At 61.3% G+C, this 55,780-nt stretch carries 57 protein-coding genes and 1 pseudogene (1 of these 58 only partly in view); 29 read left to right on the top strand and 29 right to left on the bottom strand.

Annotation, left to right across the window (positions count from 1 at the left end):
* Window positions 1-323, bottom strand: the 5' portion of a protein-coding gene (gene pspF / locus K6T12_RS06210) for a phage shock protein operon transcriptional activator (RefSeq protein WP_222220557.1). It extends 700 nt beyond the left edge of the window; 323 of the gene's 1,023 nt are visible here — the first part of the coding sequence; the start codon lies at window positions 321-323; its stop codon lies beyond the left edge, outside the window.
* A gap of 191 nt (window positions 324-514) precedes the next feature.
* Between pspF and pspA the strand changes: the two genes are divergently transcribed.
* From pspA to K6T12_RS06225, 3 genes are read left to right on the top strand one after another with little or no spacing between them, the layout of a single operon-like run.
* Window positions 515-1,186 carry a phage shock protein PspA gene (pspA, locus tag K6T12_RS06215; RefSeq protein ID WP_222220559.1) on the top strand — a complete coding sequence of 224 codons (672 nt, stop codon included), beginning with the start codon at window positions 515-517 and terminating at the stop codon, window positions 1,184-1,186.
* A gap of 2 nt (window positions 1,187-1,188) precedes the next feature.
* Complete coding sequence (pspB, locus tag K6T12_RS06220; protein WP_222220561.1) at window positions 1,189-1,464, top strand: envelope stress response membrane protein PspB; 276 nt, start codon at window positions 1,189-1,191, stop codon at window positions 1,462-1,464.
* Window positions 1,451-1,933 carry a PspC domain-containing protein gene (locus K6T12_RS06225; protein ID WP_222220563.1) on the top strand — a complete coding sequence of 161 codons (483 nt, stop codon included), beginning with the start codon at window positions 1,451-1,453 and terminating at the stop codon, window positions 1,931-1,933. The genes pspB and K6T12_RS06225 overlap by 14 nt, the downstream gene beginning before the upstream one ends.
* Before the next feature lie 52 nt (window positions 1,934-1,985).
* On the opposite strand, the gene K6T12_RS06230 is transcribed toward K6T12_RS06225, so the two are convergent.
* A complete protein-coding gene (locus K6T12_RS06230; protein WP_222220565.1) occupies window positions 1,986-3,176 on the bottom strand; it encodes a benzoate/H(+) symporter BenE family transporter in 1,191 nt (396 codons plus the stop codon).
* 463 nt (window positions 3,177-3,639) lie between these two features.
* On the opposite strand from K6T12_RS06230, the gene K6T12_RS06235 reads away from it, so the two are divergent.
* Both K6T12_RS06235 and K6T12_RS06240 read left to right on the top strand, forming a co-directional pair.
* On the top strand, window positions 3,640-4,194 hold the full coding sequence (locus K6T12_RS06235) for a helix-turn-helix domain-containing protein (protein WP_222220566.1): 555 nt from the start codon (window positions 3,640-3,642) through the stop codon (window positions 4,192-4,194).
* Window positions 4,195-4,373: 179 nt separating this feature from the next.
* Window positions 4,374-5,828, top strand: coding sequence for a sensor domain-containing diguanylate cyclase (locus K6T12_RS06240; protein ID WP_222220568.1), 1,455 nt, complete (start codon window positions 4,374-4,376; stop codon window positions 5,826-5,828).
* Window positions 5,829-5,850: 22 nt separating this feature from the next.
* On the opposite strand, the pseudogene K6T12_RS06245 reads toward K6T12_RS06240, so the two are convergent.
* The 7 genes and pseudogenes from K6T12_RS06245 to K6T12_RS06275 form a co-directional block, all read right to left on the bottom strand.
* Window positions 5,851-6,051: pseudogene (locus K6T12_RS06245) on the bottom strand (helix-turn-helix domain-containing protein); the annotation flags it as partial.
* 239 nt (window positions 6,052-6,290) lie between these two features.
* Window positions 6,291-6,509, bottom strand: coding sequence for a hypothetical protein (locus K6T12_RS06250; protein ID WP_222220572.1), 219 nt, complete (start codon window positions 6,507-6,509; stop codon window positions 6,291-6,293).
* 233 nt (window positions 6,510-6,742) lie between these two features.
* Window positions 6,743-7,923 (bottom strand): IS3 family transposase gene (locus K6T12_RS06255; RefSeq protein ID WP_222220574.1). Its coding sequence is split into 2 segments (ribosomal slippage): window positions 6,743-7,647 and window positions 7,647-7,923, totalling 1,182 coding nucleotides; the frame shifts between segments, so codons are not numbered across the junction.
* 81 nt (window positions 7,924-8,004) lie between these two features.
* A complete protein-coding gene (locus K6T12_RS06260) occupies window positions 8,005-8,247 on the bottom strand; it encodes a hypothetical protein (protein ID WP_222220576.1) in 243 nt (80 codons plus the stop codon).
* Window positions 8,247-8,495, bottom strand: a complete 249-nt coding sequence (locus tag K6T12_RS06265) for a hypothetical protein (RefSeq protein WP_222220578.1) — start codon at window positions 8,493-8,495, stop codon at window positions 8,247-8,249. The genes K6T12_RS06260 and K6T12_RS06265 overlap by 1 nt, the downstream gene beginning before the upstream one ends.
* 84 nt (window positions 8,496-8,579) lie before the next feature.
* The gene (locus tag K6T12_RS06270) at window positions 8,580-8,891 is read right to left on the bottom strand and encodes a hypothetical protein (RefSeq protein ID WP_222220580.1); all 312 of its coding nucleotides are present in this window, start codon (window positions 8,889-8,891) and stop codon (window positions 8,580-8,582) included.
* A gap of 1,013 nt (window positions 8,892-9,904) precedes the next feature.
* Complete coding sequence (locus tag K6T12_RS06275; protein ID WP_222220582.1) at window positions 9,905-10,390, bottom strand: Lrp/AsnC family transcriptional regulator; 486 nt, start codon at window positions 10,388-10,390, stop codon at window positions 9,905-9,907.
* A gap of 593 nt (window positions 10,391-10,983) precedes the next feature.
* Between K6T12_RS06275 and leuA the strand changes: the two genes are divergently transcribed.
* Window positions 10,984-12,663: a 2-isopropylmalate synthase gene (leuA, locus tag K6T12_RS06280; RefSeq protein WP_222220584.1), complete on the top strand. Its 1,680-nt coding sequence runs from the start codon at window positions 10,984-10,986 to the stop codon at window positions 12,661-12,663.
* Window positions 12,664-12,967: 304 nt separating this feature from the next.
* On the opposite strand, the gene K6T12_RS06285 is transcribed toward leuA, so the two are convergent.
* Window positions 12,968-14,113, bottom strand: coding sequence for a Na/Pi symporter (locus tag K6T12_RS06285; protein WP_222220586.1), 1,146 nt, complete (start codon window positions 14,111-14,113; stop codon window positions 12,968-12,970).
* 386 nt (window positions 14,114-14,499) lie between these two features.
* Between K6T12_RS06285 and K6T12_RS06290 the strand changes: the two genes are divergently transcribed.
* On the top strand, window positions 14,500-15,090 hold the full coding sequence (locus tag K6T12_RS06290) for a LysE family translocator (protein ID WP_222220588.1): 591 nt from the start codon (window positions 14,500-14,502) through the stop codon (window positions 15,088-15,090).
* Between the two features lie 14 nt (window positions 15,091-15,104).
* On the opposite strand, the gene K6T12_RS06295 is transcribed toward K6T12_RS06290, so the two are convergent.
* On the bottom strand, window positions 15,105-15,989 hold the full coding sequence (locus K6T12_RS06295; RefSeq protein WP_222220590.1) for a LysR family transcriptional regulator: 885 nt from the start codon (window positions 15,987-15,989) through the stop codon (window positions 15,105-15,107).
* Between the two features lie 206 nt (window positions 15,990-16,195).
* Between K6T12_RS06295 and K6T12_RS06300 the strand changes: the two genes are divergently transcribed.
* From K6T12_RS06300 to K6T12_RS06310, 3 genes are all read left to right on the top strand, one after another.
* Window positions 16,196-17,149, top strand: coding sequence for a glutathione S-transferase family protein (locus K6T12_RS06300; protein WP_222220592.1), 954 nt, complete (start codon window positions 16,196-16,198; stop codon window positions 17,147-17,149).
* Window positions 17,150-17,154: 5 nt separating this feature from the next.
* Entirely contained in the window at window positions 17,155-17,931 is a 777-nt protein-coding gene (locus K6T12_RS06305; protein ID WP_222220594.1) for a DODA-type extradiol aromatic ring-opening family dioxygenase, read from the top strand.
* Between the two features lie 80 nt (window positions 17,932-18,011).
* Window positions 18,012-18,725: an SIMPL domain-containing protein gene (locus K6T12_RS06310; protein ID WP_222220596.1), complete on the top strand. Its 714-nt coding sequence runs from the start codon at window positions 18,012-18,014 to the stop codon at window positions 18,723-18,725.
* A gap of 273 nt (window positions 18,726-18,998) precedes the next feature.
* Here K6T12_RS06310 and K6T12_RS06315 read toward each other — a convergent pair whose 3' ends face one another.
* Window positions 18,999-20,903 carry a hypothetical protein gene (locus K6T12_RS06315; protein ID WP_222220598.1) on the bottom strand — a complete coding sequence of 635 codons (1,905 nt, stop codon included), beginning with the start codon at window positions 20,901-20,903 and terminating at the stop codon, window positions 18,999-19,001.
* A gap of 295 nt (window positions 20,904-21,198) precedes the next feature.
* Here K6T12_RS06315 and K6T12_RS06320 point away from each other — a divergent pair, with 295 nt between their 5' ends.
* The 14 genes from K6T12_RS06320 (at window position 21,199) to K6T12_RS06385 (ending at window position 33,910) form a co-directional block, all read left to right on the top strand.
* Window positions 21,199-22,455, top strand: coding sequence for a glutamate-5-semialdehyde dehydrogenase (locus K6T12_RS06320; RefSeq protein ID WP_222220600.1), 1,257 nt, complete (start codon window positions 21,199-21,201; stop codon window positions 22,453-22,455).
* 3 nt (window positions 22,456-22,458) lie between these two features.
* Window positions 22,459-23,112, top strand: coding sequence for a nicotinate-nucleotide adenylyltransferase (gene nadD, locus K6T12_RS06325; RefSeq protein WP_222220602.1), 654 nt, complete (start codon window positions 22,459-22,461; stop codon window positions 23,110-23,112).
* A 21-nt stretch (window positions 23,113-23,133) separates the two neighbouring features.
* Window positions 23,134-23,478, top strand: a complete 345-nt coding sequence (gene rsfS / locus K6T12_RS06330; RefSeq protein WP_222220604.1) for a ribosome silencing factor — start codon at window positions 23,134-23,136, stop codon at window positions 23,476-23,478.
* Window positions 23,479-23,484: 6 nt separating this feature from the next.
* Complete coding sequence (rlmH, locus tag K6T12_RS06335) at window positions 23,485-23,952, top strand: 23S rRNA (pseudouridine(1915)-N(3))-methyltransferase RlmH (protein WP_222220606.1); 468 nt, start codon at window positions 23,485-23,487, stop codon at window positions 23,950-23,952.
* An 11-nt stretch (window positions 23,953-23,963) separates the two neighbouring features.
* Entirely contained in the window at window positions 23,964-25,838 is a 1,875-nt protein-coding gene (gene mrdA, locus K6T12_RS06340) for a penicillin-binding protein 2 (protein ID WP_222220608.1), read from the top strand.
* A complete protein-coding gene (gene rodA, locus K6T12_RS06345; protein ID WP_222220610.1) occupies window positions 25,835-26,977 on the top strand; it encodes a rod shape-determining protein RodA in 1,143 nt (380 codons plus the stop codon). The genes mrdA and rodA overlap by 4 nt, the downstream gene beginning before the upstream one ends.
* 11 nt (window positions 26,978-26,988) lie before the next feature.
* On the top strand, window positions 26,989-28,011 hold the full coding sequence (gene mltB, locus K6T12_RS06350; RefSeq protein ID WP_222220612.1) for a lytic murein transglycosylase B: 1,023 nt from the start codon (window positions 26,989-26,991) through the stop codon (window positions 28,009-28,011).
* Window positions 28,008-28,925 (top strand): septal ring lytic transglycosylase RlpA family protein, encoded by a 918-nt coding sequence (locus tag K6T12_RS06355; protein WP_222220614.1) that lies wholly within the window; start codon window positions 28,008-28,010, stop codon window positions 28,923-28,925. The genes mltB and K6T12_RS06355 overlap by 4 nt, the downstream gene beginning before the upstream one ends.
* Before the next feature lie 179 nt (window positions 28,926-29,104).
* Window positions 29,105-30,259, top strand: coding sequence for a D-alanyl-D-alanine carboxypeptidase family protein (locus K6T12_RS06360; protein WP_222220616.1), 1,155 nt, complete (start codon window positions 29,105-29,107; stop codon window positions 30,257-30,259).
* 69 nt (window positions 30,260-30,328) lie between these two features.
* Entirely contained in the window at window positions 30,329-31,192 is an 864-nt protein-coding gene (locus K6T12_RS06365) for an aminotransferase class IV (protein ID WP_222220618.1), read from the top strand.
* Window positions 31,185-31,457, top strand: coding sequence for a YbeD family protein (locus K6T12_RS06370; RefSeq protein WP_222220620.1), 273 nt, complete (start codon window positions 31,185-31,187; stop codon window positions 31,455-31,457). Before K6T12_RS06365 ends, K6T12_RS06370 begins: the two co-directional genes overlap by 8 nt.
* A complete protein-coding gene (gene lipB, locus K6T12_RS06375) occupies window positions 31,457-32,107 on the top strand; it encodes a lipoyl(octanoyl) transferase LipB (RefSeq protein WP_222220622.1) in 651 nt (216 codons plus the stop codon). Before K6T12_RS06370 ends, lipB begins: the two co-directional genes overlap by 1 nt.
* 6 nt (window positions 32,108-32,113) lie before the next feature.
* Window positions 32,114-33,085: a lipoyl synthase gene (lipA, locus tag K6T12_RS06380; protein WP_222220624.1), complete on the top strand. Its 972-nt coding sequence runs from the start codon at window positions 32,114-32,116 to the stop codon at window positions 33,083-33,085.
* Between the two features lie 378 nt (window positions 33,086-33,463).
* Window positions 33,464-33,910 (top strand): OsmC family protein, encoded by a 447-nt coding sequence (locus K6T12_RS06385; protein WP_222220626.1) that lies wholly within the window; start codon window positions 33,464-33,466, stop codon window positions 33,908-33,910.
* Window positions 33,911-33,934: 24 nt separating this feature from the next.
* On the opposite strand, the gene K6T12_RS06390 is transcribed toward K6T12_RS06385, so the two are convergent.
* From K6T12_RS06390 to leuS, 4 genes are all read right to left on the bottom strand, one after another.
* Window positions 33,935-34,282, bottom strand: a complete 348-nt coding sequence (locus K6T12_RS06390; RefSeq protein ID WP_222220627.1) for a c-type cytochrome — start codon at window positions 34,280-34,282, stop codon at window positions 33,935-33,937.
* A gap of 101 nt (window positions 34,283-34,383) precedes the next feature.
* On the bottom strand, window positions 34,384-35,406 hold the full coding sequence (gene holA / locus K6T12_RS06395; RefSeq protein WP_222220629.1) for a DNA polymerase III subunit delta: 1,023 nt from the start codon (window positions 35,404-35,406) through the stop codon (window positions 34,384-34,386).
* Window positions 35,403-35,900, bottom strand: coding sequence for an LPS-assembly lipoprotein LptE (locus tag K6T12_RS06400; RefSeq protein ID WP_222220631.1), 498 nt, complete (start codon window positions 35,898-35,900; stop codon window positions 35,403-35,405). The genes holA and K6T12_RS06400 overlap by 4 nt, the downstream gene beginning before the upstream one ends.
* A 15-nt stretch (window positions 35,901-35,915) precedes the next feature.
* On the bottom strand, window positions 35,916-38,507 hold the full coding sequence (gene leuS / locus K6T12_RS06405; RefSeq protein WP_222220633.1) for a leucine--tRNA ligase: 2,592 nt from the start codon (window positions 38,505-38,507) through the stop codon (window positions 35,916-35,918).
* A gap of 170 nt (window positions 38,508-38,677) precedes the next feature.
* On the opposite strand from leuS, the gene K6T12_RS06410 reads away from it, so the two are divergent.
* The gene (locus K6T12_RS06410; protein ID WP_222220635.1) at window positions 38,678-39,232 is read left to right on the top strand and encodes a zinc ribbon-containing protein; all 555 of its coding nucleotides are present in this window, start codon (window positions 38,678-38,680) and stop codon (window positions 39,230-39,232) included.
* Between the two features lie 288 nt (window positions 39,233-39,520).
* Here K6T12_RS06410 and K6T12_RS06415 read toward each other — a convergent pair whose 3' ends face one another.
* The 9 genes from K6T12_RS06415 to miaB all read right to left on the bottom strand — a co-directional run bounded on the left by K6T12_RS06415 (window position 39,521) and on the right by miaB (window position 46,948).
* A complete protein-coding gene (locus K6T12_RS06415; protein ID WP_222220637.1) occupies window positions 39,521-39,979 on the bottom strand; it encodes a hypothetical protein in 459 nt (152 codons plus the stop codon).
* 242 nt (window positions 39,980-40,221) lie between these two features.
* Window positions 40,222-40,416, bottom strand: a complete 195-nt coding sequence (locus K6T12_RS06420; RefSeq protein WP_222220639.1) for a hypothetical protein — start codon at window positions 40,414-40,416, stop codon at window positions 40,222-40,224.
* Window positions 40,417-40,473: 57 nt separating this feature from the next.
* The gene (locus tag K6T12_RS06425; RefSeq protein ID WP_222220641.1) at window positions 40,474-40,923 is read right to left on the bottom strand and encodes a calcium-binding protein; all 450 of its coding nucleotides are present in this window, start codon (window positions 40,921-40,923) and stop codon (window positions 40,474-40,476) included.
* A complete protein-coding gene (locus K6T12_RS21695) occupies window positions 40,893-41,180 on the bottom strand; it encodes a calcium-binding protein (protein WP_222220643.1) in 288 nt (95 codons plus the stop codon). Before K6T12_RS21695 ends, K6T12_RS06425 begins: the two co-directional genes overlap by 31 nt.
* 457 nt (window positions 41,181-41,637) lie before the next feature.
* Window positions 41,638-43,155, bottom strand: coding sequence for an apolipoprotein N-acyltransferase (gene lnt, locus K6T12_RS06435; RefSeq protein ID WP_222220645.1), 1,518 nt, complete (start codon window positions 43,153-43,155; stop codon window positions 41,638-41,640).
* A gap of 5 nt (window positions 43,156-43,160) precedes the next feature.
* A complete protein-coding gene (locus K6T12_RS06440; RefSeq protein WP_222220647.1) occupies window positions 43,161-44,000 on the bottom strand; it encodes an HlyC/CorC family transporter in 840 nt (279 codons plus the stop codon).
* Window positions 44,001-44,012: 12 nt separating this feature from the next.
* On the bottom strand, window positions 44,013-44,480 hold the full coding sequence (gene ybeY / locus K6T12_RS06445; RefSeq protein WP_222220649.1) for an rRNA maturation RNase YbeY: 468 nt from the start codon (window positions 44,478-44,480) through the stop codon (window positions 44,013-44,015).
* The gene (locus K6T12_RS06450) at window positions 44,477-45,574 is read right to left on the bottom strand and encodes a PhoH family protein (RefSeq protein WP_222220651.1); all 1,098 of its coding nucleotides are present in this window, start codon (window positions 45,572-45,574) and stop codon (window positions 44,477-44,479) included. Before K6T12_RS06450 ends, ybeY begins: the two co-directional genes overlap by 4 nt.
* 24 nt (window positions 45,575-45,598) lie before the next feature.
* The gene (gene miaB, locus K6T12_RS06455) at window positions 45,599-46,948 is read right to left on the bottom strand and encodes a tRNA (N6-isopentenyl adenosine(37)-C2)-methylthiotransferase MiaB (protein ID WP_222220653.1); all 1,350 of its coding nucleotides are present in this window, start codon (window positions 46,946-46,948) and stop codon (window positions 45,599-45,601) included.
* A 236-nt stretch (window positions 46,949-47,184) separates the two neighbouring features.
* Between miaB and K6T12_RS06460 the strand changes: the two genes are divergently transcribed.
* On the top strand, window positions 47,185-47,511 hold the full coding sequence (locus K6T12_RS06460; protein ID WP_222220655.1) for a DUF1820 family protein: 327 nt from the start codon (window positions 47,185-47,187) through the stop codon (window positions 47,509-47,511).
* Between the two features lie 177 nt (window positions 47,512-47,688).
* Here the strand turns inward: K6T12_RS06460 and K6T12_RS06465 are convergent, their stop codons facing one another.
* The 3 genes from K6T12_RS06465 to epmB form a co-directional block, all read right to left on the bottom strand.
* Window positions 47,689-49,674: a HAMP domain-containing methyl-accepting chemotaxis protein gene (locus K6T12_RS06465; RefSeq protein ID WP_222220657.1), complete on the bottom strand. Its 1,986-nt coding sequence runs from the start codon at window positions 49,672-49,674 to the stop codon at window positions 47,689-47,691.
* Window positions 49,675-49,823: 149 nt separating this feature from the next.
* Window positions 49,824-50,291, bottom strand: coding sequence for a putative molybdenum carrier protein (locus K6T12_RS06470; protein WP_222220659.1), 468 nt, complete (start codon window positions 50,289-50,291; stop codon window positions 49,824-49,826).
* A gap of 133 nt (window positions 50,292-50,424) precedes the next feature.
* Window positions 50,425-51,414 (bottom strand): EF-P beta-lysylation protein EpmB, encoded by a 990-nt coding sequence (epmB, locus tag K6T12_RS06475; protein ID WP_255611599.1) that lies wholly within the window; start codon window positions 51,412-51,414, stop codon window positions 50,425-50,427.
* A gap of 185 nt (window positions 51,415-51,599) precedes the next feature.
* Here epmB and efp point away from each other — a divergent pair, with 185 nt between their 5' ends.
* From efp to K6T12_RS06490, 3 genes are all read left to right on the top strand, one after another.
* The gene (gene efp, locus K6T12_RS06480; protein ID WP_222220663.1) at window positions 51,600-52,163 is read left to right on the top strand and encodes an elongation factor P; all 564 of its coding nucleotides are present in this window, start codon (window positions 51,600-51,602) and stop codon (window positions 52,161-52,163) included.
* A gap of 149 nt (window positions 52,164-52,312) precedes the next feature.
* Window positions 52,313-53,284 (top strand): EF-P lysine aminoacylase EpmA, encoded by a 972-nt coding sequence (epmA, locus tag K6T12_RS06485; protein WP_222220665.1) that lies wholly within the window; start codon window positions 52,313-52,315, stop codon window positions 53,282-53,284.
* A gap of 18 nt (window positions 53,285-53,302) precedes the next feature.
* A complete protein-coding gene (locus K6T12_RS06490; protein ID WP_222220667.1) occupies window positions 53,303-54,304 on the top strand; it encodes a CPBP family intramembrane glutamic endopeptidase in 1,002 nt (333 codons plus the stop codon).
* 85 nt (window positions 54,305-54,389) lie between these two features.
* On the opposite strand, the gene K6T12_RS06495 is transcribed toward K6T12_RS06490, so the two are convergent.
* A complete protein-coding gene (locus K6T12_RS06495; protein ID WP_222220669.1) occupies window positions 54,390-55,547 on the bottom strand; it encodes a MalY/PatB family protein in 1,158 nt (385 codons plus the stop codon).
* Between the last annotated feature and the right edge of the window lie 233 nt (window positions 55,548-55,780).

Genomic DNA, 55,780 nt, shown 5'->3' on the forward strand with positions numbered 1-55,780 from the left:
TCGAGGAACAGGGTGCCGCCATCGGCCCGCTCGAAACGCCCCCGGTGCAGGCCGGTGGCGCCGGTGAAGGCACCGCGCTCATGGCCGAACAGCTCCGACTCCAGCAGGCTTTCACTCATCGCCGCGCAGTTCAGTTTGATGAACGGCTGATCCCAACGGTTGGACAGGTAGTGCAGCCGCTCGGCGATCAGCTCCTTGCCGGTGCCGCGCTCGCCCAGCACCAGCACCGGTTTGTCCAGCGGCGCCAGCCGTGAGAGCTGGTCGGTCAGGTCCATCAACAGCGGCGACTGGCCGACCAATGTTTGTCGTTTTATCGGTTCCATACGCTAAATATTAGTTCTAATAACTGGTGTTTAGTCAATAAAGCTATTTATTTGAACGATTGCTTGTTATATGGCCAGCCTAAAAGCGCGGAAGAAACAACGACTTGTCGATTTTTGCGCCGAATTGGCATGCCGTTGGCAATAAACCGGGTAGCTGAAAAACGCAGTCATCTAAAAAAGGAGACGAGATCATGGGGATTTTTTCGCGCTTTCAGGACATCGTGAACGCCAACCTCAACGCCCTGCTGGACCGGGCGGAGGACCCGGAAAAGATGATCCGGATGATGATTCAGGAGATGGAGGAGACGCTGGTCGAGGTGCGTACCACCTCGGCGCGGGTGATCGCCGACCGCAAGGGGCTGGAACGCCGCATCCGCCACCTGCAGGAGGAGGCGGAGGAGTGGCAGGGCAAGGCCCGGCTGGCTCTGAGCCGCAGCCGCGAGGATCTGGCCCGCGCCGCGCTGGCCGAGCAGTCCAGCCTCGAGGAGCTGCGCCAGCAGGCAGAGCGGGAGCTGGCGCAGGTCGGCGAGCACCTGGAAGAACTGAACGACGAGATCGGCCAGCTGCAGCGCAAATTGGATGATGCCAAGAGCAAGCAGAAGGCGCTGCTGGCACGCGAGCAGAGCGCCCGTTCGCGGCTCGATATCCGCCGCCGCTTCAGCCGCGACAAATTGAACGAGGCGTTCCAGAAGTTCGAGCAGTACGAGCGCCGGATGGACGATATGGAAGGCGAGGTGGAGAGCTACGATCTGGGCGCCAAGGACCTGGCTGACGAGATCGCCGATCTGGCCCGCGACGAGAAGGTCGACGAGGCGCTGGAGAAGCTCAAGGCGAGCATGAAAAAAGACAGCAAAGGTAACTGATCATGTCTGGCCTGGTGTTCTTTTTCGTGCCGACGGTGATCTTCATGGGGCTGGTGGCGCCGCTCTGGCTGCTGCTGCACTACCTCAGCAAGTCGCGCGCCGCCAAGGGACTGTCGGCGGAGGACCGGCAGGAGCTGGAGGCCGCGCTGGCGGTGGTCGACAAGCTGGAAGATCGGATACAAACGCTGGAGGCCATTCTGGATGCCGACCATCCGGGCTGGCGCCAGCAGCAGGCGCCGCGCAACGGCGCCGGGGGGGATTACGATGTTCGAGGGTAAACGCAACGGCTACGACATGGACCTGTACCGCAGCCGCGACGACCGCTGGATCGCCGGGGTCTGCGGCGGCATCGCCGAAAACCTCGGCTGGCCCTCCTGGCTGGTGCGGCTGCTGGCACTGACCCTGTTTGCCTTCACCGGCAGCCTGGCGGTGATCGCCTACCTGGTGGCGGTGGTGATGCTGGCCAACCGGCCGGTTTCGGCCAGGAAGGGATACGGCAAACCGGGGTACGGCCAACCGGGATACGGCCAACCGGAGTACGAGAGATCGAGCTGCCGGCGACAGGGCCGCCGGGACAGCGGCCATAACCTGAAAGACCGGGTATTCAACTACGGCCCGTCGCCGGCCGGCCGGGTGACCGAGGTGCGCCAGCGGATGGAACAGCTGGAACAGCGCTTGCGGGCGATGGAGCGCTACGTCACCTCGCGCAAGTACCAGTTCGATCAGGAGCTGAACCGCCCGCGTTGATTAATACGACTAATACGAACGGTCCGATGGTCTTGATCTCCGTTCCTCCCGCTCAGCGCTGGGCGGCCGGCTGAGCGGCGGGCGCCGCTCGGTTGCTGTGCTGCAGATAGTGCACCAGCAGTCCGACCAGCAAGCCCCAGAACGCGGCGCTGATGTCGAACAGGCTCAGCCCGGAGGCGGTGACCATAAAGGTCAGCAGTGCCGCCTCGCGACCGCTCTCCTCCCGCAAGGCATTGGCCAGGCTGTTGCCGATGGTGGCGAACAGCGCGATACCGGCCAGCGCCATCACCATGCCGGCCGGGCTGGCGGCGAACAGTGCCACCACGGTGGCGCCGAACAGTGCGGTCAGCAGGTAGAAAAAGCCGGCGCAGATGCTGGCCAGGTAGCGCTTCTTCGGATCGGCGTCGGCATCCTCGGTCATGCAGATCGCGGCGGTGATCGCCGCCAGCCCCATCGAAAAGCAGCCGAACGGCGCCAGCAGCAGGTTGATCAGGCCGGTGCTGGTGATGATCGGCGACACCGGCGGCTGGTAGCCGTTGGCGCGCAGGGTCGACAGGCCGAGAATGTTCTGCGAGCTGAGCGTTACCAGGAACAGCGGCAGCGCCACCCCGATCATCGCCGCCAGGCTGAACTCCGGCATCACGAACACCGGCCGGGCGATGCTCAGCGCCACCGTCTGCCAGCCTAACAGGCCGAGCTGCCAACTGACCAACAACGCCACCACCAGTACCAGCGGAATCGCGTAACGGCCGCTGAGCCGCTTGCCGATCAGGTAGGTCAGCAGCATCAGGCCGATCAGCAGCGGCTGCTGCTCCAGTTCGGCGAACACCCCGATACCGAGATTGATCAATACCCCGGCCAGCATCGCACTGGTGATATTGCCGGGGATCAGCCGCGCCAGCCGCTCGATCCAGCCGAGCAGCCCGCACACCACCGTCAGCAATGCGGCGGCGATAAAGGCGCCGACCGCCTCGCCCGGCGTGCTGCCGCTGAGGCTTGAGGCCAGCAACGCGGCGCCCGGCGTCGACCAGGCGGTCAGCACCGGCATCCGGTAGTACCAGGACAGGCCGATGCTGGTCACCCCCATGGCGATACCCAGTGACAGCAGCCAGGAGTTGATCAGCGCCGGATCGGCCCCGGCCGCTTCGGCGGCCTGGAACACCAGCGCAACCGAGCTGGTAAAGCCGACCAGTACCGCGATAAAACCGGCACTAACGTGGTTCAGGCGAAGTTGGCTCAGCATAGCAACAGCCTCCGTTTTTTTTATTTCTTAATAGCTAGATCTGTGCGTTATAACGCTCAATTGTCGGCTGACTATAACGGCTTTTTGGGTTGTGCGCTATAGCGCACAAGGTTGATCGTAAGCATGGTAGGGAGGGTTGCTGTAGGGCGTCACCCGGGACGCCACCGCCGCAGGCGGTAAGGGTATGTAGAACGATGCAGGGTTGGCTCCTGCCGGGCAGGTTCAGCCGCCCAGGAGCCCGAAGGGCTCCGAACCGCCTGCGGCGGTGGCGCACTAAAGTACGCCCTACAGGGTAATGCCGTTCGATCAAGCGAATGTAGGGTTGGCTCCGGCCGGGCAGGTTCAGCCGACCAATAGCACCTCCACGCAACACACTTCAGCCATAATCCTGTACGAAGGCATTGCCTTCCCCGCCCAGCACCCCACAATAGGCCGAAGCGTTATCAGGCAGTAAGGAACAACGATGGAACAGGTACAGCAACAGATCGGCCAACGACTGCGTCAGGCCCGCCAGCAGCGCGGCTGGAGTCTGGATCGCACGGCGCGGGAAACCGGCGTCAGCAAGGCGATGCTGGGCCAGATCGAGCGCGGCGAATCCAGCCCGACGGTGGCCACGCTGTGGAAGATCGCCACCGGCTTCAAACTGTCGCTGTCCAGCTTCCTGGAGGTCGCCGAGCCGGCAGGAGAGCGACCGGTGATCCGCCGGGTGGCCGAATCCTCATTGCAGGAGAGCGAACAGCTGCAGTTCTTCCCGCTGTTCCCGTTCGACCCGGCGTTCGGCTTCGAACTGTTCCAGATCGCCCTGGAACCCGGCCAGGAACACCTGTCGGAACCGCATGACGAAGGCGTCACCGAACATGTGATTGTGGTCAGCGGCGCTATGGAGGTGCTGGCCGGTGGCGACTGGCATCCTCTGGCCTGCGGCGAGGCGATCCGCTTCGCCGCCAACCAACCGCACGGCTACCGCAACCTGGGGGCGGAAAAGGCGCTGTTTCATAACCTGATCCACTATCGCTGAGCTTTTTGCCGGGACGCTTTGAATAGGGGCGTTGGCGGCTTGATGCGCTTCATCCGCCGGGTTAGGCACTAATCCGACGGGGCTTCAACTCCCGGCGGGATTGCTCTATTTTACTGAAGTTGGCATACCGGCCGACCTGTTCGCATACGCCTCCGGCCGGTTCAATGGAGTGGCAAATTTTGACCAAAAAATACCAGATCCTGATCGTACTCGGCTTGATTCTGTTCGCCGGATTCACTACGACCAGCCTGGTCAGTTACTTCACCGCCCACGATAGCCTGGCTCGGCAGATAGAGGAGAACACGCTGCCGCTGACCGGGGACAACATCTATTCCGAAATTCAGCGCGATCTGTTGCGACCGATCTTCATCTCGTCGCTGATGGCCCAGGATACGTTCCTGCGGGATTGGGTGATCGCCGGCGAGCAGGACTCGACGGCGATCGCCCGTTACCTGAAGGCGATTCAACAGCGTTACGACACTGAGACCAGCTTCTTCGTTTCGGACAGGACACGCAATTACTATCACCCGCAGGGTGTAATCAAAACCGTCAGCAAAGACGATCAGCAGGATGGCTGGTATTTCCGTTTTAAAAGCGGCATCGCCCCTTACGAGATCAATATCGACCGGGACACCGCCGACCCCAGTCGCATTACCGTGTTCATCAACTACAAGGTCTTCGATTACGACGGCAATCTGATCGGCGTGGCCGGCGTCGGTCTCTCCACCTCAATGGTCAAACAGTTGATCGACGACTACCAGCGCCGCTATAACCGGGAGATATTCTTCATCAACCGCTTCGGTCGCGTGATGATGCACAGCGATACCTACAGCGGTACCGACCAGATCCGTAGCAGCCCCGAACTAGGCCTGTATGCCACCCGTATTCTGACGTCGCCAAGCAGCGCGTTCAGCTATGAAGCCAACGGGCGTACGGTCTTCGTCAACAGCCGGCTGGTTCCGGAGTTCAACTGGTACCTGATCGTACAGCAGGCCAGCAACCCCAGCTCAGAGAAGATCTACAATACGTTGGTGCTGAACCTGATCGGTTCCGGCGTCGTCACGCTGGTGGTGCTGTCGCTGGCCTGGCTGACGGTCAGCGGATTTCAGCGTCGGCTGGAAGCCCTGGCGCATACCGACAAGCTGACCGGGCTTGCCAACCGGCAGATGCTCGACCAGATGTTGCCGCAACAGGTTGCCCTGGCGCGACGTCGCAAGGAGCCGCTCAGCTGCGTGATCGCCGACCTGGACGGTTTCAAGCAGATCAACGACACCTACGGCCACCCGGCCGGCGATCTGATGATAAGCTCCATCGCCGAACTGTTTACCGCCGTGACACGTGAGGCGGACCTGATATGCCGCTGGGGAGGGGATGAGTTCCTGTTCATCCTGCCCAATTGCGACCAGGCGCAGGCCTGCCGGTTTGCGGAAAAACTGCGCACCGCGGTCGAAAACCACCGCATCCGGGTGGACAAGGCGCTGGTCGGGCTCTCGTTGAGCCTCGGTGTGTCCGAACTCGGTGAACAGGAAAGCCCGGACGATATGATCCTGCGCGCCGACCATGCCCTGCTGGCGTCGAAGAGCGGCGGCCGTAACCGGGTCAGCGAGCCGGATACGGCCTTACTGGTCAATTAAACGACTAATGATGTGCAGAGCGGGAACGGGCCTTGCGTGCCGGTGCCTTGGCCTGAGCTGGCTCAGGCACGTGCACGCCGTTATTCCCGTTGCGTTTTAGCTCCCGGTAGACCGTCGAACGATGGATTCCCAGGTTGTTTGCGATCGCCGTTGGCGAACATCCTTGCGCAAGGAGAGCCGATATCTGATATCGTTTCCCCACGGTCAACTGCTGATAGCTCATGGTGATACTGCATCTACTTTGGCGAGAAGAAGCGTACCACTGTCAGCCGTTGACCTCCTTCCGCCGTTCAACCATGAGTGTCGCACTTATTATCTGAATTCCCGCCGCCACCACTAAAACTTGCTACACACAACTAAATGCAGAGAAGTAACTTCGATGTTTCTCGACCCTTAAAAGGTATTGGGTGACCAACCAAAGTACTAAATTTGTTTTCTAGCCTCTTTGGCGCAATTTATGAATCAATCATCATCTTGCATAGGTATTGAATACTTACCTGAATCAAGACCTGATAACCTCTCAGCAATACTTGATTTTTCTAAACTTGATAAGGCTATTGATTCATTGTCAGGGTAGAATATGTGCTTGTCTTTAGAAGCATCAAACTTTATCTTCCCGAGAATATGACCACTACCATTAATGCAATCAAGTTCTTGTTGGACTGGCAAGAACAGCACCATCTGAAACCTCTTTTTTAAACATTTCTTTCAGTGGATGATAACCGTAGATAATATTCGATTCAACGTTTCGATAGACTGACGCCGAATTTACTAATTGTCTTGTGAATTTAGCGTTTTTATTTGGAAAAGTTTAGTACTTTTCTTGGTCGACTAGGCATAACGCTTAAATCATGGGTGATCGCTGCGTAGTAGCGACCATGATCTTCCCCCGAAAAATCGGACACCTTCGCTGCTCACGCTATCATTGCTTCATATTCGACCGGACTCAGATAATTTAAGCTTGAGTGCAGTCGAACTCGATTATAGAAATGCTGGATATACCCTGTCAGCTTATCCCGTAAATGCATCTCGCCATAGAAGGTTCGCTTCTTGATCAACTCACCCTTCAGGGTATGAAAGAAGGATTCCATTTCCGCATTGTCGGTACACATACCCGGACGGTTTGCACTGGCTTGGATGCCATGCTTTTTCAACAAGGCTTGGATCTCGTGCGCACGATACTCCACACCACGATCCGTATGAAAAATCAGTCCTGGTTCTGGCTTGCGATTTCTCAGCGCCATCTGCAATGAAGCACGTGTCAGCGATACGGTCTTTTGCTTTCCCAGGGAGCATCCCACGATGCGACGGGAGTAGAGGTCGATAACGGCCGCTAAATACAGCCAGCGTTTCCCAACCCGGATATAGGTCAGGTCGGCAGCCCAATGCTGGTTTGGTGCAGTGGGCTTGGGCAGGTCTTTGCGCAGATTAGGTGCACGCTGATAGAACCGGTGTAGTCCCGCCAGCTTACGATAGACGCGAGTAACCCTGGCCTTCAGCCCTGCTTCCCGCATCAGCCTTTCAACGCGTTTCTTTCCCACATGGACTCCTTGTCGCTTCAGGGCTTGGTGTACTCTCGGGCTACCGTAGGTTTCCCGGTTCACCTCGAAGATCCGTTTAATCTGCTCAGTCAGTGCAGCATCACTTCGCGCTCGCTGACTTACACCGCGCTTCAGCCAGGCGTAGAAGCCACTGGCTGACACTTTCAGAAACCGGCACAACCGGCGCACTCCGTAACGCTCGCGATGCTTGGCTACGAACCGGAACCTTTCTTGCGTTCCTCCGCGAGAAACCGTTGCCACTTTTTTAACAGATCGTTCTCCTCTTTCAAGTCCGCAACCTGCTTCTCCAACATCCGAACCCGTTCGTTCTCGCTCAGTGTTTTCGGTTTCTTGCCGACCTTCTTCCGCTTGTCCGCCACGATCTTGCCTTCCCTGTATTCCTTACGCCACCGCGACAACATGAAGGGATGGATATCCAGTGAATCCGCGACACCTTTCACGCTCGCTCCACTCAGGTGGGTCAGTTTAACAGCTCTGACTTTGAACTCATTCGTGTACTGTCGTGTCTTCTTCTGGTTCTTGTACGCTGGCATTTATCACCTCGACTTTGTTAGATCGAGGTGTCCACTAAAGCGGGGGAACTACACGTCGCTCTGCCTGCGATTGTTAGAGAGTTATTTCAGCTCCCAGACCCCAGTTGGTGATACATCGGCAGGGCGCATTATTCCTGAATGCCGTAATCTATTAGCAGCCCACCGCATATCGTACTGCCAGGTAAAAAACAGATCACCAGATGATCGCAATTCAGCTTCGTGGTTTTTCCAAATAGTTTTTGCGACATCAATTAGTCGACCGCGTCCACCTAATTCTTTGAGAGCGTGATGAACCCAATCTTGAAGATCATGTTTCGTAGCCATTATTCCTCCTTGGGCACTGTCTGGAATCCAAACAAGTAACCGGCAATAGCACCAAGAATGCCAATTGCAGCACTTATTTTTCCGTTATCGACTAACGCAAGTACCGTTGCAAATGTAGCAACCAAGATGATTCCAACTACCCGAAGATTAAACGGACCAAAACCTGGCTTCATTTGGCGAAAGCTGCCGATTAGTGCAATCGATGCCACTATGAAAATTCCGATTATTGTTGCAAGCTGCATATCCATATTGCGTGCTCTCGATCTCTAACGCTCACAACACTGGACCGAAAAAGCGCAGCTTTTTGGGGTCCAGTGCTTGTTTTTGTTAGGCTAATCTTCATCAGCCATTAAAACTAGAGTTTTTTCAGTAACGTTTACTGAAACATTTATTTCTCTTGGTGGTACAAAAAGCACACAACCGGCTCCATGACCCGATTGAACTTCCGGTAGAAAGTGCCCGCCGGCCCAGCCATTATTTTGGGCTTCGGCTGCAAACCAAGTCTTTACTGGTTGGGTTATTCGCTTTTGTTCCTTTCCTGTGGCTTGGTTATACAGGGCCAGTATTCTATCGGAAGTACATAAGACAGCATTGTCTTTGAGCTTACATGACGCTGGTGTTGGAAACTTAAATGATGGTGCCATCTACCTTCTCCTTCTTGGTTATATTCCTATTCAAAAGCCTAACAGCCCAATTAAACGCCATTCAATCCACCTCGTTTTGAGTAAAGTGCTCACATAAAACTTTGTGCCCAGTGTTTTCCGATTTATTTAGTGGAAAATCGTACACGTCAAGCAAGACTTGCTCGACATATTTTGAAAGCCTATTTGGCATTTCTACATATGTGAAATATATAAGCAACTGGTCCGAAAAATCTTTGTTCTTCCAATGAGTTCGTAAACGTATACCAATGTTGCCCTTACCAACATACAGCGCTCTCATGTGAAAACGTTCATGCTCAGCACAATAGTCACTTTTATGCCAAAGGATGTACACACCCTCTTTATGATCCAGGCCCCATTCATTGATGTGATGATCGCAGATATTCCGATCACCAAACCAACCAATGTTCATCCGGGCAATACTTTGCAAGGAAATAGGATTTGCAAGTTCACTGGCTGCGATTAGATTAAACTCATTGTCAGTCTGACCGCATTGACACGCACAATCTTGAAAGCATCTCGCCACAGTATTATAGATCCTCTGATTGTGTAGCCTAACATTTTAATACTACGCATGCGCGTTTAGGTGCAAACGCGATATAGTGTGAAGAACGGCTAAGTTACTGAATGGCAAAGATATTTGATATGCCACAGTCATTCTCCTCCGTTGAAAACGAGCATGCGCGTTTGTGTGCTGGGCCGTGCGCAGTATGCACAGCCCTCAGTCCATAATGCATTGATCTTGTACGATTTTAGGTTATCAATCTAGTAGGAAATTAGTCGGTTGCCGTAATGGTTCGCGCATGGCAACGGGGGCGGCGCTCAATATTCTGTATATGGAAGCGGATATCGGCGCCCGGCTATGCACAGGGCGCAAGGACTCTGGGCGGTGTCCGCTTCGAATCGCAAGCGGACACCGCCCACCACCACCAGCTCCGCCTATGCCGCTTTCTTAACCCATTAAAAGAAAATTAAAAGAAACTTAAAAGAAACCCTCACTCCACATAGTTCAGCGGCACCGCGGTGCTATCGACGATCTTGCGCATGATAAAGCTGGACTTCACCCCGGTGACGCCGGTGATGCGGGTGATCCGGCCGAGCAGGATATCGTGGTAGCGGTCCATATCCGGTACTGCCACCTTTAACTGGTAGTCGGCGTCGTGGCCGGTGATCAGGTAGCACTCCATTACCTCCGGGAAGGTGCGGATGGTGGCTTCGAACTCTTCGAAGCGCTCCGGGATATGCTTGTCCATGCTGATATGCAGGATCGCGGTCAGGTTCAGGTCGACCGCGCGCGGGTTGACCCTGACCACCCGTTCGCTGATCACCCCGACCTCTTCCAGCTGCTTGACCCGTCGTGAGCAGGGCGCGGCGGTCAGGCCGACCCGGTCGGCCAGCTCCTGGTTGGACAGTGCGCCGTCCTGTTGCAGCTCGCGCAAGATTTTGAGGTCGAAACGGTCCAACTTGTGATCGAATTTCATGGTTTTTCTCTGCTGCGCAATTTTTCTATAGTATTTACGTTATTGGCTTTGGTCTGGTTGCGCAAATTTTTCGAAAGGCACGCACTTAGCGGATTAATTGCGCGGCGTTGGCCGTACACTGTTCTTCATCGGTTGAGGCAGGCGTCAGCGCCACCTTCAGTGCCAACACCGACGAATTCTGCGAGCGACTTTTCAAGCGCGGCCCCAATCAGGGCCGGCTGGGACAACCGCCAGAAGCGGGCGTTTCCGGGTCGACTCCAGCGGCTTACCGAGCTGCCAGCCGCGATACCAGAAGTATCGCCCGGTTTTTTCTCAGAGCCCCTCCGGGCTGGGATCGTTTGCTAGATTCTCAGGCTGCAGGGGCTTTGTTATTAGCAGCCTGTCGGACTTAACGCTGATCTACTGCGGAAAAGCCGGATTTGGTCATATTTTCACGATTTTCCTCGTTAAATAGCACGCTATTCGCCTCAGAAAATCGAAAAATCTGCCTCCAACCGTCTTTCCCTCGCTACGATCGGTCAAGCCCGAAAGGCTGCTAGGGACTTAATTACAACAACTGTTTTGCTTACCGCCGGTAAGCCCAGGACTCAGCCATGTTTGACCATCGAAAATATCGCCCGTTTACGCCGATTCGCCTGACCGACCGCCGCTGGCCCGACCAGCAGATCACCGCCGCGCCGGACTGGTGCAGCGTCGATCTACGCGATGGCAACCAGGCGCTGGTCAACCCGATGAACGTGGCGCAGAAGACCCGCATGTTCGAGCTGCTGGTCAAGCTGGGCTTCAAGGAGATCGAGGTTGGCTTCCCGTCCGCGTCGCAGCCGGATTTCGATTTCGTGCGCAAATTGATCGAAGAGGATCGCATTCCGGACGACGTCACCGTGCAGGTGCTGACCCAGGCCCGCGAGGAGCTGATCAGCCGTACCTACGAGGCGCTGGCCGGCGTCAAGCAGGCGATTGTCCATGTCTACAACTCCACCTCCACGGTGCAGCGCGAGCAGGTGTTCGGCCTGAACCGCGACGGCATCAAGGCGATCGCCGTGCAGGGCGCCCGCTGGGTGCGTGATTACGCCGCCCGTTACCCGGCAACCGAGTGGGGCTTCCAGTATTCGCCGGAGAGCTTTACCGGCACCGAGCTGGATTACGCGGTGGAGGTCTGCGATGCGGTGATCGAAGAGTGGGCGCCGCAGAACGGCCAGCCGGTGATCATCAACCTGCCGGCCACCGTCGAGATGTCGACGCCGAACGTATTCGCCGACCAGATCGAGTGGTTCTGCCGTCATCTGGCCCGTCGCGACCAGGTGCGGATCAGCCTGCACACCCACAATGACCGTGGCTGCGGTGTGGCCGCCGCCGAGCTGGGTGTGATGGCCGGCGCCGACCGGATCGAGGGCACCCTGCTGGGCAACGGCGAGCGCACCGGCAATATGGATATCGTCACCATGGCGATGAACCTCTACTCCCAGGGGATCGATCCGAAACTGGATCTGTCCGATATCAAGGAGATCATCGAGGTGGTCGAGGCCTGCACCGAACTGCCGGTGGCGGCCCGTCACCCCTGGGCCGGCGAGCTGGTCTACACCGCTTTCTCCGGCAGCCATCAGGACGCGATCCGCAAGTCGATCAACTACCACGAGGAGCACAACCAGGCGTTCTGGAACGTGGCTTACCTGCCGATCGACCCGCGCGATATCGGCCGCGAATACGAGGCGGTGGTGCGGATCAACAGCCAGAGTGGCAAGGGCGGCGTGGCGCTGGTATTGGAGCGCGATTACGGCATCGAGCTGCCGAAATGGATGCACGCCGAACTGAGCAAGGTGGTACAGCAGGCCGCCGAAGAGAGCGGCGTCGAGGTGTCGCCGGCCAATATCAAGGCGCTGTACGAGGCGCACTTTGTCGAGGTGGAAGCGGACTGGCAGTTGCAGGGCTACGACCTGCATACCGAAGGCCAGCAGGTTAACGCCCAGTTCAAGGTGGGCAGCGGTGAGTTGACCCGCATCCTGTCCGGCCAGGGCGCCGGTGCGGTGGAGGCGCTCAGCGATGCGCTGGCGCGTCAGTTCGACTGCCGCATCGAGGTGGCCCAGTTCGACGAGCACGCCATCAGCGGCGGTACCGATGCCCAGGCGCTGGCCTGTATCGCCGCCGAGTTCAACGGCCAGCGTCTGACCGGCGTGGCCCAGGCGGAGGATACCTCGGCGGCCACCCTGCAGGCGGTGCTGACCGCCTTCGCCCGCAGCGAGGCGGCCAATACGCAGGCGGAAGCGGTGGCCTGAGTTTTTATCTGACCCGATCTATGTCCCTTCTGCGGCCGGGCCGGCTTTCGGTCCGGCCGCTGTTTTTTGTTTGTTTCACGTGCGCCCGGGCCGGCTAACCGCGAGTGGCAGGCGCATCCCACATGGAGCGGCAAGCCAACCGTGAAGGATTGTCGCTAATCCGCGATGAAGCAAACTATCAGTTGATGGTGATGAGAGGCGGCTGTGCAGCCCGGAACACCCCGAATAACTAAAAAAATAAAAAATACCCGGCCAAGTGGCCGGGTCTTTTTATTTTTGAGCTTGGATCGCGCGGTGCCTGGCCTCAGCGGCTCAGGAAGATCAGCGAGCCGGGGATCAGGAAGAACACCGTGCTGACGTAGCTGAACGCGATCCGCTTGCGGCGGGTGGCCAGCTCGGCCAGTTTTTCGGCCATCTTCAGCGGCAGATTGCGCAGCAGCGGCAGGCCGAAGATCAGGCTGACCGCCAGCAGGTTGTAGCACAGGTGCACCAGCGCGATCTGCAGTGCGAAGATCGCCAGTTCGCCGCTGACGGCGGTGGCGGCCAGCAGGGCGGTGATGCAGGTGCCGATATTGGCGCCCAGGGTGAACGGGTAGATATCCTTCAGTTTCAGCACCCCGGTGCCGACCAGCGGGACGATCAGGCTGGTGGTGGTGGAGGAGGACTGCACCAGCACGGTCACCACGGTGCCGGAGGTGATGCCGGTCAGCGGGCCGCGACCGATGGCGCCGTGCAGCATCTCCTTGGCGCGGCCGACCATCGCTTTCTTCAGCAATTTGCCGACGAACGCCACCGAGAAGATGATCAGGCCGATACCCAGTGCGATCATCGCCACGCCGCCGAACGGCTCCGGCAACGCCGAGAACAGGTCCTTGGTGGCGCCGGTAACCGGCTTGACCAGCGGTTTGATGAAGTTGAAGCTCTTCAGGCTCATCGACTCGCCGCCGATCAGCAGCTCCGCCAGGAACAGACTCAGCTTCTGCAGCAGGCCGAACATCATCTCCAGCGGCAGGAAGATAATCACCGCCATCAGGTTGAAGAAGTCATGCACGGTCGCCGCCGCGAAGGCCCGGCGGAACTCGTCGGCGCGGCGTACGTGGCCCAGGCTGACGATGGTGTTGGTGATGGTGGTGCCGATGTTGGCGCCCATGATCATCGGGATCGCCGCTTCGACCGGCAAGCCGCCGGCAACCAGGCCGACGATGATCGAGGTGACGGTACTGGAGGACTGGATCAGTGCGGTGGCCACGGTGCCGATCATCAGGCCGACGAACGGGTTGGTGGCGAAGTCGAACAGTTCCTTGGCGTGACCGCCGGTCGACCACTTGAAGCCGGTGCCGATCATGCCAACCGCGACCAGCAGCAGGTAGATCAGGCCGGTGATCATCAGCCAGTGGTGGGCTCGGGTGCGCTCCTGATTCAGAGGGGCGGTGCTTTGTCCGGTGTTCATCTGAAAAGGTCTCTCACTAAGCTTTGGAATCCGGGGTGGCGTGCGGCCGAAGGCGGTCATGGCCGGGCCGTTCAACATTGGCGGGCATTATTTTCGATCTATGTGACAGCTTTGTTACAGAACTGAAGTCTTTCTGAAAAAAATCGGTCACCAAACTGTCATTTGGTCGTTCGTTTATCGGGATCAACAGTGCGGTCGAGACGCGGAACGGTACAGTTGCAATGGCGGCTGGCGGTACAGATCGGCCGTGCGATACAGCATCTTGGTGGCCGGCGGGTACAGTGGGGTGTATTACCTATCTGTCATGCGAAAGTGTTTGTTTGGTGAATCTGTAATGGTTTTACTGCCGGCTTTAGGCTGTCTCCATCATAAAAGAGGAGACAGAGATGGAATTTCTACTGCCGTTGGCAAGCTACGCCTTCGTGACGTCGATCACCCCCGGCCCCAACAACCTGATGCTGACCGCGTCCGGCATCCGCTTCGGCTTCCGGCGCAGCATCCCCCATATCCTGGGCATCAACGCCGGTATGGCGCTGCTGCTGACGCTGTGCGGCGTTGGTGTCGGCGCGCTGATCCAAAGCCTGCCTGCCGCCGCGCTGGCGTTGAAACTGTTCGGCACCGGCTACCTGCTCTACCTGGCCTGGCTGCTGCGCGCCAACCTGGTGGCAGGCGGCGACGGTGAGCACGCCCGGCCGATGGGGTTCTTCAATGCCTTGCTGTTCCAGTTCGCCAACCCGAAAGCCTGGGTGATGGCGCTGACCAGCGCCTCGGTGCTGATGCCGGCGCTGGATTCGCAGTGGCTGTCGCTGGCGGTGTTCTGCCTGGTGTTCTGTTCGATCAACCTGCCCTGCATCAGCTGCTGGGCGTTGGCCGGCTCCGGTGTGAAGCGGTTCCTGGCCGATCCGTTCTGGCAGCGGCTGTTCAGCGGCATCATCGTACTGCTGACGCTCTATGCCGCGGCGGCGATCTGGTTCTGAAGCCTGGCTGAGAGTTATCGGTCCTGCCAGTGGCTCTGCAGGAAGTCGATAAACAGCCGGACCTTGGCCGCCAGGTGCTGGCGGTGCGGGTAGACCGCCTGGATGTCGAGCTGTCCGCTGTCGTAGTCGCTGAACAGCGCGACCAGTTGTCTCTGCTGCAGCGCCTGTTCGACGGCGAAATCGGGCAGCAGCGCCACGCCGATGCCCTGGATGGCCGCCTGCGTGGAGGCCAGTGCGCTGTTGACGGTAAGCCGGGGCTGGATGCGGATCGCCAGGGTTTCGCCGTTGCGCGTGAAGGTCCAGCGCACGCCGCTACGCCGGTTGGAATCGTGGATGCAGGGCAGCTGTTCTAGATCGGCCGGCGAGCTGAGTTTCGGGTAGCGAGCCAGCAGCGCCGGGCTGGCGACCGTAACAGAGCGGACGCTGCCGATTTGACGGGCGACCAGACTGGAATCTGTCAGGGTGCCGATCCGCAGGCCGATATCGAAGCCTTCGCCGACCAGGTCCAGGTAGCGATCGCTCAACTGCATCTCCAGGTGCAGCTGCGGGTGCTGCTCGATAAAGGCGGGCAGCAGCTCCATCAGCCTAGTCTCGCCGAAGGTTTGCGGTGCGGTGATCCGTAGCCGGCCGGCGAGCTGATCCTCCCGTTGTCCGCCAACCTCCAGTGCCGTCACCTCGTCGAGTATCAGCTTGCAGCGCTCGTAACAGGCGCGCCCCTCGTCGGTGACGGCCAGGGTGCGGGTGGTGCGGTTCAGCAGCCGCTGCCGCAGCAGCTCTTCCAGCTGCTGGACCTGGCGGCTGACGATCGCCTTGGTCTTGCCCAGTTGGCTGGCGGCGGCGGTGAAGGAGCCCTGTTCGACCACCGCCACGAAGCTCTGCATCAGGCTGAGTTTGTCCATATCTGTCAATAAAAAGTAAACAATGTATCAATCATTCTGAGTATTGTTGCTTTGTTAGTCAAAAATCATACTGGCCTCATAAACGGGGGATACAGCCCGGTACCCCGTCCGCGTGGCGGTGGTGGTACAGGCGCTGCTTGGCGATGGCGCATTCGCGCTTTCCTCGCCGGCCGCCAAGACCGCCTGAGCAATAGAGGAGTAATAGCATGTTGATCGACGGCAGATGGCAGGAGAACTGGCAGCCGGTGCAGGGCACCGACGAGAAGGGCGGCTTCGTGCGCCAGAGCTCCAGTTTCCGGCACTGGATCACCCCGGACGGCAACCCCGGCCCGGATGGCGAGCCGGCGCTGAAGGCGGAGCCGGGCCGCTTCCACCTCTATGTCGCCTATATCTGCCCCTGGGCCTGCCGTACGCTGGTGGCCCGCGCGCTGAAAGGGCTGGAAGAGGTGATCTCGGTGTCGCTGGTCGAGCCTGAACTGACCGAGCAGGGCTGGCAGTTCGGCCATTACAGCGATCCGCACGGTGGCGCCCGCTACATGCATCAGAAGTACAGCCTGTCCGATTCGCACTATACCGGCCGGGCCACGGTACCGGTGCTCTGGGACAAGCAACAGCAGCGTATCGTCAACAACGAGTCGGCCGATATTCTGCGTATCCTCAACAGCGGCTTCGGCGAGCTGGCTAATGAGCTGGATCTTTACCCCACCGAACACCGTAGCGAGATCGATCAGCTCAACAGCCGCATCTACCAGCAGCTCAACAACGGCGTCTACCGGGCCGGCTTCGCCACCACCCAGCTCGCCTACCGGGAGGCGGTCGATGAGGTGTTTGCCGAGCTGGACCGACTGGAGCAGCGGCTGAGCGGCCGCGACTACCTGATGGGCGACCGATTGACCGAAAGCGATATCCGGCTGTTCGTTACGTTGGTGCGTTTCGATGCCGCCTACTATGGTCTGTTCAAGTGCAACTACCGCCCGCTGAGCAGTTATCCACAGCTGACCCGCTACCTGAACCGGTTGATCGCCCGACCGGCCTTCGCCAGTGCGGTCAACCTGGATCATATCAAGCGGGGTTACTACTCGATCCGGGCGCTGAACCCGACCGGTATCGTTCCGGCCGGCCCGGCCGAGCTGCCATTCAGTGAGTTTTTGGAGGGCTGAGGCCGATGCTGCCAACCTATTTCATCAGTCATGGCTCGCCCGAGCTGCCGCTGCAGCAGGACGAGTATCCGGAATATCTGCGCGGCGCCGGGCTGATTCCGCCGGATACCCGGGCGATCCTGATGGTCAGCGCCCATTGGCTGACGGAGCAGCCGCAGCTGTCGGCGGCTGAGCAGCCGGAGACGGTGCATGATTTCTACGGTTTCCCGGAGCCGCTCTACCGGCTGCGCTATCCGGCGCCCGGCGCACCGGTATTGGCGCAGCACATCGTCGAGCGGCTGCGCAGCGCGGGTTATCCGGCGACCACCGATTTCCGGCGCGGCTTGGACCACGGTGCCTGGACGCCGTTGTTGCTGATGCGGCCGGAGGCCGACCTGCCGGTGTTTCAGTTGTCGCTCGGTATCGGGCGGGGACCGCAGTGGCACCTGGAACTGGGCCGGCTGTTGAAGCCGCTACGCGAACAGGGCTTGTTGGTCATCGGCAGCGGCGGTACAACCCATAACCTGCGTGACTTTATTTATTCCCCGCCGGGCAGTGGGCCTCAACCCTATGCGGTCGAGTTCGTCGATTGGATCGAGCAGCGGCTGCAGGACGGCGAGCTCGATGCGCTGCTGAACTATCGCCGGCAGGCGCCGGGCGCGGTGCGGGCCCATCCGACCGACGAGCACCTGCTGCCGCTCTATCCGGCGCTGGGCGCCGCCGAAGGGGAGCCGGTCAGCCTGCTGCACAGCAGCTGGCAGGGTTCGTTGCATATGGCGGTCTATCGGTTCGGCGATCGCTAACGGCCGGGTATTTCAGGCGGGGTTCAGCTAGCCTGCACCAGCATCGCTGAAAACCTCTCCGGCAGCAAAGGGACTCCGCCATGAAAACCAACCTGCAGGGCCCGGTTCTGGGCCTGTTCATCTTCCTCGGCCTGGCCGCACTGGGCTACCTGCTCGGCGACAGCGCGATCCGCTTCAAGGAGTACGAGCGTACCGTCAAGGTCAAGGGGCTGGCGGAGCGGGAGTATCCGGCCGATATCGTAATCTGGCCGATCCAGTTCAGCGAGGCGGGCAACGATCTGGCCGCGCTCTACGAGGCGCTGGAGAGGGACGGGGCGCTGATCCGCCAACTGCTGACCGACAACGGTATTCCGGCGGATCAGATCAGCCTGTCGCCGCCGGCGATCACCGACAAACTGGCCCAGCAATACGGCGGCGGCCCGCGCGCCGAGTTCCGCTATAGCGCGCTGCAGACGGTGACGGTGTACAGTCAGGATGTCGAGCGGGTGCGCAAGGCGCAGAGCCGGTTGGGCGCGCTGGTCAAGCAGGGCGTGGTGTTCAGCGGCAATCCGTACCAGAACGCCACCGAGTACCTGTTCAGCCGCCTGAACGAGGTCAAGCCGGCGATGGTCGAGGAGGCGACGATGAAAGCCCGCGAGGTGGCGGAGAAGTTCGCCCAGGACTCCAACAGCCGGCTCGGCAAGATCAAGTCGGCCAGCCAGGGGCAGTTCTCGATCAGCGCCCGCGATCGCAACAACCCCCATATCAAGAAGGTGAGGGTGGTCTCTACCGTGGAATACTACCTGGTCGACTAGTCGGTGGCGGTGCCTTTTCTATGGGTTCTTCGCGGATTAGCGGGAAACATCTATATCCGATTCACAAGCGCCGCGTGGGCACCTAAAACGTGCCCACCCGACAAGGCTGGTTTTTCACCCCGCCAATGTAGGGCCGGACCCGGCCGGGTAGGCCTGGCCGGCCAAACGCCGACAGGCGTTTTCAACCACCTGCGGCGGTGGCGCCCCGGGTGGCGCCCTACAGGGCTCTGCCGTAGCTGCCCGCTTTTTATGTTCTCTATCTTCCCTGAACGGTCAGGCCAGCAGCTTGTTCAGCAGGTGGTTGGCCTGTTTCTGCAGCAATTCCTGGTAGTGGCCCGACAGTTTCAGGATCAGCACCTTGTCCTCATCCTCGCGGCGTACATCGGCGGTGCCGAGCAGGTTGCGTTTCAGATCCGGCACCTCGGTCAGTGCGGTATGGCTGATCAGTTCGTTGCTCTGGGTGGTGCGGGTCAGGAAGCGGGCTTCCTCCAGCAGCAGTTCAGGTTTGTCGAGCCGGCCGCGGGCCAGTGCCATATGCAGGTTCATCACCGGCAGGAAAGCGCGGATGCGGGCCTGGTTGTAGCCCTTGTAGAGCAGGTTGAACAACAGTGCGGCGCACACCGCGTTGACGCCGTGATTGTCGTTAGCGCCCGGCCGGTCGAAATTGACCCGCAGGTCGCCGTTGGCCAGTTGATGGGCGGTGCCGCCGTAGATCGCGGCTGACTGGCCGGCCATCCGCGCGTAGACCTTCAACAGCTGCAGCCGTTCGCTCTCTTCGACATTGCCGCCATGGGAGCTGGCGACGTCGATATAGAGACAGTAGCCGGCTTCGTCGCCGGGCAGGATCAGTTCCAGCTCCTGCTCGAGGGTGTACAGGTCCAGCTGTACCTCTTCACGCAGTGCCTTCAGCGGGTTGCGGGTTTTTACCGTATCGGCGGTGGCGGTGGCGGTGGCGTGGCCCGGTTGCCGGTCGCGGTCGAGCTCCTGTTCGTCGAGATCGAACGGTTGTTCCGCATCGGCCTCGGCTGGCTGGGCCGGCTCTTCGTCGGGCTGGCTGCTGGGCTGGAACTGCGGCATGGTACGGCCGCGCTGTTCGGGCCTCAGCAGCTGGACCAGCGAATCGGTTTCAAAGCTGGGTTCCAGTCGGCGGGCGCTCTGCTCGTCGCTGGTCGGTTTTGCGGCCGGATGCTCTTCAATCTCTGCCAGTGCAACGTCTTGGGGCTCGGAAGACGGCTCGTAATGATTCCAGGGCTGAGTTCGCTGGGCGGATTCGGTCGCGTATGCAGGTTCTATTGAAGGAGAGAACTGACCCTCATCCCGCACGATATCGCTGATAAACGGGATATTCTCCTCGGGAACTTCGGCTTCGTCTGAACACTGGTGCTCTGGCGCGGCTGAGGTTCGACGCTGTTCAGCTGCATCGATCTGGTCTGCCTCGGCATATTGCGCCGCCATTTGATCGGATAGCGCTGAGTCGGCTTCGAATGCCGGCTCGCTGGCCGGTTCTGCCTGCACAACTGTAAGCGCATCCAAAGCGTTCTTTTCGGTTGGTTCGCTGGTCCTGTAATCGGCGTAAGGCGCCTCGGTGGCCGGAAACTCCGGCTCATCGTACGGCTGTGTTTCCACCTGTGGTCCGGCGGCGAACGCGGAGTCGGCAGCGGCGGGTTCGGCCGGGCTCTGCTGCTCGGCAAGCGGTGCGCGCTCGCGCAGCAGCCATCCCAGAGACAGCAGGGTCGCCAGCAGGGTCAGCAGGGCGAACAGCCCGCTCTGCATCAGCTGGCGCTGCAGCGGTGCCGCCAGTGGTGCCGGATCCAGCCAGAACGTCAGCTGGCTGAGGTTGTCCGGTGCCAGCGGCCGCTGCATCTCCAGGCCGCCGGCCTCGCCGGCACGGGCCACGGTGCCTTCGCGATCGTCATGCAGCTGGGCGGCGCGTATGTACGGCAGCATGACCAGTTCATTGAGCAGGTAGTTCAGGCTGACCCGGTCGTTGGCCAGCAGTAGTGGGCGGGCCAGCAGGCTGGTCTGTTGCAGCAGCAGTTCGCCATGCTGGCGCACCTCCTGCTCGGCATGGCGTTCGGCGGCGTAGTGCAGGAACAGGCCGGCGCTCAGCAGGCATGCCAGCAGCAGGCTGGCTACTGAGATCAGGATGCGGTTGCGGCGGCAACGGAATAACTGCACTTCGGCTGGCTCCGGTGTTCGGTGGCTTGCTCTGGGTGGGCCCGATAATAGCAGCTGCGCGGGCAACGCTTAACCGAAAACTGCTATCGGCAGCGACCGGCGCCACCGGCGGATACGGGGTTTGGCTGTCTGAATTGGGTCCTGATCCTTGAGATAGCGCCGGGTTGATCGATAACTATATGAAAATAAAGAAAAAAAGTGCTGGCGGAATAATATGCACTAATTGGGTAGGAATTGTGACCAAGGCTGCGCGGGGCGTTATAATGGCGCCATCAGCGATCTGGAAGGATGAGGCATGAACGTAGAACAGTACATGATTGAGCTGGGGCAGCAGGCAAGAGATGCGTCCCGGCTGGTGGCCAAGGCGGACAGCGGGATGAAAAACCGCGCGCTGCTGGCCATGGCGGAAGCCATCGACAGCAGCCGAGAGGCGCTGGCCGAGGCGAATGCCCGCGATCTGGAAAACGGCCGCGCCAACGGCCTGGACGATGCGATGCTGGACCGTCTGGAACTGACCCCGGCGCGCATCGACACCATGATCGAGGGCCTGCGCCAGGTCGCTGCTCTGCCAGATCCGGTCGGTGCCATCACCGACCTGAACTACCGCCCGAGCGGCATCCAGGTCGGCAAGATGCGGGTACCGCTGGGGGTGATCGGCATTATCTACGAATCGCGTCCGAACGTTACCGTCGAAGCGGCCAGCCTGTGCCTGAAATCCGGTAACGCGACCATCCTGCGTGGTGGCTCCGAGGCGATCAACTCCAATCAGGCGGTTGCCCAGTGCATCAAGCAGGGGTTGAAAAAGGCCGGTCTGCCGGAAACCGCGGTACAGGTGGTGGAAACCACCGACCGTGCCGCCGTTGGCCAGCTGATCACCATGCCGGAGTACGTCGACGTGATCGTGCCGCGTGGCGGCAAGGGGCTGATCGAGCGGATCAGCCGCGATGCCAAGGTCACGGTGATCAAGCACCTGGACGGCATCTGCCACGTCTACATCGACAATGACGCCGACAAGGGCAAGGCGATCAACGTGGCGCTGAACGCCAAGACCCACCGCTATGGCACCTGCAACACCATGGAGACCCTGCTGGTAAACGCGGCGGTGGCCGGCGATATCCTGCCGGAGCTGGCCGAGCGCTATATCGCGGTGGGTGTCGAGCTGCGCGGCTGCGAGCAGACCCGCGCGCTGCTGCCGCAGATCAAGCCGGCCAGCGAAGAGGACTGGTCGACCGAATACCTGGCGCCGGTGCTGTCGATCAAGCTGGTCGACTCGATGGACCAGGCGATCCGCCATATCAACAAGTACGGTTCGCACCATACCGATGCGATCATCACCGAGAACTACACCAAGTCGCGTGCCTTCCTGCGCGAGGTGGATTCCAGCTCGGTGATGGTCAACGCTTCGACCCGTTTCGCTGACGGGTTCGAATATGGCCTGGGCGCCGAGATCGGCATCTCCACCGACAAGATCCACGCCCGTGGACCGGTCGGCCTGGAGGGGCTGACCTCGCAGAAGTACGTGGTGCTCGGCGACGGTCATATCCGGCAGTAACGGATGAATCAATCGGCGTTCGTATTCATGGGCGGTACATTCGATCCCGTCCATCATGGCCATCTGCGCACCGCGCTGGAGATCCAGCAGTGGCTGGCGGTGGATCAGGTCTGCCTGATCCCCTCCAAGATGCCGGTGCACCGGGGCGAGCCGGGCTGCAGCTCCGAGCAGCGGCTGGCGATGGTGCAGTGCGCGGTGGCCGACACCGAGTCGTTGAGTGCCGATCCGCGCGAGATCCTGTCCGAGCAACCCTCCTACAGCCTGCTGACGCTGCAGTCGCTGCGCGACGAGTTCGGCCCGCAACGGCCGATCTGCATGGTGATGGGGATGGATGCCTTCCTGACGCTGCCGAGCTGGCATAACTGGCGGCAGTTCATGGAACTGTGCCATATCCTGGTGGTCACCCGTCCGGGCTACCACTATCAGCCGGACGCCGATATGCGCGATTTCATGCAGCGCCACCAGACCGACGACAAGCAGCGCCTGCTCGGTGAGCCGGCCGGCTGCGTGCTGCTGCATGAACTGACACCGCTGGCGATCTCGGCCACCCAGATCCGCCAGCTGATCCGTGCCGGGCTGTCGCCGCGCTACCTGCTGCCGGATCGGGTCTGGGACTACATCAAACAACACCAACTGTACGGCTACCGTACAAACTGAACTGAGATAGCTCTGAGAAATATGCAGACTGACAAACTGATTGAACTGGTGCTGGACGCGCTGGACGATATGAAAGCCAAGGATGTCGTAGTCCTGGACGTACAGGGCAAGTCCACCGTGACCGATTTCATGGTCGTCGCCAGCGGTACTTCCAAGCGCCACGTGGTGTCCTGTGCCGAGCACGTGATCGAGAAGGTCAAGAAGGCCGGCCGTCTGCCGCTGGGCATGGAGGGCGCCGAAGTGGGCGACTGGATCCTGGCCGACCTGGGCGAGGTGGTGGTGCACGTGATGATGCCGGACGCCCGCAGCTTCTACGATCTGGAGCGGCTGTGGAGCTTCGATGCCGATCTGGCCGAGGACGCCTGATCGACCATGAAGATCCGTCTGATCGCCATCGGCGGCAAGATGCCGCAGTGGGTAACCGAGGGCTACAACGAGTACGCCAAGCGGTTGCCGCCGGAAGTCTCGCTGGAGCTGGTCGAGCTGCCGCTCGGTCACCGCGGCAAGGGTGCCGACCTGGCGCGCGCCAAACGGCAGGAGGGCGATCAGATGCTGGCCGCGATTCCGAAAGGGGATCGCGTGGTCGCGCTGGAGGTGGGCGGCAAGAGCTGGTCCACCGAACAGCTGGCCGGGCAACTGGAAAGCTGGCAGATGGATGGCCGCAATGTCAGCCTGCTGGTTGGCGGTCCGGATGGGCTGGACGGCCGTTGCGTGGCCGCCGCCGACCAGAAATGGTCGCTGTCGTCGCTGACCCTGCCGCATCCGCTGGTGCGGGTGTTGCTGTCTGAACAGATCTACCGTGCCTGCACCATCCTGCAGGGCCACCCGTACCATAAATAATCACCGGACCGATGGCAGCCGAACGTCTCAAGGATCATAGCCAGGAGAGTCGTACCTTCACCGCCCGCGCGGTGATCGCGCTGTTGATCGTGCTGATCATGCTTGGCGTGCTGGTCGGCCGGCTCTACTACCTGCAGGTGTTGCAGTACGACCGCTACAACACGCTGTCGGACAACAACCGGGTGCAACTGCAGCCGGTGGCGCCGACCCGCGGCCTGATCTACGACCGCAACGGCGTGCTGTTGGCCGACAACCGGCCCAGCTACAGCGTGACGATCCTGAAAGAGGAGATCGACGACCTCGAGCAGACCCTGGCCGAACTGCGCAAACTGATCCCGCTCACCGATAAGGAGATCGAGCGGTTCCGCAAGCGCTATCACCAGCGCCGCCGGCCGTTCACCTCGGTGCCGGTGCGGTTCCGTTTGTCCCAGCAGGAGATCGCCACGCTGGCGGTCAACTATCACCAGTTGCCCGGCGTACGGGTGGAGGCCGAGCTGATCCGTTACTACCCCTACGGCGCCTCGTTGGTGCATGCGCTGGGTTATGTCGGCCGGATCAACGAACGCGAGCTGCAACGGGTTAGCGAGCAGAACTATGCCGATACCCACTACATCGGCAAGCTCGGGGTGGAAAAATTCTACGAAGACGTGCTGCATGGCCAGGTCGGCCATCAAAAGGTCGAGACCAACGCCCGCGGCCGGGTAATGCGGGTACTGGAGCGGACCGACCCGGTACCCGGTGCCGATCTGACATTGCACCTGGATATCCGCCTGCAGCAGATCACCGAGAAGCTGCTCGGCGACAGGCGCGGTGCGGTGGTGGCGCTGGACCCGAATACCGGCGGCATCCTGACGCTGGTGTCGGCGCCGGGCTATGACCCGAACCTGTTCGTCACCGGCATCTCCAACGAGGACTACAGCGCGCTGCGCGAGTCCGACGACCTGCCGCTGTTCAACCGCGCCATCCGTGGCCGCTACCCGCCGGGCTCCACCATCAAGCCGATCACCGCGCTGGCGGCGATCGATGGCGGTGGCCTGACGCCGGACTATCGGGTGTTCGATCCCGGCTTCTATCAGCTCAGCAAGAACGGCCGCAAATACCGTGACTGGAAGCGCTGGGGGCACGGCTGGGTCGATATGAAACACGCGCTGGCCCAGTCCTGCGATGTCTGGTTCTACTCGATGGCCCACAAGATCGGCGGCGAGCCGCTGTGGAACTATCTCGGTAAGTTCGGTTTCGGCCAGGTGACCAGTTACGACCTGCCGGAGGCTTCGCCGGCGATCCTGCCGTCGCATGAATGGAAGAAGCGTACCCGCAAGCAGGGCTGGTATACCGGCGATTCGCTGAACCTCAGCATCGGCCAGGGCTTCATGCTGGCGACTCCGCTGCAGCTGGCCACCTCGATGGCGGTGATCGCCAACCGTGGCCGCTGGGTACGGCCGCAGATGATGAAATCAGCCCATAGGCCGGAGGGCGCGCCGGTGCCGCTGCCGCAGGCCAAGCCGCTGCCGGAAGACGTGACGCTCAACCATCCGGAGTACTGGCAGGAGATCATCGACGGCATGGTCGAGGTGATGCACGGCGAACGGGGCACCGCCCGTCGCGCCGCCCTGGGGGCCGGCTACACCATCGCCGGCAAGACCGGCACCGCCCAGGTGGTCGGCATCAAGCAGGATGAGGAGTATGACGCCGAGAAACTGGCCGAGCGCCATCGCGACCACGCCCTGTTCGTCGCCTTCGCGCCGGTCGAGGCGCCGAAGATCGCCGTGGCGGTGATCGTCGAGAACGGCGGCGGCGGCTCCAGCACCGCCGCCCCGGTCGCGCGCCAGGTGATGGATGCCTACCTGTTGGGGATTGATCCGACTGAAACCGAGGAAAAGCCGTGAACGCGAGGGATTTCCAACGCACCATGCCGGAGGCTGGCGAGCACCTGCGCCGTCGTCCCGGCCTCTGGAGCTATACCCGGCTGGATGGCTGGTTGCTGGCGCTGCTACTGATACTCTGCGGCGTCGGTCTGCTGATCCTGTACAGCGCCTCCGGCCAGGATATGGGCTATGTCAGCCGTCAGGCGGTGCGGATGGCGGCCGGCTTCCTGGTGATGATCGTGCTGGCGCGGATGTCGCCCCGCTTCATCGGCCGCTGGGCGATCTGGTTCTATGTTGCCGGTGTCGCACTGCTGGTGGCGGTATTGCTGTTCGGTGTGGGGGCCAAGGGGGCGCAGCGCTGGATCGCGTTGCCCGGCTTCCGCTTCCAGCCGTCCGAGATCATGAAGCTGGCATTGCCGTTGATGTTGGCGTACTACCTGGCCAACCGCCCGTTGCCGCCGCGCATGAAGCATATATTCATCTCGCTGGTTTTGGTCGGCATGCCGACGGTGCTGATCATGAAACAGCCGGACCTCGGCACCTCGCTGCTGATCGCCGCCTCCGGTATCTTCGTATTGCTGTTCTCCGGCATCCTGTGGCGCTATGTGTTCGCCGCGCTGGGGCTGGCCGCGGCGGCATTGCCGGGGCTGTGGATGGTGATGAAGGACTACCAGAAGCAACGGGTACTGACCTTCCTGGACCCGGAGAGCGATCCGCTCGGCTCCGGCTGGAACATCATTCAGTCGAAGACCGCCATCGGTTCGGGTGGTGTCACCGGCAAGGGCTGGTTGCATGGCACCCAGTCGCAGCTGGATTTCCTGCCGGAGTCGCATACCGACTTCATTATCGCGGTGGTGGCCGAAGAGCTGGGCCTGGTCGGCGTGCTGGCGCTGCTGCTGCTGTATCTGCTGATTATCGCTCGCGGCCTGATGATCGCCGTCAATGCCCAGGATTGTTTCGGCCGACTTGTCGCCGGCAGTGTGACTCTGACATTCTTTGTCTACGTTTTCGTCAATATTGGCATGGTTAGCGGTTTGTTGCCTGTTGTAGGTGTACCCTTGCCGATGGTCAGTTACGGGGGGACCTCAATCGTCACCCTGATGGCCGGCTTCGGTTTGTTGATGTCGGTACACAGTCATCGCGCCATGTTGTTAAGGTAGGAAGTTTCAGGATGCGTACTTTGATCCGATCGATGCTGGCGACCGCCACCCTGGCGGGCGCTATGATACAAACCGGCTGCGCCGCCACCGAACGTGGCCACGAGCAGAACTATGCCCGCCATCCGCAGGCCCAACCGCTGATCGCCGAGTTGAGCCAGCAGGGCTTCGAGGAAAGCTACCTGAAATCGGTGCTGGGGCAGGCCAAGCGGCAGGAGTCGATCCTCGAGGTGATGGCGCGGCCCGCCGAGCGTCGGCTGACCTGGGGCGAGTACCGCAAGATCTTCCTCGGCCAGACGCGGATCGATCAGGGGGTGGCGTTCTGGCGCCAGCATGCCGACACCCTGGCGCGCGCCGAACAGACCTACGGCGTGCCGGCCGAGATCATCGTCGCGATCATCGGCGTGGAAACCCGCTATGGCAGGATCATGGGCAACTACCGGGTGCTGGATGCGCTGGCAACGCTGGGCTTCGATTATCCCAAACGGGGTGAGTTCTTCCGCGGCCAGTTGAAAGAGTACCTGATGATGGCGCGCGAGGAGTCGATCGAAGACCTGACCGCATTGAAAGGTTCCTACGCCGGCGCGATGGGCTTTGGCCAGTTCATCCCGTCCAGCTACCGTAACTTCGCCGTCGATTTCGATGGCGACGGCAAACGTGATATCTGGAACAACCCGGTCGATGCGATCGGCTCGGTGGCCAACTACTTCAAGCAGCATGGCTGGCAGAGCGGTGAACCGGTGCGGGCGCCGGTGGTGTTCAACCAGCCGGTGCAGGATGATTGGGTCAACCAGGGTCTGAAACCGCAGCTGAGCCTGCAGCAGTGGGCCGAACGTGGCGTCGGCACCGACCAGACGCTGGACCCGACCCAGCCGGCCACGCTGATGCGGATGCAGAGCGGCGAGCAGTACCGCTACTGGCTGGGACTGCATAACTTCTACGTGATCACCCGCTACAACCACAGCCGGCTGTATGCCTCGGCGGTGTACGAGCTGAGCCGGGAGGTCAAGGCGGCGCGTGAGAAGGTGTCGTCATGAGAATGCTGGCCGTCGCCCTGCTGAGTCTGCTGCTGGCCGCCTGTTCGTCGATCGGCGACAAGCGCAACCCCAATGAGGGGCGCTACTCGATCAAGCAGGACCACGGTCCGCGCCAGACGGTCAATCTGGACCATGTCGAGGATGCCGTGCCGCGGGTCGAGGCCAAGAGTCGCGGCGGCAACAAGCCCTCCTACCGGGTGCTCGGCAAAACCTACCGGGTGATGGACTCGGCGCAGGGCTACAAGGAGCGCGGCACCGCCTCCTGGTATGGCAACAAGTTTCACGGCCACAAGACCTCCAATGGCGAGGTCTACGATATGTACGCCATGTCGGCGGCCCACAAGTCGCTGCCGCTGCCGACCTACCTGCGGGTTACCAACCTGGACAATGGCCGCCAGGTGATCGTGCGGGTCAATGATCGCGGGCCGTTTCACGGCAACCGGTTGATCGACCTCTCCTACGCGGCGGCCTACAAGCTGGATATGCTGCGCAAAGGCACCGCCCGGGTGGAGCTGGAAGCGATCGATCCGCGCAGTTGGCAGCGCAGTACCAACGTGCTGGCCGCGGCCAAGGCACCGCCTGCTCCGGCAGTGAAACCAAATCCGGTTGTGGCGGTCCAACCCGCCGCACCGTCCCCGGCTGTTAACCCGGCGGGAGCCACGACTGCCGGCGTGGGCGGCCGCTTTCTGCAGATCGGCGCTTTCTCCACCCGGCAGGCCGCCGAGCAGGTGCGGCAGAACGCACAGTCCGTGCTCGATGAGCTGAGTGTGCGGGTAACCCCGGTCGAGGTGGCCGGCCGCACGCTGTACCGGGTCCAGGCCGGGCCGCTGCTTGGTTCATCGGCTGTTCAGCCGCTGGTGGATCTACTGGAGCGCGCCGGTTATGCGGGGGTGCGCCTGGTGGAGCTGCCCTGACAGAGCGGCACCCTTGTGTGAACCAGCCCGGTTAAGTAGAGTTAGCCGGGTCTGATTGCTTAATACTTGGTCGATTGTTCAGGTGCCGTTGCGGTATCGACGATCGGCCTGTCAGAGGTACCTCGCCGATTACAAAAACGGCGGGGGCCTATCTTTGAACCAACCGATAAACAGGTACGATGTTTAAAAAGATCGCCACACCCCTGTATCTGCTGATTTTCACCCTGTTTGCAGCCCAGCTGCAGGCTGCCACGTTGATCCCGTCACCGCCGCAGATCAACGCGCGGGCGTATATTGTCATGGATGCCGATACCGGCAAGGTGATCACCTCCCACGATGCCGACAAGCGTTTCCCGCCGGCCAGCCTGACCAAGATGATGACCGCCTACATCCTCGAGTACGAGCTCAGCAAGGGCAACGTCTCCGAGGACGACCTGGTGCTGGTCAGCGAGAAAGCCTGGCGTACCCAGGGCTCGCGGATGTTCATCAAGGAGGGCACCCAGGTCAAGCTGGGTGACCTGATGCGCGGCATCGTGATCCAGTCCGGTAACGACGCATCGGTGGCGGTGGCCGAGCATATCGCCGGCAGCGAATCCGCCTTCGCCGACCTGATGAACCAGCATGCCCAGCTGCTGGGCATGGAGAACACCCAGTTCCGCAACGCTACCGGCCTGCCGGCGGATGATCACTACTCGTCGGCGGTCGACCTGGCCAAGCTGGCGCAGGCGATCATCGAGCGCTTCCCGGAACATTACGATATGTACTCCCAGAAGTACTTCACCTACAACAAGATCCGCCAGCCGAACCGCAACAAGCTGTTGTGGCGCGACAAGACCGTCGACGGCCTGAAGACCGGCTTCACCGATGCGGCCGGCTACTGCCTGGTGGCCTCCGCCGAGCGTGACGGCATGCGGCTGATCTCGGTGGTATTGGGCACCAAGAACGAGAATGCCCGTGCCCAGGAGAGCCAGAAGCTGCTGGCCTACGGCTTCCGTTACTTCCGTACCCACAAGCTCTATGACGCCGAGCAGGTGCTGAACCAGGCCCAGGTATGGGGTGCGGAGAAGGACCAGGTGGCGCTCGGCCTGGCCGAGCCGTTGTCGGTCACTATTCCGCGTGGCCAGGCTGACCAGCTGGATGCCAGCATGGATATCGACAAGGTGATCGAAGGGCCGATCGTCAAGGGTAGCGAATACGGCATGGCACGTGTCACCCTGAACGGTGAGCTGGTGGCGGAACTGCCGCTGATCGCGCTGGAGGATATTCCTCAGGCGGGCCTGCTGAAGCGGATCTGGCACGCCGTGCTGATGTTTTTCTTCAGCCTGATTGGCTAAGCGACCCTTTCAATATGCCCTGAATGCCTACATTTATAGGATGTGGGCATTTTTTGTTTTGGGGTGGCTATGAATATCGTCTATCTCAACGGGGTCTTCCAGCCGTCCGAGCAGGCGCGGATCTCGGTATTCGACCGCGGTTTCCTGTTCGGCGACGCAGTGTACGAAGTGATTCCGTTCTACCAGGGCGTCGGCTTTCGGCTGCAGGAGCACCTCGACCGGCTGCGTCACAGCCTGCGGGCGGTACATATCCGCAGCGAGCTGGATTGGGCGGATCTGCTGCACGAGCTGGTGCAGTTGAACGGCGGCGGTAACCTGTCGGCCTACCTGCAGGTCAGCCGGGGCGATAGTGGCGAGCGCCGGCCGCAGTATGATGAAGATATGGCGCCGACGGTATTCGCCTGCTGCCGACCGATTCCGGATATCTACCAGCTGGGCGCCGACCAGATCAAGCCGTTGACGGCGATCGTCACCGCCGACCTGCGCTGGCACCGCTGTGATATCAAGATCACCGGCCTGCTGCCCAATATCCTGGCCGCCCAGCAGGCCCGCGAGCAGGGCGCCGATGAGGCATTGCTGATGCGTGACGGGCTGTTGACCGAAGGGGCCAACAGCAACCTGTTCGTGATCCGGCAGGGGGTGATCTACACCCCGAAGCGGAGTTCCGAGATCCTCGGCGGGATCACCCGCGAGCTGATTCTGGAGCTGGCCGACGACGAAGGTATCCCTTACCAGGAGGTGGATATCGATTACCAGACGCTGCTGGCGGCGGATGAGGTCTGGCTGTCCGGTTCGACCCGTGGCGTGGTGCCGGTGGTGTCGGTGGACGGTCATACCATCGGCGGTGGTGACAAGGGGCCGATGTGGCAGCGGATGTTCCAGCTGTTCATCGGTTTCCAGCAAGCATTAATGACGGGGGCGAAAGATGTCTGAACAAGACGCACCGAAAATTGAATTTCCCTGCCCGGACTACCCGATCAAGGTGGTTGGGGTCAACGACGACAACTTCCGCGGCTTCGTCGTGGAAACCGTGCAGATCCACGCGCCGGATCTGGATATCTCCCGGGTGACGGTCAACGACAGCCGCAACGGCACCTTCCAATCGGTGACGCTGATGATCACCGCCACCGGCGAAGATCAGCTGCGCGCGTTGCATACCGACCTGATGGCCTCCGGCCGCGTGCGAATGGTGATCTGATGGCGGTCGCTGATCAGCTCATTATCCGTCGGCTGGGGCTGCAGCCGTACGAACCGACCTGGCGTCGGATGCAGGCGTTTACCGACCAACGTGATGCCGACACTCCGGACGAGATCTGGCAGCTTCAGCACGAGCCGGTATTTACCCAGGGCCAGGCCGGCAAAGAGGAGCACCTGCTCAATCCCGGTGATATCCCGGTGGTGCAGGTCGATCGTGGCGGCCAGGTGACCTACCACGGCCCGGGTCAGGCGATGGTCTATCTGCTGATCGACCTGCGCCGCAAGAAGCTGGGTGTGCGCGACCTGGTCAGCATCATGGAGCAGGGCGTGGTCGACCTGTTGGCCGATTACGATATCGAGGCCTATGCCAAGCCGGATGCGCCGGGGGTCTATGTGAACAATGCCAAGATCGCCTCGCTCGGCCTGCGGGTACGGCGCGGCTGCTCGTTCCACGGCCTGGCGCTGAACCTGAATATGGATCTGACGCCGTTCCTGCGCATCAACCCCTGCGGCTACGCCGGTATGGCGATGACCCAACTGGTCGAGCTGGCGCCGGAGTTCGACAGCCAGCAGGCGCAGGACGCCCTGGTCGATCACTTGGTGGCCAAAATCGGGTATACTGCGCAGACGATTACAACCTCTCTGGATTAGTGCTCAATGTCTGAAACTTCCAAGCCAAAACGCGCCGAGCAGGGTGTCAAACTGCGTGGCGCGGACAAGGTCGCTCGTATCCCGGTTAAAGTCATTCCCACCGAAAAGGATGAGATGCCGCGCAAGCCGGACTGGCTGCGGGTACGGATGGGCTCGTCGGCGGAAGTTAAGCGGATCAAGGACAAGTTGCGCAACCATAAGCTGGCCTCGGTCTGTGAAGAAGCCAGCTGCCCGAACCTGGGCGAGTGCTTCAGCCACGGCACCGCTACCTTCATGATCATGGGCGATATCTGCACCCGTCGTTGCCCGTTCTGCGACGTGGCCCACGGCCGTCCGAACGCGCTGGATGAGAACGAGCCGCGCGAGCTGGCCGAGGCGATCGCCGACATGGCGCTGCGTTACGTGGTGGTCACCTCGGTTGACCGCGACGATTTGCGCGACGGTGGTGCCCAGCACTTTGCCGACTGCGTGCGGGAAACCCGTGAGCGGGTGCCGAACATTCAGATGGAGATCCTGGTACCGGACTTCCGCGGCCGTATGGATATCGCCATCGATATCCTGACCCAGACGCCGCCGGACGTGTTCAACCACAATATGGAAACCGTACCGCGCCTCTACAAGGCGGTGCGTCCGGGCTCCGACTACGAGTGGTCGCTGCAGCTGCTGAAGAAGTACAAGGCGCAGAACCCGCAGGTGCGCACCAAGTCCGGCCTGATGGTCGGTATCGGTGAAACCAACGAAGAGATCATCCAGGTGATGCAGGATCTGCGCGATCATGACGTGGACATGCTGACCATCGGCCAGTACCTGCAGCCGAGCCGCAGCCATCTGAAGGTGGAGCGCTTCGTAACGCCGGAAGAGTTCGACGAGTTCAGCCGCCTGGCCAAGGAGATGGGCTTCAAGCAGGCCGCCTGCGGCCCGCTGGTACGCTCCTCCTACCACGCCGACCTGCAGGCCAAGGGCGAAAAAGTCGGTTAAGCCCGGTCATCTTCTTTTTAAGAGTCCGCCCGCTGATCACCTGTCGCCCGCGGAGCGAGGGCTGCTCGTAGCAGCTCGCTCCGAGGGCGATACTCGCAGGCTGACGCGCCTCATCGCGGTCAGAGCCCGCTGCTACAAGATGTAGTAGCTCCGTGGGCGACTGTTCTTAATCCCAACCGCTCCGGCGGCGACAGGCTATCTTTCCTTTTCAAATGCTCGCTTAACCCCGTCCAATCCTAATCGCCTCGACAGGGCTTATCTTCTGTATGAGATGCCTGACTTACCAAACTGGAAGTGAATTTGTTATTCAATAATTGAATAAATATATATCAATATAATATATTAGCGTTTTCTGTTTTGAGTGACTGAGGAAAACGCATGAGCCAGAACCGCCCCCTGAAAACCATCTCCGTGACTACCAAGATGGGCGCCAGCAGCAAGGTCGAAGCCAGTATTCGCGACCACCGGGTGGTGATCGATCAGCCGCGGAATGCCGGCGGTACCGACGAGGGGCCGACGCCGCTGGAGTATTTCCTGTTTTCGCTGGGGGGCTGTATCGCCACCATCGCCCGGCTGGCGGCCAGTCAGCAGGGGATCGAGTTGCGTGGCATCGAAGTGCAGCTGGAGGCGGGCTTGAATCTGGCGGGGCTGTTGGGCAAACCGACCGAAGATCGGGTCGGTTTCCAATACATTGACGTCAAGGCGACGTTGGATGCCGATCTGAACGAGCAGCAGAAGGTCGCGTTTCTTGATGAGGTCTGCGAGCGTTGCCCGCTGCACGACAATATCCGCTTCAACACTCAGGTCGAACACGGCTTGAGCTGATCTGCCCGCTGCCGCCGGTACGGCTTACTGGGCAGGTTGCTCCGCGTCGCGCTGCAGCTTGCTGACGTGGCTGGCAATCAGGTCGATCTGCTCCGGCGACAGCTCGGGGAATTTGGGCTGATCCAGGTGGCGCAGCGGTGAGCCGTATTCGATCAGCAGCATGATCTCGTGCTGTTTCAGCGGCGGCTGGCTGCGGTCGCGTGTTTCCATCAACTCGCCCGGGCCGCGCAACTTGTGGCAGTTGCGGCAGTAGTAGTTGTACAGCTCGCCGCCGGTTTTCATCATCGCCGGCATCGACGGCTGATCGTCACAGCCTGTCAGCAGCAGGGTGGTCAGCAACAGCAGCGGCCATCTGGAGCCAATTCGAGACATAACTGGGGTTCCCGGGGCTTAATTCCTGTTCAAGCTATCGGCGATTAGAGCAATAACTTGAATCACCAATCCATTAGTTGGCGCCTGGTGTGGCCGTCTGACTACTGCGGCAAGCGGATCGGCTTGCCGGCCAGCGCCAGGCAGATAGCGCTCAATTCAAGCCAGAGGTCGCCGGCGCGGGCGCCCTTGATGATCTGGTCGACCCGGAAGCAGCGCTCCAGCAGCTCCATCAGCAGTGCTGGCTGACAGCGCTGGGCGGCCTTGCGCAGCAGTTGCTTGCGCTTGCCCCAGATCTTCTCGCGCTGGCACAGGGTATCGTAGGGCACTCCCGCCTGCAGGCCTTGCTGGATGGTCAGCAGGGTGCGGATCTCGCGGCTCAGTGCCCAGAGTGCCACCGGCCCTTCGGTGCCTTCCTGGCGCAGCACCTGCAGGATCTTCTGGGTGCGGGCGGCCTGGCCCTGCACGGCGGCGTCGGTCAGGCCGTAGATGTCGTAGCGGGAGCTGTCGGAGACGGCGTCGATCACCGTGTCGGCGGTCAGCGTTTGGCCCGGGTAGAGCAGGCTGAGTTTGTCCAGCTCCTGCTTGGCGGCCAGCAGGTTGCCCTCCACCCGACCGCACAGCAGCTGCACCGCCTCCTCATCCAGCGACAGTCCCAGTTGGGCGGCGCGCTGGCGCAGCCAGCCGGGCAGTTGGTTGGCTTCCACCGGCCAGATCTCGACCACCAGACCGGTTTTCTCGATCGCCTTGAACCAGGCGCTTTTCTTGGAGCCGCCGTCCAGCTTGTCGGCCAGGATCAGCAGCACGTTGTCGGGTGCCGGGTTGGCCAGGTACTCCTGAAGGATTTCGCTGGCCGGCTTGCTGAGCTTCTGGCCGCCGAGGCGCAACTCGATCAGCTTGCGTTCGGCGAACAGCGATAGGGCGTTGGCGCACTCCAGCAGGTACTCCCACTTGAAGCCGCCGTCGACGTGCAGCACTTCGCGTTCGCTGAAGCCCTGCGCCTGCAGTTCGGCGCGCAGCAGGTCGCAGCTCTCCTCGGCCAGCAGAGGTTCGTCGCCGGTGATCAGGTAGACCGGCGCCAGCCCCTTCTTCAGGTGCTGGCCCAGTTGTTCCGGCTTGATCTTCATTGAACGGGCTTCAGCGCCAGGTAGCGGCGGGTTATCTGCAGCGCCAGGTCGTCGGCCATCTCCTGGCGCAGCAGCTGTTCCTGCTCCAGCGCGGCGGTGGCGGCGTCGGCGTCATAGGTGTAGATCCGCTCGGTAGTCAGCTGCTGCGGCGCCAATGCCAGCTCGCCATTGGCCTGGCTGACCTGGAACCGCACCCGCAGCTGCAGCTCGTACTCGTCCACCTTGGCGCGGCTGTCCAGCGTCGCCGAGCGGCGGTTTTCGACCACCGACAGCAGCTCCAGCCGGTAGGGCGCCTGGCTGACGATCTGTACCTGGTTGAGCTGCAGCGAGCTGACCAGGCTGCTGGCCAGCTGGCTGTGCGGGCCGTGCTGCACCAGCTGTACCTGGCGCAGCGCTTCCGGAACGTCGATATAGCCGCGCAACTGGAATCCGCAGCCGCTCAGGCCGGTCAACAACAGGGCAGCGGTTGCCGAGAGCAGGGTTCTGCGCAGCATGTTCCGGTACCTTCCTTAGCCGACCACGATGTTGACCAGGCGACCCGGTACAACGATCTTCTTGCGGATGCTCTTGTTGGCGATGTGCTTCTGCACGTTTTCCTCGGCCAGCGCGGTGTGCAGGATTACGTCCTCGTCGGCATCCGCCGCCACGGCGATCTTGGCACGCACTTTGCCGTTCACCTGCACCACCAGCTCGATGGAGTCGCGGGTCAGTGCCGACTCGTCCACCTGCGGCCAGGGTGCGACCAGCAGGTCGTCACTGTGGCCCAGCTGCTGCCACAGGTAGTGGCACATGTGCGGGGTGATCGGCGCCAGCAGCTGAACTGCCGCCTGCAGGGCTTCGCGGGTGACCGCGCGGCCCTGTTCGCTGACGTCGACGAACTTACTGATGCTGTTGGACAGCTCCATTACCGCGGCGATGGCGGTGTTGAAGGTCTGGCGGCGTTCGATATCGTCGCTGACCTTCTGGATGGTCTCGTGCACCTTGCGGCGCAGTGCCTTCTGGTCGTCGTTCAGGACTGCCGGGTCCAGCGCCACCACGTCACCGCCCTGCAGGTGATCGTGCACCTGCTTGTAGAGCCGCTTGATGAAGCGGTGGGCGCCCTCGACGCCGCTGTCGGACCACTCCAGCGATTGCTCCGGTGGTGCCGCGAACATCATGAACAGACGCACGGTGTCGGCACCGTACTTGTCGATCATCAGCTGCGGATCGATGCCGTTGTTCTTGGACTTGGACATCTTCGACATGCCGTCATGCTGCAGCGGCTGGCCGTTTTGTGCGTGACGGGCAGCCAGCACGCGGCCCTTGTCGTCGGTGTCGACCTCGACGTCGGTCGGCGATACCCAGACCTTGCCGCCGTTGTCGTCTTCGTAGTAGTAGCTGTCGGCCAGTACCATGCCCTGGCAGAGCAGGCGCTTGAACGGCTCGTCGGAGTCTACCAGGCCTTCGTCGCGCAGCAGCTTGTGGTAGAAGCGCGAGTACAGCAGATGCAGGATGGCGTGCTCGATGCCGCCGATGTACTGGTCGACCGGCAGCCAGTAGTTGGCCTGCTCCGGTGTCAGCATCGCGTTGTCGCTGCTGCGAGAGGCGTAGCGGGCGTAGTACCAGCTGGATTCCATGAAGGTGTCGAAGGTGTCGGTTTCACGCTCGGCGTCGGCGCCGCATTTCGGGCAGCTGCACTGAATGAAACTGTCCATCTTCTTGATCGGCGAGCCGACGCCGTCGAACTCGACCTCGGTCGGCAGCACCACCGGCAGCTGATCTTCCGGCACCGGCACCGAACCGCAGCTCGGGCAGTTGATCACCGGGATCGGCGCGCCCCAGTAACGCTGACGGGAGACGCCCCAGTCGCGCAGCCGGTAGTTGATGGTGGTGCGGCCCTTGCCCTTGCGTTCCAGCTCGGTGGCGATCGCCTTGAACGCCATGTCGAACTCCAGGTCGTCGAAGTCGCCGGAGTTGACCAGCACGCCCTTGTCGGTGAATGCCTCTTTACCCAGATCGATTTCGATCGAGTTGTCGACCGGCTTGATCACCTGCTTGATCGGCAGACCGTACTTGCTGGCGAACTCCCAGTCACGCTGGTCGTGACCCGGCACCGCCATGACCGCGCCGGTGCCGTAGTCCATCAGCACGAAGTTGGCGGTCCATACCGGAATCTTCTCGCCGGTCAGGGGGTGGGTGGCTTCAACACCCAGCGGCATGCCTTTCTTCTCCATGGTGGCCATATCCGCTTCGGCCACCTTGGTGTGGCGGCACTCTTCGATGAAGGCCGCCAGTTCCGGGTTGGACTGGGCCATCTGCTGTGCCAGCGGGTGCTGCGCGGCCACTGCCACGTAGGTGACACCCATCAGGGTGTCTGGTCGGGTGGTGAATACTTCGAGGTCGCCGTCACCGTCGACATGGAACTTCAGCTCGACGCCCTGGGAGCGACCGATCCAGTTCTTCTGCATGGTGCGGACCTGCTCCGGCCACTCGGTCAGCTGTTCCAGGTCGTCCAGCAGCTGGTCGGCGTAGTCGGTGATCTTCAGGAACCACTGCGGGATCTTCTTGCGCTCGACCAGCGCGCCGGAGCGCCAGCCGCGGCCGTCGATCACCTGCTCATTGGCCAGTACGGTCTGGTCGACCGGGTCCCAGTTCACTTCCGCTTCCTTCTTGTAGACCAGGCCCTTCTCCATCAACTTGGTGAAGAACCACTGCTCCCAGCGGTAGTATTCCGGGTGGCAGGTGGCCAGCTCGCGGTTCCAGTCGTAGCCGAAGCCCATCTGCTTGAGCTGGTCACGCATGTAATCGATGTTTTCGTAGGTCCAGTTGGCCGGCGGCACGTTGTTCTTCAGTGCCGCGTTCTCGGCCGGCAGGCCGAATGCGTCCCAGCCCATCGGTTGCAGTACGTTCTTGCCCTGCATCCGCTGGTAGCGGGAGATCACGTCGCCGATGGTGTAGTTACGAACATGCCCCATGTGCAGGCGGCCGCTCGGGTACGGGAACATGGATAGGCAGTAGAACTTCTCCTTGGAGGTGTCCTCGGTGGCCTTAAAACTGTCGTTCTGCTCCCAGTACTGTTGGGCCTGGGCTTCAATTTCCTGCGGCTGATACTGTTCGTTCATTGTCGACTTGCTGAAACCTGTAATAAGAAACCGGCATCCAGTTGATGCCGGTTATGGGTCTTAGAATTTATGTGGCATAGCATACAATATATGCAGTGGTGTCGACAGACTCCGCACCGATGTCTGCGCCCCCTGGCATTCAGTTTTAGGCTGTAACAAGGAGATCCGCCATGAGTGAGCAACAGAAACCGAGCGGCAGCCGCTTCACCCAGGCCTATGACCGGGTGTTGAAACGGCTGCGCGACAACCTCGACAATGCCGAGGAGAAATCCTGGGAGTTCCTGCAGGACCAGATCGAGGAAGCGGTTGAGATCGAACAGAAAGCCGCCGAGATGAGCCGTGACGAGCTGGACCTGCTCAGCGCCTACGTCAAGCGAGACCTCAGGCAACTGGGCCGCTATACCCACCTGGCGGGCAAGGGATTGGCCGAGTTCCTCGATTTCGACCTCGGCTATCTGGAAGACCGGGTCAAATCGCTGTTCCTCGACCTGGCCGACCGCACCCGAATCGAGCAGGAGATTTTGCGCGAGCGGCTCGATCACGACGACGAGCAGTATATCGCCGGCGAATTGGCCACCGTCGGCACCCTGGAGTGCCTCAACTGCGGTAGCCGGCACCGGCTGCTGAAAACGGTGGTGATCGAACCCTGCCAGAAGTGTGGTGGCAACTACTTCAAGCGGGTCTCGGCGCCACTGGCCGACGACGACAAGGATTATACGCTATAAGCCGGTAGCTGCACCGGGTTACCCGATTGCTGAAACCGGCTCCCGTGGTTACTACCGATCAGTTAAGCTCATTGGGCCGCTGATTTTTTCGAAGATTGCAGGGAGTAGTCTGAAACGGGGCGATATGTATTGGTATTTGAGGATATCGTGTGAATCGGTGGGAGGCGCGCCCCGCGGCGATAAGCCTCCTGAAACATGCCCCTTGCGGGTAATCGCCGCGAGGGCGCGCCTCCCACCGTTGCTCATTGCCACATCGGGACTCGAGCCTCGGCTATCCCAACCTAACCCCTAGCCGTATGAGCGTCCCAACGCCTGCATCGCCCGATTGGAGCGCATCATTGCGATATCCTTCTGGGCAATAGCGTGTTCCTGCATCCGGTCGGCCTTCTCCAGCGATGCCTCGGCCTTGTCGCCCCGGTAATCCAGCTCGTTTTGTTCGAGCCACCGCTCGAAGTCGGGGAAATTGTCCAGCCGTTCGTGCAGCTGTCGGATCTCCGCGATCTGCTCCGGCCTGCTGTCGAGGAATTGGCGTATCGCGTCGGACTGCGGGTGTTCCTCGTTGTCCCACATCATCGGCCGCCCGCCGATATAGGCGTCCCAGTTCTGCGACAGCCAGAACGGTTGGTCGCTGGGGATATCCAGCGTCTTGGCCGCCTGCAGCGAGATCTCCCCATCCAAGGCGTGTGTCTGTAGCGATAAAAGAGCCTGTTGGGTCTTCCACTCCGACTGTAGTCGAGTGCGATCCATCTCTTCTCGGCGCTCAATAATCCCTTGTGCACGAGCCGATGATGCAGAACTGACAGGTACGTACTGAATTTTCTTTGAATCGCCGATCGAAAATGAGCTTGCACTTTTTTGTGTGTTAGGTTGTTGAGAGGCTTTGTTGATAAAGGTGGCAATGTTGACTGCAGTGTTGGGTGCTATTTTCATCTTATCTACGTTCCCTGTAGTGCTCCTGAACTTGGTTCAGGAGCTGTTTTTAGTACCTGTTATCCAATAGCACTGATATTGATCGCATTACCGTGCATATCGGCCAGCCACTCAATATTGTCAGCGCTGCTGAATTGACCGGTAATAACGATGGCGTTATTCAATACTCCATCAGCAGCATCCTGTGTGGTGAACAGCAGCATGTCAGTACTGTTGTAGTAATTCCACTGAATATCGCTGAACTCGGCGTTCATCTGGACTTTGTCATTGGCGCCAGAGGTGTCGTCAATCCAGGCGATGCCCGCGGTGGTCTACTGGACGTAGTAATCGTCGCCACTGCCGCCGTACAAGTAGTTATGGCCGGTATCGTTGCTGACCAGGATATCGTTGCCTGCTTCGCCGTAGAGCTGATCGGTGCCGGAATTGGCGTACAGCGTGTCATTACCTTCGCCGCCATAAATCTCATCATTACCTATTCCTCCGTAGATCAGATCATTATCATTTCCGCCTTTAATATGATCGTTACCGGAGCCTCCATCTATCGAGTCATCATGCTCGCCGCCTTCGATGTAATCATCTCCAGCACCTCCGTAAATCGTATCAGAGCCCCAGTCTCCAAACAGAAAGTCTTGGCCATCTCCGCCGTATATCTGGTCATCCCCTGCGCCACCCTCGATACTGTCAACATCACCGCCGCCATGGAGTTCGTCGTTACCCTGCTCGCCGTAGATCAGATCCTTGCCTGCATCCCCATAGGCCACGACATCGTTATCGCCACAATATGATCCTGGCCATCTCCACCAAAGATCAGATCGTTGCCTGATTCACCATAGAGATAGTCATCACCGCCGTTGCCTACCAAGGTGTCATCATCGGTTTCTCCGTGCAGGAAGTCCTGATAATCGGCCCCCTCCAGGTAGTCATTACCACCGCCGCCATACATTGTATAAGCAAGCAGGGGTTCGGCTTTCTTATAGTCATCCTTGATGAAGTCTTGATCGCCATACCAAGTAATCATAAAAACGCTTTCCTTATTCCATGTTTTACTTTCCTTTGCCGGCTCCTGCCGGCGCACCGAATGCTATCTCGTTCCTGATATTGATAGCGAGTAGGGAGAGGTGGAAAACCATTGATACAGGTCAGTATAAAATTTGAATAAGTGTTTGTTTCTTAATGGGGTGACCGACGGTCATGTGGGAGCTTGGGCGGGTATCGATTGGCTTTTCAGCCAGAGGAAAATAGTGGGTAATGGAATTTCTATTCATGATCTACATCCCTGTCGTATTGAATCAACATCCGCTCCTCCTGAGCGGGCTCCGGTCGAGTGCAGCAAACTCCGTTCCAGTTTAGTGAGTACAGTAAAGGGCCCGGTTTACGGGCCTTTGGTCACTACATGGGGAGCTTGGCGGAAGTTTTTTGCCGGCTGTTAGGAATAAGATTGGCCGTCGGTTGCCGCAAGCATCGTAGTGCCGCTGTTAACTGGAGACTGTTATCTGTCGACTGTAAGAAGAACGGCTCCGGCGCAGGCCGCAGGCGCTGAGCAGCAGGGAAAGGATCAGTACTGGCCAGACGCCGACGCGCTGGTAGGGCGTTTCGCCCTGCATCGGCTGCACTTCGCCGCGCAGCACGGCGCTCTGGTAGCGCGGTGCCTGTTCGACGATCTTGCCGTCCGGCGCGACCAGCGCGGTGATGCCGTTGTTGGTGCCACGCAGCAGCCAGCGGCCGTTTTCCAGCGCCCGCATCCGGGCGATCTGCATATGCTGGTCCGGGGCGATGGAGTGGCCGAACCAGGTGTCGTTGGAGACGGTCAGCAGCAGTTCGCTGTCGCGGGCGGCGTGGCGTACCAGTTCCGGGTAGGCGATCTCGTAGCAGATGGCGCTGGCCAGCCGGTAGCCGTTGACCCGCAGGTTGCGCTGTTCGCCCTGCGGCAGTTTGAAGTTGGAGGCCGGCAGGTTGAAGAAATCGACCAGTCCGCGCAGCAGCCCCTCCAGCGGCAGGTATTCGCCGAACGGTACCAGCCGCTGCTTGTGATAGATGCCGGCGCCGCCGCTGAGCACCGCCAGCGAGTTGTGGAAGCGGTAGTCGCGCGGCTCGTCGTGGTCCGGCACCGCCGCCGGCAGGCCGCTGATCAGCGTGGTGTGGGTTTGCTCGAGCTGTTCGAACCAGTCGCCCAGCAGCCCGGCGGCGCGGCTGTACAGTGCCGGCACCGCGGTTTCCGGCCAGATCATCAGGTCGACGTCCAGGTGTGCTCGGCTGAGCTGCTGATAGCGCTGCAGGATCGTATCGAGCGCGCCCGACTGCCATTTGATCTCCTGCGGAATGTCGGCCTGCACCAGCGCCACCTGCAGCGGTCGGCCGGTCGGCTGGGTCCAGTGACCGGGCAGCAGCGGCGCGGCCAGCCAGGGCGCGGCCAGCAGCAGCAGCGCCAGGGCGCGCTGGCCATGGCTACGGGGGGTAAACAGCGCCGCCAGTGCGCAACTGCCCAGCGCGATCCACAGCGAGCTGAGCCAGACGCCGCCCAGCGGTGCCCAGTTGGCCAGCGGGCTGTCCAGGCTGGCGTAGCCGAGGTAGAGCCAGGGAAAACCGGTCAGTAGCCAGCTGCGCAGCCACTCGAACAGCCACCAGAGGCCGGCGAAGGCCAGCCAGGCGTAGCCGTTACGGTTGAAATGGCGGCAGAACAGCCAGCCCTGCAGGGCGAATAGGATGGCCAGTGCGGCGACGAACAGGCCGGTCAGCAGCAGCGCGACCGGCAGCGGGGTGGCGCTGTGCTCGCTGATCGATACGAACACCCAGGAGGTGCCGGCGCCGAATACGCCGAGGCCGAAACACCAGCCGAGCCAGAGGCCGGCCCTCGGGCTGCGTTCGCGCAGCAGCAGGTAGAGTAGCGCCGGCGGCAGCCAGGCCAGTGGCCAGAAATTGAATGGCGCCAGCGCCGGGGTGATTAGGGACCCGGCCAGCAGCGCCAGCAGCATGCTCAGCAGATGAGCCATCATCCCTGTCAGTCTTCCTTGCGGGTCACCTGCAGCAGTCGGATACGGCGGTTATCGGCCGACAGTATGCGGAAGTTGAAGCCGTCGATATCGACCTCCTCGTCCTTCTCCGGCAGGTGGCCGAAGTGTTGGGTGACGATGCCGCCGATGGTGTCGAAGGCGTCCTCGGAGAAGCCGACCTCGAAGAAGGCGTTGAAGTCCTCCACCGGGGTCAGCGCCTTGACGATATAGGCGTTGTCCTCGAACGGCTTGATGTTGCCCTCGTCGTCCTCGGCGTCATGCTCGTCCTCGATCTCGCCGACGATCTGCTCCAGTACGTCCTCGATGGTGATCAGGCCGGCCACGCCGCCGTACTCGTCGACCACGATCGCCATATGGTTACGGGTGGCCTGGAACTCGTTCAGCAGTACGTTGAGACGCTTGGATTCGGGGATGAAGGTGGCCGGACGCAACCGGCTGTGGATTTCGAAGTTTTCCACCGAGCCTTCGAGGATCAGCGGCAGCAGGTCTTTGGCCAGCAGTACGCCGAGCACCTCGTCGGGATTGTCGCCGACCACCGGGAAGCGGGAGTGGGCGCTGGAGATGACCACCGGCAGGAACTCCTTCGGCGTTTGGTCGGCTTCCACCACCACCATCTGCGAGCGGGGGATCATCACGTCCCGCACTTTCATGTCGGATACCTGCATCGCGCCCTCGATGATGCCGAGGGCTTCGCTGTCGAGGATATTCTCCTCGGCGGCTTCTTTCAGGTCGGTCAGCAGGTCTTCGCGGCTGCGCGGTTCATCGGAGAATGCCTGGGCAAGCTTGCCCAGCCAACTTCGGGGTTGGCCCGATCGGTCGTCGCTCATTGGGGTCCTCGGTCACACTTCCTGATAGGGGTCGGAGATGTCGAGCCGGGCGAGGATATCGCGCTCCAGCTGTTCCATGATCTCCGCATCATCGTCGTTTATATGATCGTAACCGAGAAGATGCAAGCAGCCGTGCACTACCATGTGGGCCCAGTGGTGATCGAGCGGCTTCTGTTGCTCGTCGGCTTCGCGGCGTACCACCTCGGCGCAGATCACCAGGTCGCCCAGCAGATCGAACGGCAGATCCTCCGGCAGCCCTTCCGGTCGTTCGAACGGGAACGACAGCACGTTGGTCGGCCGGTCCTTGCCGCGATACTGGTGGTTCAGCGTCTGGCTCTCCTGCGGATCGACCAGCCGGATGCACAGTTCACCGTTGTCGCGCAGCCCCTGCAGGGCGCTGTCGACCCACAGCTGAAACTGCTCGGCGGAGGGCAGGTCGTCGGCGTCGATTTCATATTGCAGTTCCAGGTCGATGCTCATGCGTCCTTGTTCTCCACTGTGTCCTGGCCAACCGCTTGGGCGACCGCTTGCACAGCGGCCCGTTCGGCCTCCTTGGCGGCCTGTTTCTCGGCCCGGCGTTCCGCCTGGCGCTGCTCTTCGGCCTTTTCGAAGCGGTCGTAGGCGCGCACGATATGCTGCACCAGCGGGTGACGCACCACGTCCTTGGCGTTGAAGTGGGTGAAACCGATCCCCTCGACGCCCTCCAGCACCTTCATCGCATGCAGCAGGCCGGACTGGGTGCCGCGCGGCAGGTCGACCTGGGTGACGTCGCCGGTGATCACCGCGGTGGAGCCGAAGCCGATCCGGGTCAGGAACATCTTCATCTGTTCGCGGGTGGTGTTCTGGCTCTCGTCCAGGATTACGAACGAGCCGTTCAGGGTGCGGCCGCGCATGTAGGCCAGCGGTGCCACTTCGATCACGTTGCGCTCGATCAATTTGCCGACCCGCTCGAAGCCGAGCATCTCGTACAGCGCGTCGTACAGCGGGCGCAGGTAGGGGTCGACCTTCTGGCTCAGGTCGCCGGGCAGGAAGCCCAGCTTTTCGCCGGCTTCGACCGCCGGGCGCACCAGCAGGATCCGCTGGATCTCTTCGCGCTCCAGTGCCTCCACCGCGCAGGCGACCGCCAGGTAGGTCTTGCCGGTACCGGCCGGGCCGATACCGAAGTTGATGTCGTGGTAGCGGATCGAACGCACGTAGTTCTGCTGGTTCGGGCCGCGTGGCCGGATCATCCCCTTGTGGGTGCGGATGCTGACCTGTTCGTCCGGCTGCTCGTCGTCTTCGGTGCGCTCGGTCATCTGCTCGACACCGGATTGCTGCAGATACAGGTGCACCTCGTCCGGTGTCAGCTGGTTGCCGTGCTGGGCCTGCTGGTACAGGTCCTCGAGCATCTCGGAGACCGCCTGAACCACACTGGATTCACCCTGTAGCTGGAACTGGTTGCCGCGGTTTCTGATCTCGACGGGGAGCCGTTGCTCGATCATCTTGAGATGTTCGTCCAGCTGTCCGCAGAGGTTGGCAAGGAATTCCGGATTGTCCGGCTCGAGTGTCAGTTTCAGCGTTTGGGCGGTGTTCAATGTGTCTCCTCGAATTCTCAGGTCTCAGTGCTTTTGATCCAGCTCGGAGCCGCGGAGTTCCCCAAGCAGTGAGTTGGCGTAGGCTTCCACGATCTCCACGTCGGCGAAGTGGCCGATCAGGTCCGGATTATCGCAGCGGAAGTTGACCACGCGGTTATTCTCGGTGCGGCCGGACAGCTGGCCGGGATCCTTTTTAGAATAGCCGTTGACCAGGATCCGCTGCACGCTGCCGACCATGCGGCGGCTGATCTGGTGGGCCTGCTGGTTGAGCCGCTCCTGCAGGATCGCCAGCCGCTGTTTCTTGGTCTCCTCGGAGACGTCGTCCGGCAGGTCGGCGGCCGGGGTGCCCGGCCGGCGGCTGTAGATGAAACTGTACGACTGGTCCATGCCGACATCGGCGATCAGGTTCATGGTGGCTTCGAAATCGGCGTCGGTTTCGCCCGGAAAGCCGATGATGAAGTCGGACGAGAAGCAGATATCCGGACGGATCTTCTTCAGCCGGCGCAATTTGGACTTGTACTCCAGCGCGGTGTGGCCGCGCTTCATCGCCATCAGGATGCGGTCGGAACCGCTCTGTACCGGCAGGTGCAGGAAGCTGACCAGCTCCGGCACCTCGCCGTATACCTCGATCAGGCTGTCGCTGAACTCCACCGGGTGGCTGGTGGTGAAGCGGATCCGGTCGAGGCCGTCGATCGCCGCCACGCAGCGGATCAGCTCGGCCAGGTCGGCGCTGTCGCCGTCATGGGTGGCGCCGCGGTAGGCGTTGACGTTCTGGCCCAGCAGGTTGACCTCGCGGACCCCCTGTTCGGCCAGTTCGACGCACTCGGCGATCACGTCGTCCAGCGGCCGGCTGACCTCCTCGCCGCGGGTGTAGGGCACCACGCAGAACGTGCAGTACTTGGAGCAACCCTCCATCACCGACACGAAGGCTTCGGCGCCCTCGACCTTCGGTGCCGGCAGGTGGTCGAACTTCTCGATCTCCGGGAAGCTGACGTCGACGATGCCGACCACGCCGTCGTTGTGGCTCTCGATCATCTCCGGCAGGCGGTGCAGTGTTTGCGGGCCGAAGATCATGTCGACGTAGGGTGCGCGGTCGAGGATCGCGTCACCTTCCTGGCTGGCTACGCAGCCGCCGACGCCGATCACCAGCTCCGGATTGGCATCCTTCAGCTTGCGCCAGCGGCCCAGCTGGTGGAACACCTTCTCCTGCGCCTTCTCGCGGATCGAACAGGTGTTGAGCAGCAGCACGTCGGCCTCTTCCGGCTGATCGGTCAGTTCCAGCTCATGGCTCTCGCCCAGCAGATCCGCCATGCGGGCTGAGTCGTACTCGTTCATCTGGCAACCATGAGTCTTAATAAACAGCTTCTTAGCCATTCTTCACCTGTTTCGATCTGGATTTTCCCCGGTACCGGTCACCGTGCGCCGGCCGCCGGAGCGGGATGGTTCGGTATGCCGGCTGTACCCCGCCGGTAAAAGGACCGCGCATTATACTGAAAGCACCCCCTACCGACCAGATTTTAACCAGAGAATTGGATGGCTTGAATTGCCTGTGTGCCGTCCCCATATACCGATGAGTAACAAGGTCATCTGCATTGGGAATAGAGGCACTGATGAACAGCGAAGAACATATCTACCGGGTGATGTTCGTCAATCAGGACCAGGTGTACGAGCTGTATGCCCGGCATGTCTACCAGAGCGAGATGTGGGGCTTCATCGAGGTTGAGGAGTTCGTGTTCGGCAGCCGCTCCGACCTGGTGGTCGACCCGAGCGAAGAGAAGCTGAAACAGCAGTTCGGCGAGGTAAAGCGCTCCTATATCCCGATGCAGGCTATAATCCGGATAGATGAGGTGGCACGCGAAGGTGTGCCGAAGATTTCCGAGGCGAAAGGCACCATTACTGCCTTCCCGTTGTCCGCACTCCCGAAAAACCGCGGATAATGAATTTTTTTGTTGTTGTACTCCGGGCGTCCATTGGGCGCCCTTTTTTATGGTTGAGTTTTGAGTTTTGAGTTTACAGAGGGAAGTTAACAGTGGCCGGTACCCGGAAGGAGGGCCGCCCACTGTCAACTCAAGACTTCCAACTGTTAACTCGCTACTCCCACCTGTTAACTCAACCTATACCTGAAACCGGGCGATCAGCTCGCGCTGCTGCTGGGCGATATCCAGCAGGCCACCGCTGCTGGCGGAGACATTCTCGGCGCCGTGCGCGGTCTCGCCGGCGGCCTGGTTGATCTGCTCCAGCGCCCGGCTGACCTCCTCTACCGCCAGGTTCTGCTGGTTGGCGGCCTCGGCGATCTGGGTACTCATCCGGTGGATCTCGGCGATCACCCTGTTCATTTCGCTGAGCGCCTGCTGCGAGGTGCTGGCGTGTTCGACGCACTGCTGCGTCTGCTGGGCGCTCTGCTGCATCACGCCGACCACCTGTTGGATGCTGTTCTGCATGTTCTCCACCATCTGCTGGATCTCCTGGGTGGAGTTCTGGGTGCGGCTGGCCAGGCCGCGAACCTCGTCGGCGACCACCGCGAAGCCGCGACCGTGGTCGCCGGCGCGGGCCGCTTCGATGGCGGCATTCAATGCCAGCAGGTTGGTCTGCTCGGCAATCTCGCCGATGGTGTCGAGGATGGTGCCGATCTGGCGGCTGTACTGCTCCAACTGATCGCTGTGCTGCATCGCCGCGCTGATATCGCCGGCCTGCTGTTCGATGGCGCCGAGGGTGCGCTGGACATGGTTGTCCACGTCGACGCTGAGCCGTTCGCAGTGCTGCACCGCCTGCTGGGTGGTCTGGGCGTGGCCGTGCACTTCGCTGACGGTGGAGGCCATCTCGGTGGCGGCCGAGGCGGTCAGCTCCAGCTGGCGACTCTGCTCGCCCATCGCGCTGGTGGTCTGGCGGCTGACCACCGCGTTGCGTTCGGCCACCTCGGTCAGGTGGCCGGCGCCGTCGGCGATCTGGCGCAGCAGCCCACTGAGCTTGTCGACCACTTCGTTGAGGGCGTGGCCGAGCATGCCGAACTCATCGTTGCGCTGTTCATCGAAGGTCTGGCGCATGTCTCCCTGGGCAACCTGGGAGAGCTTGCCGAGCATTTCGTTCAGCGGCCGTGAGATGGTGCGTACGGTAATCACGCTGATCAGCAGCGCCAGCAGGGTGGCGCCGGCCAGCAGCAGGCCGATCAGCGTCTGGCTGATGCCGGCGGTACGGTCGGCCTGGCTGCGTGAATTGTCGGTCAGCTGGCGGGCGGTGGCGATAAAGGTCTCGGCGGCCTGGCGCGCCTGGGCCAGCTTGTTGCGGGTCTCGTCCAGCTGGCTTTGCAGGGCGTTGCCGGCCTGCCAGCTTTGCTGGTAGAGCGCCACCAGGCCGTCCTTGCCGTACAGGTGTTGGTTGATATCGCGGATCAGTACCTTGATCCGGTTGGCTTTCGGGTCGACCTCGGCGAACGTCTGCAGCGTTTTGGTCAGCTGGCCGTCGGCCTCCTGCAGCGATCTCTGCAGCGCCGGGAAGTCGCCTTTCTGCTGGAACAGCATCAGCTGGTCGCGGTGGGAGTTTAGGGTGCGCATCAGCGCGCGGGCGTGGACCGGGCCGTCGTTGTCGCCGGGCCGGGACAGGTACTGCTGGCTCCAGGTGGCCAGCGAGCTGGTCTGGCGCTGGAAGCGGCTCTCCTTCTGCAGTACCCGCTGCTGTACCTTGATGCGCTCCTCGTGCAGCGCCATCACCCGCTCGGCGGCTGCCGCGAAGGCCTCCTGGCTGGTACCGCTCTGCTGCAGGCTGGCGGCCAGTTCCGGATGCTGCTGTGCCAGTGGCTGCAAGGCGTCCAGTTGGCCGGTAAAGGTGCTGAGTTGCTGCTGGAAACGGGCCTGCTCTACCTTTCGCTCCTTGTCGTCGAGCTGGTCGTCGGCGAGCACGTTGAGCAGCGCGATCTGAGCCTGCTGCAGCGCAATCATCTGGTTGAAGCTGCCCAGTGCGGTCGGTAGCGAGCTGTCGGTGATCTCGTGCAGTTTGCGGTTGATCTGCTCGGTGCCCCACAGGCCTCCGCCGCCGACCACCATGATAAACAGCACCAGCAGGGCAAAGCCCAGCGCGATTCTATGGGTAACCTTGACCAACATCCGGCGCGTCCCCTTGTTGTCCGTCTTATTGTTATTTTCGCTCTACGCTAAGCGGTGGGGAGCGTCAGTTCAATCCGCCTGGGCCGCTGGCTCCAACGATTGTTTTGCTCTGGCTCCACTGGCCGGCGCCGGACGTCGGCGGCGAAGATTCAGGGGCGGTATTGGCTCAGCAGACGGCGGATCACGGCGCCGACATAGTCACCGATCTCCGGGCATTTGCTGGCCCTGGGGCCGGCCACGTTCAGGGTGCTGAGGCTGTGCGCTTCGACAAAGCCCTCCAGCGCGCCGGCGGCGCTTTCCGGGCTGACCAGGCTGATATCGATCAGCTTGCAGGGTTTGTCCATCTCCAGACAGCATTGCAATGTGTAGGCGGTGCCGCCGGAGGGGCTGTCCTGGTAGAACACCACGGTGCCGTCGGCGGTTTCCACGTTAAGCCAGGTGCGGGTGGCCTCGTCGCCGTCACATTCGCTCAGCGGGTAGCGCGGATCGATATGGCCGTCCTCCGCCAGTCGCGCCTGCGGGCACCAGCCGCCGCAGGGGAAATCCAGCTCGAGGGCGGCATCGAGCGCCGCCCGGTCGGCGCCGGTTTGGCCGCCGGAGAGTATTTTTTTCAGCATGGTCCGCTCCCTGTCGCTGTTACTGCCCTCTGCAGTGTAGGCGTTGATAGGGCGGCGGGGGAGCGGGCTGGGGCCGGCAGTGATTACACTTTGGTCGCGTACTTGGGCCGCGTACCTTGGTTGCGTAGCCGGGTCAGATCAGCAGGGTCTTGGACGGCTCGCCGGGGATTTCGCGGGCCAATTTGGGCACCAGATAGCCGGGCAGCTGGCGCTGCAGCTGGTCGAACAGCTTGCGGGCCTGGTCATCGCTGACATCGAAGTGGGCGCTACCGGCCACCGGGTCGAGCACGAACAGGTAGTAGGGCAGTACGCCGGCATCGAACAGGGTTTCGCTGAGTGTCTTCAGCGCCTCGACCGAGTCGTTGACCCCCTTCAACAGCACCGCCTGGTTCAGTACCGGTACCCGTGCCTGCCGCAGCGGCTGCAGCGCTTCGCTCAGTACCGCGTCGATCTCGTTGGCGTGGTTGGCGTGCAGTACCAGGATCGGCTTGAGCCGGGTGCCGGTCAGCGCGGCGATCAGTTGGTCGGTGATCCGCTGCGGGATCACCACCGGCAGCCGGCTGTGGAAGCGTACCCGGCGCAGGTGCGCAATGGCGGCCAGCTCGTTCAGCATCCGGGCGATGCGGCCATCCGGCGCGGCTAGTGGATCGCCACCGGAGAACAGCACTTCGTGGATGCTGTCGTCGGCTGCGATGTAATCGAGAATCCGTTGCCACTGGTCCGGCCCCAGCCGGTTCTCCTGATAGGGGAAGTGGCGCCGGAAGCAGTAGCGACAGTTGATGGCGCAGGCGCTGGTGGTGATCAGCAGTACCCGCCCCCGGTATTTGTGGATAAGGCCGTCATGCGGGTTGTTCTGCATCTCGGCCAGCGGGTCGGTGACAAAACCCGGCACCGGCTGCAGCTCGGCATCCAGCGGCAACACCTGCTTCAGCAGCGGGTCCTGCAGATCGCCCTTGCGCATCCGCTCGATAAACGGCATCGGTACCCGCAGCGGGAACTGCTCGGCGGCGCGCCGGGCCGATTCGACCAGCTCGACCGGGAGTTCCAGTAGCCGGATCAGTTCGGCCGGGTCGCTGATGGCGGAGGAGAGAAGTTGCTGCCAACGGGCGGTGGGTATCTGCATATCGGTGTCATCGGCTGGGTTGGCGCGCATTGTTGCCCTGTGCCGGCGGACTGTCAATTTCCCTGTCGGGGGTATCGGTCGAGCGCCGATTTTGCGGCGTCGTCGCATTGCAGTAGAATAACCGCCATCCCGGCCGGCCCGCGGTGGCGGTCGGCCCGCACCTGTTAAGTGGATTTGAAATCAATATGGCAAACTACTCTTCCAACCAGTTCAAAAACGGCCTGAAGGTGATGATCGACGGCGATCCCTGCACCATGGTCGACGTGGAATTCGTTAAACCGGGTAAAGGTCAGGCGTTTACCCGCGTTAAACTGCGCAACCTGCTGACCGGCCGTATCTGGGAGCGTACCTTCAAGTCCGGCGACAGCGTCGAAGGCGCCGACGTGATGGATACCGATATGGAATACTCCTATTACGACGGCGAGCTGTGGTACTTCATGGACCCGAGCACCTTCGAGCAGTACGGTGCCGACGAGAACGCCGTGGCCGACGCCAAGAAGTGGCTCAAAGAGCAGGACAAGGTGATGGTCACCCTGTTCAACGGCAACCCGATCTCCGTTACTCCGGCCAACTTCGTCGAGCTGGAAGTGGTTGAAACCGATCCGGGCCTGAAAGGCGATACCGCCCAGGGCGGCTCCAAGCCGGCGACCCTGAGCACCGGTGCCGTGGTTCGCGTACCGCTGTTCATCAACCAGGGCGAAATCCTGAAGATCGACACCCGTACCGGCGAATACGTCTCCCGCGCTTGATTCCGCGACGGACTCAATAACGCGTTCTGAAAACGGCAGCCACGGCTGCCGTTTTTCGTTGTTTTTGTTTTCTTTAATTTTTCTATGGTTTCGCTTCACTCGAAGCATCCTGAGCCGACAAATCCCGCACGCCGGGCAGAGAGGTAGCTGTGAATAGCGATTGGCAACCGACCGCATCGATCGACAACCTGCGCCGTCGGGCCGGCATCGTAGCCGATATCCGGCGCTTCTTCGCCGAACGCAGTGTGCTGGAGGTGGATATGCCGGTGATGTCGCACTGCGCGGTCAGCGACCCCTTTATCGACAGCATCGAGGTGGCCTACCGCGCCTACCCGCAGGCCGAAGCAGAGACGCTCTACCTGCAGAGCTCGCCGGAATACGCCATGAAGCGGCTGCTGGCGGCCGGTAGCGGGGCGATCTACCAGCTCGGTAAGGCGTTCCGCAACGGCGAAGTGGGCCAGCGCCACAATCCTGAATTCTGCATGCTGGAGTGGTACCGGCCCGGTTTCGACGACCAGCGGCTGATGGATGAGGTGGCGGCGCTGGTGGAGCCGATCCTCGGCCTGCCGCCGATCGAGCGGATCAGCTACGGTGAGCTGTTCGAGCGGTACCTGCAGATCGACCCGCACCGCGCCACCGCTACCGAGCTGGCCGCCGAGGCCCGACGTCACCTGGATGTTCAGATGGACGACGAGGACCCGGACAGCTGGCTGAACCTGCTGATGTCGCACGTGATCGAGCCGCGACTGGCCGAGCGCGGTGCGCTGTTCGTCTGCGACTATCCGGCCTCCCAGGCGGCATTGGCCCAGGTTCGCAAGGATCACAAAGGGCGGCCGGTGGCGGCCCGTTTCGAATTGTTCGTCAACGGTATCGAGCTGGCAAACGGTTACCACGAGCTGACCGATGCCGCCGAGCAGCAACGCCGGTTGGAGGCCGACCAGCGCCAGCGTGCGGCCCTGGATCTGCCGCAGCGACCGCTGGAGATGCGGTTGGTGGCGGCGCTGCAACAGGGGCTGCCGGACTGTGCCGGTGTCGCCCTGGGGGTGGACAGGCTGGTGATGCTGGCGTTGAATACGGAACAGATAGGTGACGTGATCGCCTTCCCCTACCCCCGCGCCTGATCATGGACGAGGTATGCAATGGAACTGCAGGTCGTAACCGAACGCTCGCTCTGGCTGTCGCTGACGGTCAGCTTCATCGCTGCTGTCGCAGTGGTGCTGCTTGGTATCTATGCCGAAGTTGACCAGGCGTCGCCGCTGGCCCGAATCGGCCTGCTACTGGGTACGGTGCCGCTGGCCACGCTGCTGTTCGCGCTCGGTTCCGGGCCGGTGCGTGCCTTTGTCACCGAGCGCTTCAACAAGCCGGCGGCGGCCCAGCAGGCGGCCGGCCTGCTGGCGCTCTGCCTGGCGCTGACCGGTATCGGCAGCGGCTTCGACCCCTATTTCTGGCTGCTGATGTGCGGCCTGTTCGCCGGGCTATTGCTCGGCATGCGCCGGCTCAAGCAGCAGCAGGTCGGCTGGCTCGACCTGCTGGCCTGGTTGGCGCTGTTGATCCCGTTCGATTACCGGCTGACCTCGCAGCAGTGGTTCGGTGCGCCCGGCTTCGCCTATGTCTGGTGGTCGATTGCGGTCAGCGTGCTGCTGTTGCTGGTGTGGCGGGAAAGTCGCCGGCTGCCCGGGCTGAACATGTGGCTGGTGCCGCAATGGCGTGACCTGCTGATCGGTTTCGGCGTTGCCGCGGCGGCTCTGCTGGTGCTGGTGCCGCTCGGCCTGGCATTCGGCTTCCTGCACTGGAATCCACCGGCTACCGTGGATATCGGCAGGGCGCTGGGCCTGTTTGTTGGTCTCTTCGTCAGCGTGGCGATCCCGGAGGAGCTGTTCTTCCGAGGCGTGTTGATGATGGGACTGATTCAGCTGACCGGCCGGCCGCTGCTGGCGATACTGCTGTCATCGCTGGCGTTCGGCATCTTCCACTGGAACCGGGTCGATACCCTGCAGCTGCAGCTGGCCTACTGCGCCCTGGCGACCATCGCCGGGCTGGCCTACGCCTACGCCTACCGCAAGAGCCGCAACAACCTGCTGGCGCCGGTATTGACCCACAGCGCGGTGGACTGGGTCTGGAAGATGTTTTTTATAGCCTGATTTTACTTCCAGTAATCCGTGCAGTGGCCTGCCGCCGGATTGGCAGCAGGCATGCCGAGCCACTGAAATCTGTTTATTCAAAATATTAAGCCGGCAACTGCTTCAGCATCGCCTGGCGGATTCGGCTGATCGCCTCCTGCACCATCTCGAACGGGCAGCCGAAGTTCAGCCGCATGAACTGGTCGTTGCCGAAATCCCGCCCCGGCGACATGCCGACGCCGGCCTGCTCGAAGAAGTGGGCCGGGTTCTCCAGCTTGGCCGCCGATACGTCGATCCAGGCCAGGTAGGTGGCTTCGATCGGTTGCAGGCTCAGGCCGGGGATCTTGTTGATCTCCTCCACCAGGTAATCGCGGTTGCGGCGCAAGTACGACAACTGCTTCTGGTTCCAGTCGTCGCCGTCGCGGTAGGCGGCGATGGCGGCGGTGTAGCCGAGCAGGTTGACGTCCGGCACGATCCCCTTGCGAACATCCTTGAAGCGCTTGCGCAGCTGCTTGTCGGCGATGATCGCGAACGAGCAGCCCAGGCCGGCGATATTGAAGGTCTTGCTCGGCGCCATCAGGGTGATGGTGCGGGCGGCGATCTCCGGGTTCAGCGAGGCCAGCGGGATATGTTCGAGGCCCGGTTCCAGGATCAGGTCGCAGTGGATCTCGTCGGAGCAGACCTGGAGGTCGTGACGCTGCACGATCTCGGCCAGTCGTTCCAGCTCCTCACGGCGATACAGGGTGCCGCCCGGATTCTGCGGGTTGCAGAACAGCAGTAGCCGGGTGTCCGCGGTGATCGACTGCTCCAGCGCGTCGAGATCCAGCAGCCAGCGCTGCTCGACGAGTTTCATCGGCACGCTGACCAGGCTGCGCTCGGACAGCAGCGGCGATGACATGAACGGCGGATAGATCGGCTTCGGCGACAGCACCGCCGAGCCGCTGTTGCCGACGCTGCGGCAGGCCAGATTCAGGCCGCACACCAGACCGGGCAGCCAGACCAGCCAGTCGGCCTCGATCTGCCAGCCGTACAACCGCTGCATCCGCTCGATCACCAGCCGGGTCAGCTCCTCCGGGGTGTTGGTGTAGCCGAACACGCCGTGGTCGATCCGCTGATGCAGTGCTTCGATCACCGCCGGCGGGGCCATGAAGTCGGTATCGGCCACCCACATCGGCAGCACGTTGCTGTCGCGGTAGCGTTCCCACTTCTGGCTGGACGTGGCGCGGCGGTCGATCGGGGCGTCGAAGTTCTTGCTGGCAGTCATTGCAATCGGGTCTCCATCCGGCAGGGCGCTGAACGCCGGCCCTGGGGTATTGGCTGAATACAGGGCCATTGTAGACGGAGCGGGTCGCGGTACGTCAATGACCGTCGGCAACAAAGGTTGGTGCTACTGCAACGGCCGCACGGGCAGTGTAGAATCCCGGTATCCCATCTTGATTGCCGTCGGACGCGACGACGGTGCCAGAACAATTAGAATGATCGAGCGATGCCCGCCGG

Source organism: Marinobacterium arenosum, from assembly GCF_019795155.1.
GTDB lineage: Bacteria > Pseudomonadota > Gammaproteobacteria > Pseudomonadales > Balneatricaceae > Marinobacterium_C > Marinobacterium_C arenosum.

Bases quoted from the DNA above. Each gene is read 5' to 3' on its own strand.
- pspA (WP_222220559.1), top strand. From the start codon at position 515: ATGGGGATTTTTTCGCGCTTTCAGGACATCGTGAACGCCAACCTCAAC.
- pspB (WP_222220561.1), top strand. From the start codon at position 1,189: ATGTCTGGCCTGGTGTTCTTTTTCGTGCCGACGGTGATCTTCATGGGG.
- K6T12_RS06225 (WP_222220563.1), top strand. From the start codon at position 1,451: ATGTTCGAGGGTAAACGCAACGGCTACGACATGGACCTGTACCGCAGC.
- K6T12_RS06230 (WP_222220565.1), bottom strand. From the start codon at position 3,176: ATGCTGAGCCAACTTCGCCTGAACCACGTTAGTGCCGGTTTTATCGCG.
- K6T12_RS06235 (WP_222220566.1), top strand. From the start codon at position 3,640: ATGGAACAGGTACAGCAACAGATCGGCCAACGACTGCGTCAGGCCCGC.
- K6T12_RS06250 (WP_222220572.1), bottom strand. From the start codon at position 6,509: ATGGTGCTGTTCTTGCCAGTCCAACAAGAACTTGATTGCATTAATGGT.
- K6T12_RS06260 (WP_222220576.1), bottom strand. From the start codon at position 8,247: ATGGCTACGAAACATGATCTTCAAGATTGGGTTCATCACGCTCTCAAA.
- K6T12_RS06265 (WP_222220578.1), bottom strand. From the start codon at position 8,495: ATGGATATGCAGCTTGCAACAATAATCGGAATTTTCATAGTGGCATCG.
- K6T12_RS06270 (WP_222220580.1), bottom strand. From the start codon at position 8,891: ATGGCACCATCATTTAAGTTTCCAACACCAGCGTCATGTAAGCTCAAA.
- K6T12_RS06275 (WP_222220582.1), bottom strand. From the start codon at position 10,390: ATGAAATTCGATCACAAGTTGGACCGTTTCGACCTCAAAATCTTGCGC.
- leuA (WP_222220584.1), top strand. From the start codon at position 10,984: ATGTTTGACCATCGAAAATATCGCCCGTTTACGCCGATTCGCCTGACC.
- K6T12_RS06285 (WP_222220586.1), bottom strand. From the start codon at position 14,113: ATGAACACCGGACAAAGCACCGCCCCTCTGAATCAGGAGCGCACCCGA.
- K6T12_RS06290 (WP_222220588.1), top strand. From the start codon at position 14,500: ATGGAATTTCTACTGCCGTTGGCAAGCTACGCCTTCGTGACGTCGATC.
- K6T12_RS06295 (WP_222220590.1), bottom strand. From the start codon at position 15,989: ATGGACAAACTCAGCCTGATGCAGAGCTTCGTGGCGGTGGTCGAACAG.
- K6T12_RS06300 (WP_222220592.1), top strand. From the start codon at position 16,196: ATGTTGATCGACGGCAGATGGCAGGAGAACTGGCAGCCGGTGCAGGGC.
- K6T12_RS06305 (WP_222220594.1), top strand. From the start codon at position 17,155: ATGCTGCCAACCTATTTCATCAGTCATGGCTCGCCCGAGCTGCCGCTG.
- K6T12_RS06310 (WP_222220596.1), top strand. From the start codon at position 18,012: ATGAAAACCAACCTGCAGGGCCCGGTTCTGGGCCTGTTCATCTTCCTC.
- K6T12_RS06320 (WP_222220600.1), top strand. From the start codon at position 21,199: ATGAACGTAGAACAGTACATGATTGAGCTGGGGCAGCAGGCAAGAGAT.
- nadD (WP_222220602.1), top strand. From the start codon at position 22,459: ATGAATCAATCGGCGTTCGTATTCATGGGCGGTACATTCGATCCCGTC.
- rsfS (WP_222220604.1), top strand. From the start codon at position 23,134: ATGCAGACTGACAAACTGATTGAACTGGTGCTGGACGCGCTGGACGAT.
- rlmH (WP_222220606.1), top strand. From the start codon at position 23,485: ATGAAGATCCGTCTGATCGCCATCGGCGGCAAGATGCCGCAGTGGGTA.
- mrdA (WP_222220608.1), top strand. From the start codon at position 23,964: ATGGCAGCCGAACGTCTCAAGGATCATAGCCAGGAGAGTCGTACCTTC.
- mltB (WP_222220612.1), top strand. From the start codon at position 26,989: ATGCGTACTTTGATCCGATCGATGCTGGCGACCGCCACCCTGGCGGGC.
- K6T12_RS06355 (WP_222220614.1), top strand. From the start codon at position 28,008: ATGAGAATGCTGGCCGTCGCCCTGCTGAGTCTGCTGCTGGCCGCCTGT.
- K6T12_RS06360 (WP_222220616.1), top strand. From the start codon at position 29,105: ATGTTTAAAAAGATCGCCACACCCCTGTATCTGCTGATTTTCACCCTG.
- K6T12_RS06365 (WP_222220618.1), top strand. From the start codon at position 30,329: ATGAATATCGTCTATCTCAACGGGGTCTTCCAGCCGTCCGAGCAGGCG.
- K6T12_RS06370 (WP_222220620.1), top strand. From the start codon at position 31,185: ATGTCTGAACAAGACGCACCGAAAATTGAATTTCCCTGCCCGGACTAC.
- lipB (WP_222220622.1), top strand. From the start codon at position 31,457: ATGGCGGTCGCTGATCAGCTCATTATCCGTCGGCTGGGGCTGCAGCCG.
- lipA (WP_222220624.1), top strand. From the start codon at position 32,114: ATGTCTGAAACTTCCAAGCCAAAACGCGCCGAGCAGGGTGTCAAACTG.
- K6T12_RS06385 (WP_222220626.1), top strand. From the start codon at position 33,464: ATGAGCCAGAACCGCCCCCTGAAAACCATCTCCGTGACTACCAAGATG.
- K6T12_RS06390 (WP_222220627.1), bottom strand. From the start codon at position 34,282: ATGTCTCGAATTGGCTCCAGATGGCCGCTGCTGTTGCTGACCACCCTG.
- holA (WP_222220629.1), bottom strand. From the start codon at position 35,406: ATGAAGATCAAGCCGGAACAACTGGGCCAGCACCTGAAGAAGGGGCTG.
- K6T12_RS06400 (WP_222220631.1), bottom strand. From the start codon at position 35,900: ATGCTGCGCAGAACCCTGCTCTCGGCAACCGCTGCCCTGTTGTTGACC.
- leuS (WP_222220633.1), bottom strand. From the start codon at position 38,507: ATGAACGAACAGTATCAGCCGCAGGAAATTGAAGCCCAGGCCCAACAG.
- K6T12_RS06410 (WP_222220635.1), top strand. From the start codon at position 38,678: ATGAGTGAGCAACAGAAACCGAGCGGCAGCCGCTTCACCCAGGCCTAT.
- K6T12_RS06415 (WP_222220637.1), bottom strand. From the start codon at position 39,979: ATGGATCGCACTCGACTACAGTCGGAGTGGAAGACCCAACAGGCTCTT.
- K6T12_RS06420 (WP_222220639.1), bottom strand. From the start codon at position 40,416: ATGAACGCCGAGTTCAGCGATATTCAGTGGAATTACTACAACAGTACT.
- K6T12_RS21695 (WP_222220643.1), bottom strand. From the start codon at position 41,180: ATGATTACTTGGTATGGCGATCAAGACTTCATCAAGGATGACTATAAG.
- lnt (WP_222220645.1), bottom strand. From the start codon at position 43,155: ATGATGGCTCATCTGCTGAGCATGCTGCTGGCGCTGCTGGCCGGGTCC.
- K6T12_RS06440 (WP_222220647.1), bottom strand. From the start codon at position 44,000: ATGAGCGACGACCGATCGGGCCAACCCCGAAGTTGGCTGGGCAAGCTT.
- ybeY (WP_222220649.1), bottom strand. From the start codon at position 44,480: ATGAGCATCGACCTGGAACTGCAATATGAAATCGACGCCGACGACCTG.
- miaB (WP_222220653.1), bottom strand. From the start codon at position 46,948: ATGGCTAAGAAGCTGTTTATTAAGACTCATGGTTGCCAGATGAACGAG.
- K6T12_RS06460 (WP_222220655.1), top strand. From the start codon at position 47,185: ATGAACAGCGAAGAACATATCTACCGGGTGATGTTCGTCAATCAGGAC.
- K6T12_RS06465 (WP_222220657.1), bottom strand. From the start codon at position 49,674: ATGTTGGTCAAGGTTACCCATAGAATCGCGCTGGGCTTTGCCCTGCTG.
- K6T12_RS06470 (WP_222220659.1), bottom strand. From the start codon at position 50,291: ATGCTGAAAAAAATACTCTCCGGCGGCCAAACCGGCGCCGACCGGGCG.
- epmB (WP_255611599.1), bottom strand. From the start codon at position 51,414: ATGCAGATACCCACCGCCCGTTGGCAGCAACTTCTCTCCTCCGCCATC.
- efp (WP_222220663.1), top strand. From the start codon at position 51,600: ATGGCAAACTACTCTTCCAACCAGTTCAAAAACGGCCTGAAGGTGATG.
- K6T12_RS06490 (WP_222220667.1), top strand. From the start codon at position 53,303: ATGGAACTGCAGGTCGTAACCGAACGCTCGCTCTGGCTGTCGCTGACG.
- K6T12_RS06495 (WP_222220669.1), bottom strand. From the start codon at position 55,547: ATGACTGCCAGCAAGAACTTCGACGCCCCGATCGACCGCCGCGCCACG.